At 71.4% G+C, this 55369-nt stretch carries 55 protein-coding genes, 2 tRNA genes and 1 riboswitch (1 of these 58 cut by a window edge); of the genes, 26 read left to right on the top strand and 31 right to left on the bottom strand.

Annotated elements, in window-relative coordinates; all coding sequences use genetic code 11:
- Both gcvT and ACESM1_RS21355 read right to left on the bottom strand, forming a co-directional pair.
- Positions 1–946, bottom strand: the 5' portion of a protein-coding gene (gene gcvT, locus ACESM1_RS21360; RefSeq protein ID WP_372623228.1) for a glycine cleavage system aminomethyltransferase GcvT. The gene continues 173 nt to the left of window position 1, outside the view; 946 of the gene's 1119 nt are visible here — the first part of the coding sequence; the start codon lies at positions 944–946; the stop codon falls past the left edge of the window.
- Positions 947–1106: 160 nt separating this feature from the next.
- Positions 1107–1207, bottom strand: a riboswitch (glycine riboswitch).
- 63 nt (positions 1208–1270) lie between these two features.
- The gene (locus tag ACESM1_RS21355) at positions 1271–1789 is read right to left on the bottom strand and encodes a hypothetical protein (RefSeq protein WP_372623227.1); all 519 of its coding nucleotides are present in this window, start codon (positions 1787–1789) and stop codon (positions 1271–1273) included.
- A 255-nt stretch (positions 1790–2044) separates the two neighbouring features.
- On the opposite strand from ACESM1_RS21355, the gene ispH reads away from it, so the two are divergent.
- From ispH to rnhA, 3 genes are read left to right on the top strand one after another with little or no spacing between them, the layout of a single operon-like run.
- Complete coding sequence (gene ispH / locus ACESM1_RS21350; RefSeq protein WP_372623226.1) at positions 2045–3049, top strand: 4-hydroxy-3-methylbut-2-enyl diphosphate reductase; 1005 nt, start codon at positions 2045–2047, stop codon at positions 3047–3049.
- A 7-nt stretch (positions 3050–3056) separates the two neighbouring features.
- Complete coding sequence (locus tag ACESM1_RS21345) at positions 3057–4037, top strand: homoserine kinase (protein WP_372623225.1); 981 nt, start codon at positions 3057–3059, stop codon at positions 4035–4037.
- A gap of 4 nt (positions 4038–4041) precedes the next feature.
- Positions 4042–4479 (top strand): ribonuclease HI, encoded by a 438-nt coding sequence (gene rnhA / locus ACESM1_RS21340; RefSeq protein ID WP_372623250.1) that lies wholly within the window; start codon positions 4042–4044, stop codon positions 4477–4479.
- Between the two features lie 20 nt (positions 4480–4499).
- On the opposite strand, the gene ACESM1_RS21335 is transcribed toward rnhA, so the two are convergent.
- Complete coding sequence (locus ACESM1_RS21335; RefSeq protein WP_372623224.1) at positions 4500–5348, bottom strand: dioxygenase; 849 nt, start codon at positions 5346–5348, stop codon at positions 4500–4502.
- A gap of 285 nt (positions 5349–5633) precedes the next feature.
- Between ACESM1_RS21335 and ACESM1_RS21330 the strand changes: the two genes are divergently transcribed.
- From ACESM1_RS21330 to ACESM1_RS21320, 3 genes are read left to right on the top strand one after another with little or no spacing between them, the layout of a single operon-like run.
- On the top strand, positions 5634–6185 hold the full coding sequence (locus ACESM1_RS21330; RefSeq protein WP_372623223.1) for a phosphonopyruvate decarboxylase: 552 nt from the start codon (positions 5634–5636) through the stop codon (positions 6183–6185).
- A gap of 5 nt (positions 6186–6190) precedes the next feature.
- Entirely contained in the window at positions 6191–6790 is a 600-nt protein-coding gene (locus ACESM1_RS21325) for a thiamine pyrophosphate-dependent enzyme (protein WP_372623222.1), read from the top strand.
- A gap of 10 nt (positions 6791–6800) precedes the next feature.
- Positions 6801–7775, top strand: coding sequence for a hydroxyacid dehydrogenase (locus tag ACESM1_RS21320; protein WP_372623221.1), 975 nt, complete (start codon positions 6801–6803; stop codon positions 7773–7775).
- Positions 7776–7778: 3 nt separating this feature from the next.
- On the opposite strand, the gene ACESM1_RS21315 is transcribed toward ACESM1_RS21320, so the two are convergent.
- A complete protein-coding gene (locus tag ACESM1_RS21315) occupies positions 7779–8567 on the bottom strand; it encodes an enoyl-CoA hydratase/isomerase family protein (protein WP_372623220.1) in 789 nt (262 codons plus the stop codon).
- 86 nt (positions 8568–8653) lie between these two features.
- On the opposite strand from ACESM1_RS21315, the gene ACESM1_RS21310 reads away from it, so the two are divergent.
- Positions 8654–9835, top strand: coding sequence for an enolase C-terminal domain-like protein (locus ACESM1_RS21310; protein WP_372623219.1), 1182 nt, complete (start codon positions 8654–8656; stop codon positions 9833–9835).
- Here ACESM1_RS21310 and ACESM1_RS21305 read toward each other — a convergent pair.
- Positions 9819–10841, bottom strand: coding sequence for an alpha/beta fold hydrolase (locus ACESM1_RS21305; RefSeq protein ID WP_372623218.1), 1023 nt, complete (start codon positions 10839–10841; stop codon positions 9819–9821). The two genes, ACESM1_RS21310 and ACESM1_RS21305, sit on opposite strands and share 17 nt — an antisense overlap.
- A 251-nt stretch (positions 10842–11092) precedes the next feature.
- Here ACESM1_RS21305 and ltnD point away from each other — a divergent pair, with 251 nt between their 5' ends.
- The gene (ltnD, locus tag ACESM1_RS21300; protein ID WP_372623217.1) at positions 11093–11995 is read left to right on the top strand and encodes an L-threonate dehydrogenase; all 903 of its coding nucleotides are present in this window, start codon (positions 11093–11095) and stop codon (positions 11993–11995) included.
- 184 nt (positions 11996–12179) lie between these two features.
- On the opposite strand, the gene ACESM1_RS21295 is transcribed toward ltnD, so the two are convergent.
- Together ACESM1_RS21295 and ACESM1_RS21290 are read right to left on the bottom strand one after the other, a co-directional pair.
- Entirely contained in the window at positions 12180–13529 is a 1350-nt protein-coding gene (locus ACESM1_RS21295) for an amidase (protein WP_372623216.1), read from the bottom strand.
- Positions 13530–13593: 64 nt separating this feature from the next.
- Complete coding sequence (locus ACESM1_RS21290; protein WP_372623215.1) at positions 13594–13749, bottom strand: hypothetical protein; 156 nt, start codon at positions 13747–13749, stop codon at positions 13594–13596.
- Between the two features lie 149 nt (positions 13750–13898).
- Between ACESM1_RS21290 and ACESM1_RS21285 the strand changes: the two genes are divergently transcribed.
- The 15 genes from ACESM1_RS21285 to ACESM1_RS21215 all read left to right on the top strand — a co-directional run bounded on the left by ACESM1_RS21285 (position 13899) and on the right by ACESM1_RS21215 (position 32009).
- The gene (locus ACESM1_RS21285; RefSeq protein WP_372623214.1) at positions 13899–14885 is read left to right on the top strand and encodes a TRAP transporter substrate-binding protein; all 987 of its coding nucleotides are present in this window, start codon (positions 13899–13901) and stop codon (positions 14883–14885) included.
- Positions 14886–14966: 81 nt separating this feature from the next.
- Entirely contained in the window at positions 14967–15482 is a 516-nt protein-coding gene (locus ACESM1_RS21280) for a TRAP transporter small permease (protein WP_372623213.1), read from the top strand.
- 5 nt (positions 15483–15487) lie between these two features.
- The gene (locus ACESM1_RS21275; RefSeq protein ID WP_372623212.1) at positions 15488–16786 is read left to right on the top strand and encodes a TRAP transporter large permease; all 1299 of its coding nucleotides are present in this window, start codon (positions 15488–15490) and stop codon (positions 16784–16786) included.
- A 23-nt stretch (positions 16787–16809) separates the two neighbouring features.
- A complete protein-coding gene (locus tag ACESM1_RS21270) occupies positions 16810–17649 on the top strand; it encodes an NAD-dependent epimerase/dehydratase family protein (protein ID WP_372623211.1) in 840 nt (279 codons plus the stop codon).
- Complete coding sequence (locus tag ACESM1_RS21265; protein WP_372623210.1) at positions 17649–18512, top strand: aldose epimerase; 864 nt, start codon at positions 17649–17651, stop codon at positions 18510–18512. Before ACESM1_RS21270 ends, ACESM1_RS21265 begins: the two co-directional genes overlap by 1 nt.
- A gap of 31 nt (positions 18513–18543) precedes the next feature.
- Entirely contained in the window at positions 18544–19566 is a 1023-nt protein-coding gene (locus ACESM1_RS21260; RefSeq protein WP_372623209.1) for a hypothetical protein, read from the top strand.
- 93 nt (positions 19567–19659) lie between these two features.
- Complete coding sequence (locus ACESM1_RS21255) at positions 19660–20811, top strand: FAD-dependent oxidoreductase (RefSeq protein ID WP_372623208.1); 1152 nt, start codon at positions 19660–19662, stop codon at positions 20809–20811.
- On the top strand, positions 20808–22448 hold the full coding sequence (locus ACESM1_RS21250; protein ID WP_372623207.1) for an acyl-CoA dehydrogenase family protein: 1641 nt from the start codon (positions 20808–20810) through the stop codon (positions 22446–22448). The genes ACESM1_RS21255 and ACESM1_RS21250 overlap by 4 nt, the downstream gene beginning before the upstream one ends.
- 58 nt (positions 22449–22506) lie before the next feature.
- Positions 22507–24114 (top strand): phytoene desaturase family protein, encoded by a 1608-nt coding sequence (locus ACESM1_RS21245; RefSeq protein ID WP_372623206.1) that lies wholly within the window; start codon positions 22507–22509, stop codon positions 24112–24114.
- Positions 24115–24278: 164 nt separating this feature from the next.
- Positions 24279–25865 carry a phytoene desaturase family protein gene (locus ACESM1_RS21240; RefSeq protein WP_372623205.1) on the top strand — a complete coding sequence of 529 codons (1587 nt, stop codon included), beginning with the start codon at positions 24279–24281 and terminating at the stop codon, positions 25863–25865.
- A 16-nt stretch (positions 25866–25881) separates the two neighbouring features.
- Positions 25882–26709 (top strand): lysophospholipid acyltransferase family protein, encoded by an 828-nt coding sequence (locus ACESM1_RS21235; protein ID WP_372623249.1) that lies wholly within the window; start codon positions 25882–25884, stop codon positions 26707–26709.
- On the top strand, positions 26710–27828 hold the full coding sequence (locus tag ACESM1_RS21230) for a glycosyltransferase (RefSeq protein ID WP_372623204.1): 1119 nt from the start codon (positions 26710–26712) through the stop codon (positions 27826–27828).
- A 7-nt stretch (positions 27829–27835) separates the two neighbouring features.
- On the top strand, positions 27836–29431 hold the full coding sequence (locus tag ACESM1_RS21225) for a squalene/phytoene synthase family protein (RefSeq protein ID WP_372623203.1): 1596 nt from the start codon (positions 27836–27838) through the stop codon (positions 29429–29431).
- Positions 29428–30666, top strand: coding sequence for an FAD-dependent oxidoreductase (locus ACESM1_RS21220; protein WP_372623202.1), 1239 nt, complete (start codon positions 29428–29430; stop codon positions 30664–30666). Before ACESM1_RS21225 ends, ACESM1_RS21220 begins: the two co-directional genes overlap by 4 nt.
- The gene (locus ACESM1_RS21215) at positions 30663–32009 is read left to right on the top strand and encodes an aldehyde dehydrogenase family protein (RefSeq protein WP_372623201.1); all 1347 of its coding nucleotides are present in this window, start codon (positions 30663–30665) and stop codon (positions 32007–32009) included. Before ACESM1_RS21220 ends, ACESM1_RS21215 begins: the two co-directional genes overlap by 4 nt.
- A 2-nt stretch (positions 32010–32011) precedes the next feature.
- Here the strand turns inward: ACESM1_RS21215 and ACESM1_RS21210 are convergent.
- From ACESM1_RS21210 to ACESM1_RS21190, 5 genes are all read right to left on the bottom strand, one after another.
- Positions 32012–32094, bottom strand: a tRNA-Leu gene (locus ACESM1_RS21210).
- Positions 32074–32988: an SAM-dependent methyltransferase gene (locus ACESM1_RS21205; RefSeq protein ID WP_372623200.1), complete on the bottom strand. Its 915-nt coding sequence runs from the start codon at positions 32986–32988 to the stop codon at positions 32074–32076. The genes ACESM1_RS21210 and ACESM1_RS21205 overlap by 21 nt, the downstream gene beginning before the upstream one ends.
- Positions 32985–33347, bottom strand: a complete 363-nt coding sequence (locus ACESM1_RS21200; protein ID WP_372623199.1) for a DUF423 domain-containing protein — start codon at positions 33345–33347, stop codon at positions 32985–32987. The genes ACESM1_RS21205 and ACESM1_RS21200 overlap by 4 nt, the downstream gene beginning before the upstream one ends.
- Before the next feature lie 9 nt (positions 33348–33356).
- Positions 33357–34058: an endonuclease V gene (locus tag ACESM1_RS21195; protein WP_372623198.1), complete on the bottom strand. Its 702-nt coding sequence runs from the start codon at positions 34056–34058 to the stop codon at positions 33357–33359.
- A 47-nt stretch (positions 34059–34105) separates the two neighbouring features.
- Positions 34106–35062 (bottom strand): metal ABC transporter solute-binding protein, Zn/Mn family, encoded by a 957-nt coding sequence (locus ACESM1_RS21190; RefSeq protein WP_372623197.1) that lies wholly within the window; start codon positions 35060–35062, stop codon positions 34106–34108.
- A gap of 204 nt (positions 35063–35266) precedes the next feature.
- Here ACESM1_RS21190 and phnC point away from each other — a divergent pair, with 204 nt between their 5' ends.
- On the top strand, positions 35267–36094 hold the full coding sequence (phnC, locus tag ACESM1_RS21185) for a phosphonate ABC transporter ATP-binding protein (RefSeq protein ID WP_372623196.1): 828 nt from the start codon (positions 35267–35269) through the stop codon (positions 36092–36094).
- A gap of 4 nt (positions 36095–36098) precedes the next feature.
- Here the strand turns inward: phnC and ACESM1_RS21180 are convergent, their stop codons facing one another.
- The 13 genes from ACESM1_RS21180 to ACESM1_RS21120 form a co-directional block, all read right to left on the bottom strand.
- Positions 36099–36860: an OmpA family protein gene (locus ACESM1_RS21180; RefSeq protein WP_372623195.1), complete on the bottom strand. Its 762-nt coding sequence runs from the start codon at positions 36858–36860 to the stop codon at positions 36099–36101.
- Between the two features lie 111 nt (positions 36861–36971).
- The gene (locus ACESM1_RS21175; protein WP_372623194.1) at positions 36972–37658 is read right to left on the bottom strand and encodes a hypothetical protein; all 687 of its coding nucleotides are present in this window, start codon (positions 37656–37658) and stop codon (positions 36972–36974) included.
- 161 nt (positions 37659–37819) lie between these two features.
- On the bottom strand, positions 37820–38260 hold the full coding sequence (locus ACESM1_RS21170) for a helix-turn-helix domain-containing protein (RefSeq protein WP_372623193.1): 441 nt from the start codon (positions 38258–38260) through the stop codon (positions 37820–37822).
- Positions 38261–38422: 162 nt separating this feature from the next.
- The gene (locus tag ACESM1_RS21165) at positions 38423–39628 is read right to left on the bottom strand and encodes an MFS transporter (protein WP_372623192.1); all 1206 of its coding nucleotides are present in this window, start codon (positions 39626–39628) and stop codon (positions 38423–38425) included.
- Positions 39629–39700: 72 nt separating this feature from the next.
- On the bottom strand, positions 39701–40402 hold the full coding sequence (locus ACESM1_RS21160; RefSeq protein ID WP_372623191.1) for an ATP-binding cassette domain-containing protein: 702 nt from the start codon (positions 40400–40402) through the stop codon (positions 39701–39703).
- Positions 40402–41667 (bottom strand): ABC transporter permease DevC, encoded by a 1266-nt coding sequence (gene devC / locus ACESM1_RS21155; protein WP_372623190.1) that lies wholly within the window; start codon positions 41665–41667, stop codon positions 40402–40404. Before devC ends, ACESM1_RS21160 begins: the two co-directional genes overlap by 1 nt.
- Complete coding sequence (locus ACESM1_RS21150; RefSeq protein ID WP_372623189.1) at positions 41664–42701, bottom strand: efflux RND transporter periplasmic adaptor subunit; 1038 nt, start codon at positions 42699–42701, stop codon at positions 41664–41666. The genes devC and ACESM1_RS21150 overlap by 4 nt, the downstream gene beginning before the upstream one ends.
- On the bottom strand, positions 42698–43276 hold the full coding sequence (locus ACESM1_RS21145; protein ID WP_372623188.1) for a TetR/AcrR family transcriptional regulator: 579 nt from the start codon (positions 43274–43276) through the stop codon (positions 42698–42700). Before ACESM1_RS21145 ends, ACESM1_RS21150 begins: the two co-directional genes overlap by 4 nt.
- Positions 43277–43512: 236 nt before the next feature.
- The gene (lpxK, locus tag ACESM1_RS21140) at positions 43513–44502 is read right to left on the bottom strand and encodes a tetraacyldisaccharide 4'-kinase (protein ID WP_372623187.1); all 990 of its coding nucleotides are present in this window, start codon (positions 44500–44502) and stop codon (positions 43513–43515) included.
- 14 nt (positions 44503–44516) lie between these two features.
- Positions 44517–45836: a 3-deoxy-D-manno-octulosonic acid transferase gene (locus ACESM1_RS21135; RefSeq protein ID WP_372623186.1), complete on the bottom strand. Its 1320-nt coding sequence runs from the start codon at positions 45834–45836 to the stop codon at positions 44517–44519.
- 10 nt (positions 45837–45846) lie between these two features.
- On the bottom strand, positions 45847–46533 hold the full coding sequence (locus tag ACESM1_RS21130; RefSeq protein WP_372623185.1) for a lysophospholipid acyltransferase family protein: 687 nt from the start codon (positions 46531–46533) through the stop codon (positions 45847–45849).
- A 68-nt stretch (positions 46534–46601) separates the two neighbouring features.
- The gene (locus ACESM1_RS21125; RefSeq protein ID WP_372623248.1) at positions 46602–47645 is read right to left on the bottom strand and encodes a glycosyltransferase family 4 protein; all 1044 of its coding nucleotides are present in this window, start codon (positions 47643–47645) and stop codon (positions 46602–46604) included.
- A 67-nt stretch (positions 47646–47712) separates the two neighbouring features.
- Entirely contained in the window at positions 47713–48516 is an 804-nt protein-coding gene (locus tag ACESM1_RS21120; RefSeq protein ID WP_372623184.1) for a UDP-2,3-diacylglucosamine diphosphatase, read from the bottom strand.
- A 209-nt stretch (positions 48517–48725) separates the two neighbouring features.
- Here ACESM1_RS21120 and ACESM1_RS21115 point away from each other — a divergent pair, with 209 nt between their 5' ends.
- Positions 48726–49598 carry a diacylglycerol/lipid kinase family protein gene (locus tag ACESM1_RS21115; protein ID WP_372623183.1) on the top strand — a complete coding sequence of 291 codons (873 nt, stop codon included), beginning with the start codon at positions 48726–48728 and terminating at the stop codon, positions 49596–49598.
- A 15-nt stretch (positions 49599–49613) separates the two neighbouring features.
- Here the strand turns inward: ACESM1_RS21115 and ACESM1_RS21110 are convergent, their stop codons facing one another.
- The 4 genes from ACESM1_RS21110 to ACESM1_RS21095 form a co-directional block, all read right to left on the bottom strand.
- Entirely contained in the window at positions 49614–49796 is a 183-nt protein-coding gene (locus tag ACESM1_RS21110) for a hypothetical protein (protein ID WP_372623182.1), read from the bottom strand.
- A gap of 114 nt (positions 49797–49910) precedes the next feature.
- The gene (locus ACESM1_RS21105) at positions 49911–50630 is read right to left on the bottom strand and encodes an ABC transporter ATP-binding protein (RefSeq protein ID WP_372623181.1); all 720 of its coding nucleotides are present in this window, start codon (positions 50628–50630) and stop codon (positions 49911–49913) included.
- Positions 50627–51871 (bottom strand): ABC transporter permease, encoded by a 1245-nt coding sequence (locus ACESM1_RS21100; protein WP_372623180.1) that lies wholly within the window; start codon positions 51869–51871, stop codon positions 50627–50629. The genes ACESM1_RS21105 and ACESM1_RS21100 overlap by 4 nt, the downstream gene beginning before the upstream one ends.
- A complete protein-coding gene (locus tag ACESM1_RS21095; RefSeq protein ID WP_372623179.1) occupies positions 51868–52926 on the bottom strand; it encodes an efflux RND transporter periplasmic adaptor subunit in 1059 nt (352 codons plus the stop codon). The genes ACESM1_RS21100 and ACESM1_RS21095 overlap by 4 nt, the downstream gene beginning before the upstream one ends.
- Before the next feature lie 101 nt (positions 52927–53027).
- On the opposite strand from ACESM1_RS21095, the gene ACESM1_RS21090 reads away from it, so the two are divergent.
- Positions 53028–53102 (top strand) — tRNA-Thr (locus ACESM1_RS21090).
- A 376-nt stretch (positions 53103–53478) separates the two neighbouring features.
- Here the strand turns inward: ACESM1_RS21090 and ACESM1_RS21085 are convergent.
- Together ACESM1_RS21085 and ACESM1_RS21080 are read right to left on the bottom strand one after the other, a co-directional pair.
- Positions 53479–53664, bottom strand: a complete 186-nt coding sequence (locus tag ACESM1_RS21085) for a D-glutamate cyclase family protein (RefSeq protein ID WP_372623178.1) — start codon at positions 53662–53664, stop codon at positions 53479–53481.
- Positions 53665–53874: 210 nt separating this feature from the next.
- Positions 53875–54861, bottom strand: a complete 987-nt coding sequence (locus ACESM1_RS21080) for a hypothetical protein (RefSeq protein WP_372623177.1) — start codon at positions 54859–54861, stop codon at positions 53875–53877.
- Positions 54862–55369: the final 508 nt, after the last annotated feature.

Here is a 55369-nt window from a genome sequence, read left to right as displayed (position 1 = left end):
CCAGCGCCCCGCCGCCGGCCGGCGCGTGGATCGCGGTGTGCGCGCGGGCGGGCTGGCGGCCTTCGGGGCGGATGCCGACGCGCAGGCGCTTGGCGCCGCTGTCGAGTTCCTCCCGCACGCGCTCGGCGCCGGGAAAGTTCCATTCGGTGCGGCGGCGCTTGCCGATGGTCCAGACCAGATTGGCCTCGACCGGGCTCGTGGTCTCGTCGATGTCGTTGCCGTAGAGGCAGAGGCCGGCCTCCAGCCGCAGCGAATCGCGGGCGCCGAGGCCGGCGGGCTGCACGCCTGGCAGCCCGAGCAGCGCGCGGCAGAACGCCTCGGCGCGGTCGGCGGGGACCGAGATCTCGACACCGTCCTCACCTGTGTAGCCGGAGCGGCTGACGACGGCTTGCGTGCCGGCGATGTCGAAGGTGCCGATGCCCATGAAGGGCAAGGCGGCGATGCCCGGCGCCAGCGTCGCGATGCCGGCGACCGCCTGCGGTCCCTGCAGCGCGACCAGCGCGCGGTCGGGCAGGGTGCGCAGCGTCACGCCGGCGGGCAGCGCCGCCTCGATCAGCGCGAAATCCTCCGCCTTGCGGGAGGCATTGACCACCAGGAACAGCCGGTCCCCGAGGTTCGCCACCATGAAGTCGTCGAAGATGCCGCCAGTCATGGTCATCAGCAGGCCGTAGCGCTGCCGGCCGGGCTTCAATCCCTGCACATCGGCCGGCGTCAGCGATTCGAGTGCTGCGGCCGCGCCCTCGCCCAGCAATTCGGCCTGACCCATGTGCGAGACGTCGAACAGCGCCGCGGCGCTTCGGCAATGCAGGTGCTCGGCCATGATCCCGGCCGGATACTGCACGGGCATGGCATAACCCGCGAATGGCACCATGCGCCCGCCGAGTTCGCGGTGCAGCGATAGCAGGGGTGTTTCGAGCAGATGCTCGCCGCTGAGGGTCTCGGCCACGGTGCCTCCAAGGGCTCCCGCCGCCGGAATGGCGTCGGGTGATCCGTGGCCCCCCTCTGTCCCGTGACCTGAGAGATTCGGCGGCACTTTCCCGGCGGAAAGGGACGCGTTACTCCGTCGGTGCCGTGCCCCGTTCGGGGCACGGGCTTTCCAGAGGTCCCTACCCCGCGCGGCCCTTCTGCCTGAGCGTTTCCGGGGGCCGGTTGCGCCTTCGGCGGGACGGAAGCCTTGCGGCACCGCCCTCTCTCCCGCACGGGATCAGCAGGATAACAGGCATATGGCGCAACGGCGTTCCCGGCGCAACCGGACCCTCGCGCTCTCGCCTCAACGCGGCCCGCGCTGCCGGTTCAGCGCAAGTTCCTCCGGCGTCAGTTGGAAGGATAGCCGCACCACGTAATCCGAAGCCCGGCGGCCTTCCGGGAGAGGCACGACGACCTGTACCGGCCGGCCAGACGCCTCGGCGCGCTGGACATTGGGTGGGAAGGTCACCGGGGTGGTCTGTGCCACCCGGGCGAGGATCCTGGTGTCGGCCGTGTCGCTCAGCGCGACGAACCAAGGCAGGTCGGCGCCGCGGCCCGCCGCGGCGGGGCCGCGCTCGGCTTCAAAACGCGGGGTGATGCGGACCTCAAGCGCGCGGAGATCGCCGCCGGCATAGTCGCAGCGCGCGTCGAACCCGGTGATGCGGGCATCGAGCGTCAGCGCCGTTAGGTCGCGCGCCGCGCCGGTGCGGAAGCGCGTGAGATCGGCGCCATCAGCCAGGATGGCAATGCGCGGGCAGGGCGCCGAGCCGGCGGGCAACGGCGACCCGCCGCAAGCCGTGATCAGCAGCGGGAGCGCGAGCATGGCTGCCATCCTGCCACCCCGGCCCACGCCGCTCAGCGCGCCATCGCGGCGCCTGCCCCCAAGACCCAGCCCCATCCGGCCCTCCGCCCCTCGCCGGCGCCGCCCTGGCCCGGCCGTCCCGATCAGGCGGCGGGTGGGCTGGCGCTTCGCCATCCCCTCCGGTATCGCATCGCCGCCGGCGGCGGGCCACCCCTGCACCGGCGGCACACCCATAGCACGGCCCCCGCAACCCGCACCCCCAGCATCGCGACGCGCATGACCCTTTCCGCCGAGAGGCCGAAGCTGACCCTGCTGCTCGCCGCCCCGCGTGGGTTCTGCGCCGGTGTGGACCGCGCCGTCCGCATCGTTGAGGAGGCGCTCGCCCGCCATGGCGCGCCCGTCTATGTGCGGCATGAGATCGTCCACAACCGCCAGGTGGTCGAGAGCCTGCGCGGCAAGGGTGCTGTCTTCGTGGCGGAACTCGACGAGGTGCCCGATGACGGCCGCCCGGTGGTCTTCAGCGCGCATGGCGTGGCGAAGTCGGTGGTGTCGGAGGCGCTGCGCCGGCGCTTCTTCACCCTCGACGCCACCTGCCCGCTGGTCACCAAGGTGCATCGCGAGGTGGAGCGCCATCATGCGCGCGGGCGCCATCTCCTGCTGATCGGCCATTCCGGCCATCCTGAGGTGATCGGCACCATGGGCCAGCTCTCGCCGGAAGCGGTGACGCTGGTGGAGGATGTGGCGGGCGCGCGCAGTGTGCAGCCGCCTGCCGGCGTGCCGCTCGCCTGGAGCAGCCAGACGACGCTCTCCGTTGACGACACCGCAGAGATCGTCGCGGTGCTGACAGAACGCTTCCCTGGTCTCATCGGCCCGGCGAAGGAGGATATCTGCTACGCCACCTCGAACCGACAGGCCGCGGTGAAGACGATCGTCGCGCGCGGGGCGGAGCTGGTGGTGGTTGTGGGCGCGCCGAACTCCTCCAATTCCCGCCGGCTGGCCGAGGTGGCGGAGCGCGCCGGCGCGCGGCGCGCGGTGCTGGTGCAGCGCGGTGCGGACCTCGACCTCTCGCTGGTCGAGGGCTGCCGCACGGTCGGCCTCACCGCCGGCGCCAGCGCCCCGGAAGCGCTCGTGCAGGAGGTGATCGCGCATCTCGGCGGGTATTTCGAGCTGGCCATCGAGGAGTTGCGCGTGGCGGACGAGACGGTCGAGTTCCGTCTCCCGCCCGCGTTGGCGCGGGACCTCCCGTCCGCGCTCGACCGGCGCACGCTGGCGGCGGATTGAGGCGGGCGTGGCAGTCTACACCGAGGTCACCGACGAGGCCCTTCGCGCCTTCCTCGCGGAATACGACATCGGCGGGTTGCTCGCCTTCCGCGGCATCGCCGAGGGGGTGGAGAATTCCAACTACGCCCTGCGGACCGAGCGAGGCGATTTCATCCTGACGCTTTACGAAAAGCGGGTGGACCCGGCGGAGCTGCCCTATTTCCTCGGGCTGATGGACTATCTTGCGGCGCGCGGCGTGCCCTGCCCTACGCCGGTCGATGGCAGGGACGGGGAAGCGCTGCGGTCGCTGTGTGGCCGGCCTGCGGCGATCTGTACCTTCCTCGAAGGCGTCTGGCCGCGCCGCGTGCGGCCGGAGCACCTGGCGCCGCTGGGTGCGGAGCTCGGGCGGCTGCACCTGGCAGGGCTGGGTTTTCCGGTATACCGCCCGAATGCGCTTGGTCCGGGCGGCTGGCCGAAGCTGTTGGACGGTTGCCGGGCACGCGGCGACGAGGTTTCGCCCGGGCTGATCGCGGAGCTGGATCGCCACCTGGCGGACATGCTGGCGCAATGGCCCCGCGACGGCCTGCTGCCGGATGGCCATATCCATGCCGATCTGTTTCCGGACAACGTCTTCTTCCTGCCCGATGCGGCGGGGAAGCCGCGCGTCTCGGGGTTGATCGACTTCTATTTCGCCTGCACCGACCTGCTGGCCTATGACGTTGCGGTCTGCCTCAACGCTTGGTGCTTCGAAGCGGACGGGGCGTTCAACGTGACCAAGGCGAGGGCGCTGATCGGCGCCTACGCCGCTGCGAGGCCGCTGACGCCGGAAGAGCGTGCGGCGCTTCCGGTGATGTGCCGCGGGGCGGCGATCCGGTTCCTGCTGACGCGGCTTTATGACTGGACGCACACGCCGCCCGGTGCGCTGGTGACGCGGAAGGATCCGCTCGAATACCTCCGGAAGCTGCGCTTCTTCGCCGCTGCCGTATCGCCGGAGTCGATCGGTGCCTGAAGACATGGCGGTCGAGATCTGGACGGATGGCGGTTGCCGCCCGAATCCCGGGCCGGGCGGCTGGGCGGCGATCCTGCGCTACGGCTCGACGGAGAAGGAACTCTCCGGCGCCGACCCCGCCACGACCAACAACCGAATGGAACTGACCGCGGCGATCAACGCGCTGGAGGCGCTGAAGCGTCCCTGCAAGGTGGTGCTGCACACCGACAGCGAATACGTCCGCAACGGCATGGAACGCTGGGTGAAGGGCTGGGTGCGCAACAACTGGCGCAACAGCGCCCGTGACCCGGTGGCGAACTACGAATTGTGGCAGCGCCTGCTGGACGCCGCCAAGCCGCATGAGGTGGATTGGCGCTGGGTGCGCGGCCATGCGGGGAACCCGATGAACGAACGCGCGGACGCCCTGGCCACCGCGGCGCGTGAGGCGCTGGTCCGTTCCTGACCAGCGGCCCAGGAGCGGCATCAGTCCGCATCGAGCTTTGGGATGCGGAACTCGTAGGCGAGCTTCGCGGGCTTCCCCTCCTTCTTCGGCAAATCCCAATCGGTGACCAGGCTGGCCTTCACACCGAACACCGCGTCGTCGTGCAGGTAGGGATCGCCGTCGCGGAAGATGTGTGTGATCAGGTCGCGGTAGCCCGGCATCTTGATCCAGAAATGGACATGTGTCGGCCGCATCGGGCCGCGCCCCATCGCGGACAGCACACGGCCCACCGGCCCATCATGCGGCACCGGGTAGCTCGACGGCATCACCGTATGGAAGGCGACCACGCCGTCCGGCCCGGTCACGAAACGGCCGCGCATGCTGTGCGCATCGCCGAGCTGGCTGTCGTAGAACCCCTCCGGCGAGGTGTGCCAGGCATCCACCTGGGCGCCCTCAAGCGGTCTTCCCTGCTCGTCGCAGACTTTCACCTCCACCTCGAGCGGCTCGCCGGGCACGTCGCGGGACAGGTTCTCGCCGTTGGTCATCCGCGGCGGGTTCTCGCGGTGGAACGGCCCGAGGACGGTGGTCTCGCTGACGCTGGCGTGGCTGCGATGGGCGATCGCATCCACCAGCATGGAGACGCCGAGGATGTCCGACAGCAGGATCACCTCCTGCCGCTTGTCGTCGCACCATTTGCCGAGTTCGGTGACGAAGGCGACGCCTTGCTCCCATTCTTCCGGCGTCAGCTCCACCTCCCGCACGAAGGCGTGGACGTGCCGGATCAGCGCTTCCATCACCTGCTTCACCCGAGGCGCGGCATCGGGGCGGATCCGGTCGATCACCGCCTGGGTCAGGTTGTCGCTGGTGTAGGTAACGTGGCGGTCGGCCATTGCGGTTCTCCTCGTCGCACATGATGAGCATGCCCTGCCGGCCCATGCCACGCTCACCGGCTCCGTACCACGGCCGTTGAGCCTGGATGCTTCAGGCGTGTCGAACTCAGGGCGGCGAACGGGTCGTTCCGGAGAAGGCGGGTCTGAACATGGGCCGTCTTGCAATCTAAGATAGATAATAGTTTTCCAGAATACCATCATAGGTTGAGTCAACTGGTTGCGCTTGCCCGTCTTGTCAGGCCGGCACCGCCGCCGGAGGATGCGCCCTTCTCCGGAGGACAAGGTATGGATCGCGACGCGCTGGAAATGCGCCCCGATGCGGCGGCGAGTTGGCCAGACCAGATCTACGACACACTGAAGGCACACGGCATCACCGAGGTGGCACTGGTGCCCGACGCCGGCCATTCTCGCCTGATTCGCCGCTGCCTGGCCGATTCCGCGATGCGCGTGGTGACGCTGACGACCGAGGAGGAAGGCGTCGCGATGCTGGTCGGCAGCTGGCTCGGCGGCGCCAAGGGCGTGCTGCTGATGCAGTCCTCCGGCGTCGGCAACTGCGTCAACATGCTCTCGGTCCCGGTGCTCCACCGGGCGCCGCTGCCGATGCTGGTGACGATGCGGGGCGATTTCGGCGAGTTCAACCCGGCGCAGATCCCGATGGGCAGCGCCACCCAGGCGGTGCTGGAGGCGATGGGCACGATGGTCCGCCGCGCCGACACGCCGGGCGACGTCGCGCCCGTGGTGGATGCGGTGATCCGCCTGGCCTTCAACACCTTCCGCCCGACGGCCGCGCTGCTCGGGCAGCGCCTCATCGGCGCCAAGACCTTCGGCAAGGACTGAGCGCGATGACCGCTTCCGGAACGCTCGACCGCCGCGCCGTGGTGCGCGAACTGCTCACCGACCGCGGCGACCTGCTGGTCGTCGCCGGCCTCGGCGCCTCCGCCTGGGACATCACGGCCGCCGGCGATTGCGCGACCAACCTGCCGCTCTGGGGCGGCATGGGCGGCGCGGCGATGATCGGGCTCGGCGTCGCCCTGGCGCAGCCCTCCCGGCGAGTGCTGGTGATCACCGGCGATGGCGAGATGCTGATGGGCATCGGCTCGCTGGCGACCATCGCGATCACCAGGCCGGCCAACCTCTCCGTCGTCGTGCTCGACAACGAGCATTACAGCGAGACCGGCGGGCAGGAGACGGCGACGCGCCACGGCGTGGACCTTGCCGCCATCGCCAAGGGCGCCGGCATCGCGGATTCGCGCACCCTGCACGCGATGCAGGAGATCGGGCCGCTGCGCCAGGCGATCCATGCCGCGGAGGCGCCGCTCTTCGCCGTGGTGAAGGTCGCGGCCGGCAACCAGCCGCTGGTGCTGCCGCCGCGCGAAGGCGCCTTCCTCACCGCGCGCTTCCGCGAGGCCGTGCTCGGCCCCGCGGCCCATCACCAGCTTTGAGCGCAGGCGCATGCCCCACGTCATCTGTCCGCAGGCCATCCACCCCGATGCGCAGGCGCTGATCACCGGCACGCCGGGCTTCACGCTGGAGATCCTGCCGGACCGCGGCCCTGCCACGCTGGCTGCCCGCCTGCCCGAAGCCGATGCGCTGATCCTGCGCACCATCCTGGTGGACCGTACGTTCCTCTCCCATTGCCCGAAGCTGCGCATCCTGGCGCGGCACGGTGTCGGCTACGACATCATCGACATCCCGGCGCTGACCGAACGCGGCATCCCGGTGACCATCACGCCGGAAGCCAATGCCGTGTCTGTGGCCGAGCACGCGCTGATGCTGATGCTCGCCTGCATGCGCAAGCTGCCGGGCTACGACGCCAATGTGCGCCGCTTCCTCTGGGCCGCGCAGCCCGACCTGCCTTCCTTCGAACTGGCGGGCAAGACGGTGCTCATCTTCGGCTTCGGACGCATCGGCGCGCGCGTCGCGCGGCTGTGCAAGGCCTTCGACATGCGGGTGCTGGTGCGCGACCCCTATATGCCGAAGGGAACGATCCGCGGCGCGGGCTATGAGCCGGTGGATGACGTGGCAGCCGCGCTGGCGGCAGCCGACATCGTGACGCTGCACTGCCCCTCCAACGCCGAGACGCGCAACATGGCGGATGCGGCCTTCCTCGCCGCGATGAAGCGCGGCGCCGTGCTGGTGAACTCCGCGCGCGGCACGCTGGTGGAGGAGGCCGCGCTGGACCGCGCGCTGCGGGAGGGCCATCTCGGCGCTGCCGGCCTGGACGTGTTCGAGGAGGAGCCGGTGGCGACACCGATCCCGCTGCTCGGCGCGCCGAACCTGATCTGCACCCCGCATGTCGCGGCCAGCACGCAGGAGGGCCTGCATCGCATGGCGTTGGAGAGTGCCTCAGCGGTGCTGGACTTTTTCGCGGGGCGTCTGGACCCCGAGGTGGTGGTGAACCGCGAGGTGCTGCGGCGCAACGATTGAGCGTCAGTTTCCCGTCCACTCGGGCTTGCGCTTCTCCAGGAAGGCGCGGATGCCTTCCTGGAAGTCCGCGCTGCCGAAGCAGAGCGTCACCAGGTCGTCGCCATGGATCGGCCCGGCGGCCATGCGCAGCCGCTTGAGCGCGAACTTCGTTGCGGTCAGCGTGCGCGGCGCCAAGCCGGCGATGTGCTCCGCAAGTTCCATTGCGCGGGCCTCCAACGCCTCCGGCGTGTCCAGCACCTCGGAGACGAGGCCCAGCTTCAGCGCTTCCTCGGCCTCGATCAGCCGTGCGGTGAAGACCAGCTCCTTCACCCTTGCCGGGCCGATCAGCGCGGCGAAGCGCGAGTAGTTCGCCATCGAGAGGCAATTGCCGAGCGTGCGCGCGATCGGCAGGCCGAAGCGGGCATTGGCGGCGGCGATGCGCAGGTCGCAGACACCGGCTATGCCGAGGCCCCCGCCGGTGCAGGCCCCGGCCACCGCGGCGATCACCGGCTTCGGGCAGTCCTCGATGGCAGAGAGCACGCGGTCGATCCGCGTCTCGTAGTCCAGCGCGTCCTGGCCGGTGCGGAAAGTAGTGAACTGGCTGATGTCGGTGCCGGCCGCGAAAGCCTTGCCGCCGGCGCCGGTGATCACCCAGGCGCGGATGGCGGGATCCTCGGCGACGGCCTTGGCCTGCTCGAACAGGCCCTCGTACATCGCGAAGGTCATCGCGTTGCGCGATTGCGGTCGGTTGAGCGTGGTCCAGGCCACGCAGCCCCCATGGGGGCCGCGCGTCTCATGCAGGATGTCGGTCATCGGCTGCCTCATGGAGTTCGCCCCCTCTTGTGCCGGCGGCTGGGGCGGGGCGACAAGGGGGCTAAGCGAAGCCAGGACACGGACGCATGCGTATCGTCAGCGTGAAGCAGGGTGTGGCGCCGATCAGCAGTGCCATTGCCAACGCCTATATCGACTTTTCCAAGATGACCGCCTCGATCGTGGCGGTCACGGTCGAGGGGCCGGGCGGCAGGCGCGCAACCGGCTACGGTTTCAATTCCAACGGCCGCTATGCCCAGCCGGGCCTGCTCGCCGAACGCTTCGTCCCACGCCTGACCGAGGCGACCGAGGCGCAGGTCACCGCTGCCGATGGGACTCTGGACCCCGCCGGCGCCTGGGCGGCGATGATGAAGAACGAGAAGCCCGGCGGCCATGGGGAGCGTAGCGTGGCCGTCGGCGTGCTGGACATGGCGCTTTGGGACGCCGCGGCGAAGCTCGCCGGCGTTCCGCTCTGGCGCCTGCTGGCGGACCGATACAATGGCGGCCAGGCTGACGAGGCCGCCTGGGTCTATGCCGCCGGCGGCTACTACTACCCCGGCAAGGGCGTGGACCAGCTGGTCGAGGAGATGAAGCGTTACCTCGCCATGGGCTATTCCACCGTGAAGATGAAGATTGGCGGTGCTCCCGGCACCGGCCTGAAGGAGGCGCTTGCCGACGATCTGGCGCGGATCGAGGCGGTGCTGCAGCTGCTCGGTGGCGACGGGTCGAGGCTCTGCGTGGACGTCAACGGCCGTTTCGGTTTGCATGCTGCGCTCACCTACGCCGCGGCGCTGCGCCCGTTCAACCTGCGCTGGTACGAGGAGCCGCTGGACCCGCTGGACTACGCCACGCATGCGACGCTCGCCGAGCATTACGGCCCGCCGATAGCAACAGGAGAAAACCTGTTCTCGATGCTGGATGCGCGCAACCTGATCCGCCATGGCGGGCTGCGCCCGGACCGGGACATACTGCAGTTCGATCCCGCGCTCTCCTACGGACTGGTCGAGTATCTGCGCACCTTGCAGATGCTGGCGGAACATGGCTGGAGCCCGCGCCGCTGCGTGCCGCATGGCGGCCACCAGTTCGCCCTGAACATCGCTGTCGGCCTCGGCCTTGGCGGCAACGAGAGCTACCCGGAGGTCTTCGCGCCTTTCGGCGGCTTCGCCGATGACGTGCCGGTGCGGGACAGCCGCGTGCGGATGCCGGAGATCCCCGGCATCGGCTTCGAGGCGAAGAACGAGCTCTATGCCGTGCTCAGGACGCTGGACTGAGAGGGCGGCCCGCCAGCCAGGCAGGCGCGTCCTCATCGGCGCCGGAGGGCAGGGGCGCCGCAGGGTCGCCGAGGAAGCCGAGGACATCCCGCACCACCTCCGCCCGGTTGCGGCCGGCGAGCAGCAGGTGGAAGCCCTCGGCGTAGACGCCGAGGCGCGGGCGAACCTCCGCCGGCAGGCGCCGCAGCGCGGCGCGGCTGGCGTAGGACGGCACGACGGTGTCCCGGGCGCCCAGCAGCATGAGTGTGGGCACAAGCTGGCCGGCGGCGTTGCGGCAGCACAGCGGCAGCGCGGCGACGGCCTCGTCCATCAGATCCACCAGCCCGACCGCGGCATCCACCCGTGTGTGCCGGATGACGAGCGGATCACGGCCCATGCGGCGCAGAGCGGCGGGGTTGTCGCTGGCGACCACACCCCCGACGCCGCCCTGGAACGGGACCACGGGAATGGTGCGCGCGACGAGCCAGAGCCCGCCCCGCATCAGCGGGTTCATCGCATCGCGGGACCAGATGGCGGGGGTGAGCAGGACATACCCATCCACCGGCGGTGGTGCTGCGCCGGCGCTGGCAAGGATCGCCACCGACGCACCCATGCTTTCGCCCAACAGATAGAACGGCAGGCCGGGATGGCGCCGCCGCAGCAGCCGGGCCGCCTCCGCCGCGTCCGAGGCGAGCGTCCCCGCGCCAGGCCAGTAGCCGCGGTTGGGTGCCCGGCCAAAGCCACGCTGATCATAGGCATAGACCAGCAGGCCGGCCTGGTTCAGCGCCTCGATGCTGTCGGTGAGAAAGTTGCCGGAGTGATCGTTGAAGCCGTGCAGCGCAAGCAGCATGGCGCGTGGCGCGCCTGCGGGCGGGAAGCGGCGCAGCGGCAGGACCGCCCCGTCGGCAGCCAGGATGGCATCGTCGCGGAGGTCGGGCGTCGCCATGGGCGGCCCGGCGGGCAGCACGACGGGGCTGCAGCCCGCTCCCACCGCGAGCATGGCCGCGAGCAGCGCGCTTCGGATCATGCCGGGGCGGGCACCGATGGAACGGACATAGCAAAACTATACACCATCGCGCCGCTGCCTGTGAAAGCGGAACGGCACCCTGACACAGGCCTTGGTCCCGGCCCATATCAGCACGATGCCGCCGATTCCAACACTCAGCCGAATCGTCCTGGTGCTGCTGGCCATTGCCGCGGTCATCCAGATCCTGGTCCTCGTCTTGCGCTGACGCGGCCATCCGGCGACGGTCGCTCCTTGGATGGGAGGGCAGGCGGATGCGGGTGGGCGTGATCGGACTTGGGGCGATGGGAATGGGTGCGGCCCGGTCGTGCCTCCGTGCCGGGCTGGCGACGACCGGCTGTGACCTGCGCGAAGCGGCACGGGACGCCTTTGCCGCCGCTGGTGGCCAGGCTTGCGCGCGTCCGTCTGACCTGCCGGAGGCCACCGAAGCGGTGCTGCTGCTGGTGGTCAATGCCGCGCAGACCGAAGCCGCGTTGTTCGGGCCGGAGGGCTGCGCAGGCAGGCTGAAATCGGGTGCGGTGGTGATCTCCTGCGCCACCATGTCCCCTTCCGATGCGGAGCGCCTGGCGGCGGAAGCGGAACGGCGCGGCTTGCTCTATCTTGATGCGCCGGTGTCGGGCGGCGCGGCCAAGGCCGCTTCGGGTGAGATGACGGTGATGGCTTCCGGCAGCCCGGCGGCCTTCGGCAAGGCCGAGCCCGTGCTGGCGGCGGTGGCGACGAAGGTCTGGCAGCTTGGCGACCGTCCGGGCATCGGCGCGACGGTGAAGGTGGTGCACCAGTTGCTGGCCGGCGTGCACATCGCCGTGGCGGCGGAGGCGATGTCGCTCGGTATCCGCGCCGGTGCCGACCCGCGCCAGCTCTATGAGGTGGTAACGAGCGCCGCCGGCAATTCCTGGATGTTCGAGAACCGCATGGCGCGCGTGCTGGAGGGCGATGACGCCCCGCGCAGCGCGGTGGACATCTTCGTCAAGGATCTCGGCCTGGTGGCGGAGTTGGCGCGCAGCCTGGACCATCCGGTGCCGCTTGCCAGCCAGGCCCAGCAACTCTTCACGGCCGCCAGCGCAATCGGCCACGGTCGGGCCGACGACGGATTCGTGATCCGCGTCTGGCAGGCACTGACCGGGATTCCGCTGCCCGGCGCGAAGGGCGGAGCGTAGCCTCGGGCTTGCCGGCCGCCTGACCCGGCCCATTTCGCCCAATGCAGGGGACCGGAAGGCGCAACGGAGGGCACTGGGATGGATGTGCTGCGCTTGGCTCTTATCCTGCTCGCCTGCTGGGTGGCCGCGCTGGTTGTGCGGCCGCGCCGACGCCCGGAGGAGGAGAGCGAGCCGGCCTGAGTAGCTACGCCGCCAAAACCGCTTCCATAGCCCGGGCAATCGTCAGCAGCTTCGCGTCGCCCATTCGTTCACCCATCAGCATGAAACCGACGGGCGCCTCGCCGGGCGCATGGCAGGGCAGGCTGATCGAGCAGCGGTCGAGGAAATTGGCCACGCTGGTGTTGCGCAGCAGCAGCAGGTTGATGCGGTTGTATTCGGTTTCCTCCTCCACCGCGGCGATGGCGGGCGGCGTCAGCGGGCAGGTCGGCGTCACCACGGCGTCAAAGTGCGCGGTGCGGCGCGCGACCGCGGCGATGATGCGCGTGCGCGCCTGCGTCAGTTCGATGTACTCGGCCGCCGACATGCGTTCGCCGCGCAGGATGCGGGCGAGGATGCGCGGGTCGTAGGCGTCGCGCCGGTGCGCCAACAGGGGGCGGTGCCACGCCCAGGCCTCGCTCGCGGCAAAGCCGCCGGTGGCATTGGCACTGGGGATTTCCGCCAGTTCCGGCACGTCCAGCTTCTCGATGCGCGCGCCGGCGGCGGAAAGCCGCGCCAGCGCGCGCTCGAAGGCGGTGGCGACCGCAGGCTCCCAGCCTTCCGTCACATAGCCCTGCAGCACGCCGAGCTTCAGGCCCGCGACCGGCAGCGGCAGGCCCGGGGACCAAGGGTCCTCCCCGGCCATCAGGCTGTCCAGCAGCGCGCAGCAACCGACCGAGCGCGCCAGCGGGCCGAGGCTGTCCAGCGTGAAGGAGAGAGGCAAGGCGCCAGCCAGCGGCACGCGGCTGGCCGTCGGCTTCCAGCCGACGATGCCGCACAGTGCGGCCGGGATCCGGCAGGAGCCGCCGGTGTCGGAACCCAGCCCGGCGAAGCCCATCCCGTCTGCCGTGGCGACCGCCGCGCCGGCGGAGGAGCCGCCCGGCAGGCGTCCCGTGGCTCGATCCCAGGGCGAGCGCGGCGTGCCGAAATGCGGGTTCACGCCGAGGCCGGAGAAGGCGAATTCCGTCATGTTGGTGCGCCCGAGCACCACGAATCCGGCGTGCTCCAGCCGGGCGACGGCCGGCGCAGTGGCCGCTGCGGGTGCCGCATCCGCGAGCGCGACGGAGCCGGCGCGGGTTACCTGGCCGGCCTGATCATAGAGATCCTTGATGGTGATCGGGATGCCGGCCCAGGGGCTCGGTGCGCGTCCGGCGGCGCGCAGCATATCCATGGCACTTGCCGCCGCGCGCACCTGTTCGCCCTGCACTGCGATGAAGGCGCGCGCGCCTTCACCTTGCGGATCGGCGATACGCGCCAGCGCCTCCTCCACCAGGGTCGTGGCGGTGAGGCGGCCGGCGGCGAGGTCGTCGGCCGCTTGGGCGATGGTCGGAAAGGGCATGGATCGGCATCCGGCGCAGCTATGCGCCGATGCTGCGCGGCCCGTCGCGTGGCCGCAAGCGGGGTCAGCCCGGCGCCGGCTTGGATCCGGGGTCGTTCGCGGGCGGGTTCGCGAGCACAAGTTGCACCGCCCATGGGTACAGCAGGAACCCGACCGCCGCTGCCGGAACGAGCGGCACCTCGGGCATCTCTACCTTGCCCGCCTCGCCTTCGCCTTCCATCCAACCCACCCCTCACTGCAATGAGGCGGGGAGCGCAGGCCGGGTGCCCGGGTTCCGTGCCGACGGCGATTTGACAGGGCGCGCGATCGGGCCCGTATGATGGCGGCCGCAACCCGGCTGCCCAACGCGCCGGTTGGGAGGGAACCACGATGAAGATCACACGCGTCATGCGTGCCGCGGCCCTGGCCGCCGCCGCCTTGCTTCCCTGGGCCGCAAGTCCCGGCCAAGCCCAGGAATGGCGCGGCTGGAACATCCACGCCGCCGATTACCCGAACGGCCGTGGCATGGACCGTTTCGGCGAACTGGTGGCGCAGCGGACCAACAACCGGATCCGCATGCGGACCTACCACTCGGCGCAACTTGGCCAGCAGGACGAGGCGATCCAGCAGATGCGCCTGGGATCGATCGATTTCGCCAATTTCAACCTCTCGCCCTTCAACAACCTGGCGCCATCCACGCAGGTGGTGACACTGCCCTTCCTGTTCCGTGACGTCGCGCACATGCAGCGCGCCATCGACGGCATCGCCGGCGAGGAGATCTCCCGCGACCTGGAAGCCATCGGCATCATCGCGCTGGCCTGGTACGATGCCGGTGCGCGCAGCCTCTACACGACGCGGCCGGTCCGCACCCCGGCCGATGTCCGCGGCATGAAGATCCGGGTGCAGACCTCGGACCTCTGGATCGACCTGATGCGCGCGATGGGTGCGAACCCGACGCCGCTCCCCTTCGGCGAGGTATTCACCTCCCTGCAGTCCGGCGTGATCGACGGCGCCGAGAACAACTGGCCCTCCTACGAGAGCACCCGCCACTTCGAGGTCGCGCGCTACTACACCGACACCCAGCACTCCAACGTGCCTGAGGTGCTGGCGGTCGGCATCCAGCGCTGGCGCCGGCTGAACGAGCAGGAGCGCAACATCCTGCGCGATGCGGCGCGCGAGAGCGCGGTGTTCCAGCGCCAGCTCTGGGCGGAGCGCGAGCAGGTCTCCCGCCGCCGCGTCGAGCAGGCGGGCGTGACGGTGATCGAGATCGCCGATCGGCGCCCCTGGTCCGAACTGATGGCGCCGGTCTACCAGAAGTACACCGGCAACAACCCGCGCCTCGCGACGATGGTGCAGCGCATCCGCGACCTTCAGTAGGCAGCTCGGGAGTGCCCCTGCTCCCTCCCCCTGCTTGCGGGGGGAGGGTTCGGGGTGGGGGCCAGGTACGGAACCAGCCATATGGCCCACTTCTCCCGCGTGCTCGACCTGTTCTGTCGCCTGGTCATCGTCGCCGCCGGTGCCGCCCTGGTCGGGCTGGTCGCGATGATGGGCTGGCTGGTATTCGGCCGTTACGTGCTGAACGACACGCCCACCTGGGTGGAGCGCGGCGCCACCCTCGCCATCCTGTGCATCGCGCTGCCGGTCGCTGCCGTGGGCGTGCGGGAGCGCTTCCACCTTTCGGTCCTGGGCTTCCGCGAGGCGCTGCCGATGGCGGCCCAGCGCTGGATCGCCGTGGGCTGCGACACGCTGGTGGGCCTGTTCGGCCTGGCCATGATGACCTATTCGCGCGAACTCGTGGACATGGTCTGGACATTCAAGATCCCGCTGCTCGGCATCAGCCAGGGCTGGACCTATGTGCCGCTGCTGGTCTGCGGCGGGCTGATCACCCTCTTCGCCATCGAGCAGGTGCTGCTCGACATCCTCCGCAAGGAAGGCCCCGAGCAGCGCGGCATCAGGGCCGCCTTCCTGGAGTAGCGCGGGTGGAATTCGGCCTTCTGCTGATCATCGGGGTCTTCGTCCTCGGCGTCGTGGCCGGTGTGCCGGTGGCCTTCACCCTCGGCATCGCGGCGCTCGCCGGCTTCTTCTGGGAGGGGCTGAACCCGGCCGTCGGGTTCCAGCAGATGGCCTCCGGGATGAGCATCTTCTCGCTGCTGGCGATCCCGTTCTTCATCTTCGCCGGCGAGTTGATGCTGCATGGCGGCATCGCGCGGCGGCTGGTCGCGCTCGCCTCGGCCTGCGTCGGCTGGATGCGCGGCGGGCTCGGCATGGTGGATGTCTCCACCTCCATGCTGTTCGGCGGCATCTCGGGCTCGGCGGTGGCCGACACCTCGGCGACCGGCACTATCCTGATCCCGGCCATGAAGGCGAAAGGCTACGGGGTGGACTATGCGGTGGGCCTGACCGTCACATCGTCCATCGCCGGAATCCTGATCCCACCCTCGCACAACATGATCCTCTATTCGCTGGCGGCGGGCGGCGGCATCTCGGTCAGCGCGCTGTTCATCGCCGGCATCGTGCCGGGCCTGATGATGTGCACCTTCCTCGGCATCGCCGCCTATGTGATGGCAGTTCGCCGCGGCTATCCCGCGGATGGCTGGAGGGGCTTCCGGCACCTGGCCTGGACCTTCGTGGACGCGCTGCCCGGCCTGTTCACCGCCATCATCATCCTGGGCGGCGTGCTGTCCGGCGTCTTCACGGTGACCGAGAGTGCGGCCTTCGGCACCATCTGGGCGCTGGCCGTCACCATCCTGGTCTATCGCGCCCTCTCCTGGAGGGACTTCAAGGTGGCGGTGGCGGCCAGCGTGCGGACATCGGCGGTGGTGTTCCTGCTGGTCGGCACGGCAACCGCCTTCGCCTACCTGCTCGCGCTTTACCGGCTGCCGGAGCACCTGACGGATGCGATGCTCGCGATCAGCGATAATCCGGTTGTCATCCTGCTGATGATCAATGTCTGCCTGCTGCTGCTCGGCGCGGTGATGGACATGGCGGCGCTGATCCTGATCACCACGCCGATCTTCCTGCCGGTCGTCACCGCCATCGGCGTGGACCCGGTGCAGTTCGGCATGGTGATGATGATGAACCTCGGCCTCGGCCTCACCACTCCCCCGGTCGGCGCGGTGCTGTTCGTCGGCTGTGCCATCGGGCGGATCAGGATGGAGGAGGTGATGCGCACCATCTGGCCCTTCTGGGGCGCCATCCTGGTTGCGCTGCTGCTCACCACCTACGTGCCCGAGGTCTCGCTCACCCTGCCGCGGCTGCTGCTCGGCTACGGGACGTGAGAGCTCATCGAGAGGAACCTGCCATGGACCAGAAGCCCATCCTGCTCACCGGCGCGTCCGGCGCGCTCGGCCGGATGCTGGCGCGCGAGCTCGGCACCGCCGGCTTCACGCTCCGGCTGACCGATATCCAGCCCTTCCCCGACCCGCTGCCCAAAGGCGCGAGCTTCGTGCGGGCCGACCTGAACGAAGGGCTGGCCATCGTACGCCAGGCGGAGGGCTGCTCGACCATCCTGCATTTCGGCGGCATCGCGACGGAGAACCCGTTCGAGATGGTGCTCGGCCCGAATCTCCGCGGCGTGTACCACATCTACGAGGCGGCACGGCGCGAAGGCGCCCGGGTGGTCTTCGCCTCCTCCAACCACTCCATCGGCTTCCACGAACGGCCGAAGGGCAACGAAGCGAAGCTCGACTACGACTGCGCCTTCCGCCCGGACGGCTACTACGGCTTGTCCAAGGCGTACGGGGAGCTGATGGGAAGGCTCTACTGGGACAAGCATGGGGTGGAGAACGTCAACCTCCGGATCGGCTCCTGCCTGCCGAAGCCGGCCAATGCGCGCGCGCTCGCGACCTGGCTTTCCTACCCGGACCTTGCGCGGCTGGTGCTGCGCTGCATCCAGGCGGAGCGGGTCGGGCATGCGGTGATCTGGGGCGCCTCGAACAACCCGGCCACCTACTGGGGGCGCGACCATCGTGACCGCATCGGCTGGACGCCCCAGGACAACGCGGAGGCCTTCCGCAAGGAGATCGAGGGCATCGTCTCCGACAGCGAGGTGGAGGAGCGCTACCAGGGCGGCTTCTACTGCCCGATCGAGTATTCGCGGAAGGGCGGCTTCTCCCCGCGCGATCCCTTCAGCCTCGGCTGATGAGGCTCGTCGCTGGCGCGCCTGTCGAGTTGCGCGCCGGCGGCGCGACAGCGGTGATCCTGCCGCAACAGGGCGCCGCCTTCGCGCGCCTGGCCGCTGCCGGGCGCGACCTGCTGGTGCCGGTGCCGCCGGGCGCCGATCCGAATACCGGCTTCCGCGGCTCCTTCCTGATGGCCCCCTGGACCAACCGGCTGGATGGCGGGCGCATCGTGGTGGCCGGTGTCGAGCACCGCATGCCGATCAACCGGCCTGCCGAGAACAATGCGCTGCACGGCTTCCTGCGCGAGCTGCCCTGGACAGTGCTCGCGGCGCGGGAGGACCGCGCGCTGCTCGGCTGCCGCTTTGACCGCGCGCCCTTCGCCGGCAGTGCCCGGCTCACGGCGACGCTGGCGGCGGACCACCTGACGCTCGAGATCGCGTTGACCAATGGCGCAGCGGTGCCGGTGCCGATGGGCGTCGGCTGGCATCCCTATTTCCCGCGCCCCGCTGGCACGCGGCTCCGCGCCGCTGCACGCGTGGCGTTCGGCCGCGACGCGCGCAACCTGCCGGTCGCGCCGCGGCCAAGCAGCGGATTGAGTGGCAGCGCGAATGCGCTTGATGCGCTCGACGGTCACTTCGCCGGCTGGGACGGCACGGCGGAGATCACCTGGCCCGATGGCGCTGTGCTGGCGCTGCGCGCGGCCGGCGCCTGGGCGTCGAACCTGCAGGTCTTCGCGCCGCCGCAGGCTGCGGTGCTCGCTGTGGAGCCGGTGAGCCACGCGCCCGATGCGGCGAACCGCGCCGACGCTGCCGCGCACGGCGCGATGCATGTGCTGGCGCCGGGCGAGACGCTCGCTGGCTCACTGATGATTCATTGGCGCTGACGAGTCCCTCCACGGGAACAATCGCCGCGACGTGACGTTCGCCTCGGCAACCGCGTGCATTGTCGTGCGCGCGGCACCGCGGAGCCGACCGCAAGGCGAGCGCAGCCGAGCGGCAAGGTCCAGGGCTCCGGGGGACGGTGGCGTGCAGGATGCACGCATGGCGAAGACGCGTTCCGTGGCGGTCGCATCGGCGCCACGCAATGCGCCGGACTCACAACCGAACAAGGAGGATCAGCGCATGAGCGACGAGACGGAGCAGATGCCGGCACCGGCGGAAGATGAAGCCACCGCCATCGAGCAGCCGCAGGAGGAGAAGCCGAAGCGCCGCCGCGCGCCGCCGCGCCGCGCCGCGGCTGCCACGCGCGCCGCGCCGGCCCGCGCCAGTGCCGCAAAGAGCACGCGCGCAAAGGCGGCGACTGGCACCCGCAAGGCTGCCGGCACCGCCGCGCGCGGCACCGGCCGGACGGCGGCGGCGAAGGGCGGGCGCAGCGCCGCGGGCACGCGCGCAAAGCCGGCTGCCGGCACCGCACGCAAGGCAACCGGCAAGGCCGCTGCCGCGAAGGGCGCTCGGAAGCCGCGCGTGGCCACGCGCGGCCGCAGTGCTGCGACTTCGACGCGGGGGAAGGCCGCAGCGACTCGAGGGAAGGCCGCAACCGGAACCCGCAAGGCAGCGGCCCCGGCGCGCAAGGCGACGGGCACGCGCAAAGCCACGACGGGCACGCGCAAGGCCACGACGGGCACGCGCAAGGCCACGACGGGTGCGCGCAAGGCAGCGACGACCACGCGCGGCAAGGCGGCGACTGGCCGAGGCAAGGCGGCAGCCAGCACGCGCGGCAAGGCCGCCGGCACGACGCGGAAGACGGCCAAGACCGGCACCGGGCGGACCACGAAGAAGGTGACCACGCGCTCAAACGGCGCGAAGTCCGCGGCGCCGCGCGCCACCAAAGCCGCGGCGACGCGGCGCACCGGGACAGCCGGCAAGACCGGGCGCAGCACCAGCGCACGGGGCACGACCGGCCGCGGCGGTGGCGCTGGCCGCAGCCGGATGCACTGATCCGCCGGGAGGGGCGGTAAGGCCGCCCCTCCGCGCCGATCCGCTTTCCCGGGCCTCTCGCCAAGCGGGCCTCGGCGCGCGACACTGGCCGCCATGCGAACCGCTCTCGTGCTTGGCGCCGGGATCATGGGGCTCTCCGCCGCCTGGGCGCTCTCGCGCGCCGGGTTCGCGGTGCGGGTGGTTGAGCAGGATCCCGTCCCGAATCCCCGCGGTTCCTCGGTGGACGACCACCGGCTGATCCGCCACGCCTATGGGGCGCAGGCCGGCTACATGCGCATGGTGGACCCGGCCTTCGCCGCCTGGGGCACGCTGTTCGCGGAAGCCGGCGAGCGGCCCTACGTGCCGACCGGCGTGCTCGCCCTGGCGCACGCGGCCGACGGTTGGCTCGCCGAAAGCCGCGCCGCACTGCGTGGCGACGGGCATGCCGTCACGGACCTGACCGCCGAAGCGGTCGCCTCGCGCTACTCCTTCCTCTCGCCCGCGGGTATCGCCGCCTCCTTCCACCTGCCCTCGGGGGGCGTGCTGCTGGCGTGGCGCATCGTGGCCATGCTCGCGCGCCTCCTGGCGGCCCGGGGCGTGACGATCGAGCGCCGCCAGGCGGTGAGGCTGGATCCCGCGCGCGCCACCGTCACGCTGGCCGGTGGCGGAAAGCTGGAGGCCGACCTGCTGGTCGTCGCTGCCGGCCCCTGGGGCCCGCGCCTGGTGCCGGGGCTTGCCGCGCGAGTGCGGCCGACGCGGCAGATCGTGGTCCGGCTCTCCCCGCCCCCTGAACATGCGGAGGCGTGGGCAGGGGCGCCGATGCTGCTGGACCTGGCCGAGGATGGCGGCTTCTACGCGGTGCCGCCGGTGGCCGGCACGCCGCTGAAGATCGGCGATCACCGCTTCGCCCCCACCGCCGATCCGGATGGCCCACGCGAGGCAACAGCGGCGGAGGCCGAAGCGATCCTCGACCTGGCGCGCCGTCGCATCCGCAGCCTGGAGAGTTACCGCCTGCTCTCCGCCGCCGCCTGCTGGTACGACGTGGAGCCGGGCGAGCGCTTCGTGATAGAGCCGCTCGGCGGTCGTGCCTGGGTGATGTCCGGCTTCTCCGGCCATGGCTTCAAGTTTGGTCCGCTGCTCGGGTTGGCGTTGGGGCGAGCGGTGCGCGACCCCGCACTGGCTGCGGCCTTTCCACCCTGGGCGGCGGGCGAGGCGCCCCCACCTCCCGGGCTGTTGGACGACATTGCGCAGGACACGTTGGCATGACCCTTCCGACCGCGGCCGACGACCTCATCCTCGGGCTGACGCGGGTGGTGGACCTGCCAGCCCTCACCGAAGCTGCCGGCACCCCGCTTGGCGCAGCCGACATCGAGGCGCTGCTCCGCGAGGCGGAGCGCTTCTGCACCGAGGTGATCGCCCCCGGCTGGCAGCAGGCCGACCGCGAAGGCGCCGCCTACGCGAACGGCACCGTCACTGTGCCGGCGCACTACCACGGCGTGATGAAGGCCTGGATCGAGGGTGGCTGGCAGTCCCTCGCCGCGCCGGCCGAGCATGGCGGGCAGGGCCTGCCGCACAGCATCTGGACCGCGGTGGTCGAGCTCGCCTCCGCCGCCGACATGGCCTTCTTCCTCGGCCCGATCCTGACCGCGGGCGCCATTGACTGCCTGACCCGGTTCGCCTCGCCCGACCAGGCCGCGCGATGGCTGCCGAAGCTGGTCTCCGGCGAGTGGCCTGGCACCATGAACCTGACCGAGCCACAGGCCGGCTCCGACCTGGCCGCCATCCGCACCCGCGCGGAGCCCCTCGGCAATGGCCGCTACGGGCTGCACGGCCAGAAGATCTACATCACCTGGGGCGAGCACGAGACGACGGAGAACATCCTCCACCTCGTCCTTGCCCGCCTGCCGGACGCACCGCCGGGCTCGCGCGGCATCTCGCTCTTCGCCGCGCCGAAGGTGTTGCCCGATGGTCGGCGCAATATGCTGCGCTGCGGCGGGATCGAGCGGAAGCTCGGCATCCACGCCTCGCCCACCTGCGTCATGCTGTTCGAGGGCGCCGAGGCCGAGTTGGTCGGAGAGGCCGGCCGCGGCCTGAACGCGATGTTCGCCATGATGAACGCGGCGCGGCTGGCCGTTGGCGTGCAGGGCGTGGGTCAGGGTGCGCGGGCGCTGCAGCTTGCCGAAGCCTATGCGGCGCAGCGGACTCAATCCGGCCGTGTCATCGCACAGCACCCCGACGTCGCGCGGATGCTGACCGAGATGCGGGCAGTCACCCTGGCGGGAAGGTTGCTGGCGTTGGAAGCCGCCGTGGCGTTCGACCGTCATCACCTGCTGGGCGATGCCGAGGCTGCGACGCGCCTCGCGCTGCTGATTCCGATAGTGAAGGCCTGGTGCACCGACCGCGGCGTCGATGTCGCCTCTCTCGGCATCCAGGTCCATGGCGGGATGGGCTTCGTGGAGGACAGCGGCGCGGCGCAGGTGCTGCGCGACGCGCGAATTGCGCCGATCTATGAAGGCACCAATGGCATCCAGGCCATCGACCTGCTGGTGCGCAAGCTCGCCAAGGATGATGGTGCGGCGATGCGCGCCCTGCTGGCGGAGGTGGCCGCGGAGCCGCGCCTTGCCGCGGCCGCCACCCGCCTGGCCGAGGCGACCGCCGCCATGCTGTCCTTGCAGGCGCAGGACGCCGAGGCGGCGCAATCCCTCGCCGCCGCCTATCTCGATGCCTGCGGCTGGACGCTCGGCGGCTGGATGCTGGCCCGCGCCGCCGCCGCCGCGCCCGACCGTGAGCCGCTCGCCGCCTATTTCCTCGGCCGTCTGCTGCCCCGAGCGGCGGCCCGCTGCATGGAGATTGCCGCTTTCGCCGCACCCACCCCTCCCGCGCGGACCCCCGCTGCGGCATGAAGCGTCATCGCTGCCCCTTGCGACTCTGCGCCTCGGGGGCATCTCGATGCGGGTCCAAATGAACACGATTCTCGCCTCCCCCTCCCTGCATCGGCCTCGCACGCGGGTCGCGGTCATCGGTGCCGGTCCAGGCGGCCTTGCCTCGGCGATGCTGCTTGCCGCCTCTGGCGCGCGCGTCACCCTGTTCGAGAAGGACGAGGTGGTCGGTGGTCGCACCCGGACGTTGACATCACCGGAAGGCTACAGCTTCGACCTCGGCCCGACCTTCTTCCTCTACCCGCGCATCCTGAAGGAGATTTTCAGGCGATGCGGCGCGGAACTCGAGGGCGAGGTGGATCTGCGGCGCCTGGATCCACAATATCGCCTTGTCTTCGAAGGGCCGAGCCGTTCGCGCACGCAGCTTGACTGCTCTTCCGACTTCGATCGGATGGAGGCCGAGCTCGCAAAGTTTGCGCCGGACGACGCCAAGGGGCTGCGCCCTTTCATCTGCGAGAATCGCGCCAAGCTCGATGCTTTCCGCCCGGTGCTGGAACGCGCCTTCGAAGGCCCGCTCGACATGGTCAAGTGGGACATGATCCGCGCGCTGCCGCTGCTGCGCCCATGGGCCACGGTCGACCAGGATCTGAGCCGGCATTTCCGCGACCCGCGGGTGCGGCTCGCCTTCTCCTTCCAGACCAAGTACCTGGGCATGAGCCCGTTCCGCTGCCCCTCGTTGTTCACCATCCTGTCCTACCTGGAATACGAGCACGGCATCTTCCACCCGATCGGCGGCTGTGGCGCCGTCTCGCGTGCGATGGCGCGGGTGGCCGAACGCCTGGGGGTGGAAATCCGGCTCTCCACCCCGGTGGAGCGCATCGCCTTCGAAGGCAACCGCGCCCGGGGCATCGAGAGTGGCGGGCGGCGCCACGAGGCCGAAGCGGTGGTGGTGAACGCCGATTTCGCCCATGCCATCCCGAAGCTGATCCCGGCCGAGTTGCGGCGCGACTGGTCCGACGCGAAGATCGAGAAGGCACGTTATTCCTGCTCGACCTTCATGCTCTACCTCGGGCTGGATCGCACCTTCCCCGAACTCGCCCACCACACCGTCGTGCTCAGCGAGGAGTACAAGCGCAACATCGCGGAGATCGAAGGCGGCGCGATCCCCGATGTGCCCTCCTTCTACGTGCAGAATGCCGGCGCAACCGATCCGACCCTGGCTCCGCCAGGCCACACCGCGCTCTACATGCTGGTGCCGGTGCCGAACCTGCTCAAGCGGCCGGACTGGCCCGCCCAGGCCGCGCGCTACCGCGAGATCGCGCTGGATCGCCTTCAGGCGATCGGTCTGCCCGATCTGCGCCCGCATATCCGCTACGAGCGCATCGTCGCGCCGCAGGACTGGGAGAACGACTACGCGGTGGGCTTCGGCGCCACCTTCAATCTCTCCCACGAACTGCCGCAGATGCTCTACTTCCGGCCTGGCAATCGCTTCCGGGACGTGCAGGGCGTCTACCTCGTCGGCGGCGGCACCCACCCGGGCAGTGGGCTGCCGGTTATCTACGAGGGCGCGCGCATCACCACTGGCCTGCTGGCCAAGGATCTCGGCCTCTCCGGTGAGGCGAGCCGGCCGACGGCTGCCGGCGACCTCGCCGGAGCCACGCGGGCGGCTGCCTTCGGGCTGGAGCGATAGACGATGCCGGAGGCGGGGCACCCAGGCCACGTCGCCTCCGGCCTTGAAGACTAACGTGGGGGTCCGGGGAGCTTCAAGCTCCCCGGCGGGGGCGCGGGGGCAGCGCCCCCGCCGCAGCCCGCGGACATGCTCGTGGTTCCCCGGCCCCGAGGAGGATGGCGCGCATGGCTGAGCGGGTGGTGGTGGTCGGTGGTGGCCTGGGCGGCCTGGCGGCCGCGGCGGTCGCCGCGGCGCGCGGTCACAAGGTGACGCTGCTCGACAAGAACCCGTGGCTCGGCGGCAAGGCGGCGGTACTGCATCTGGATGCGCCCGACGGATCGGGGCGGTACCGATTCGACATGGGCCCGACGATCCTTACCGTTCCGCGCGTGCTGCGCCGGATCTTCGCCGAGGCCGGCCGCGACCAGGCGCAGGACCTGCCGCTGATCCGCCTCGACCCGCAGTGGCGCTGTTTCTTCGAGGATGGCACGCGCATCGACCTGCTGGAGAATGTGGACCGCATGGCGGCGGAGATGGACCGCTTCGCGCCGGGCAGGGGCATGGGCGCCGGCTACCGAAACCTGCAGGCCGAAGCGGAGAACCTGCACCGCGTGTCGGAGGGCTTCTTCTTCTGGCGTTCCGTCGAGGGCATGTCGGACACGCTGAACTTCAAGGCGAACCTGAGCCCCGATACGCTGCGCGACGTGCTGAGCCTGAAGATGGGCCGCACGGTGGCGAAGGTGATCCGCGGCCATGTGCCGGATGCGCGGCTGGCGCAGATGCTGGACCACTACTGCCAGTATGTTGGCTCCTCCCCCTACCTGGCGCCGGCGGTGCTGACCTCGATCGCCGATATGCAGGCGACCGAGGGCGTGTGGTACCCCGTCGGCGGGACCCGTGCGGTGGCGGAGGGCCTGGCGAAGCTCGCGGCCGATTGCGGCGCCGATCTGCGCCCAGGCGTGGAGGTGACCGGCTTCGACATCCAGGACGGTGCGGTGAAGGGCGTGATCGCCGGCGGCGAGACGATCGCCTGCGACGCGGTGATCTCCAACATGGATGCGATCCGCACCTATCGCGAGTTGGTCGGCGGCGAGCCGGCCCGGAAATACGACCGCAAGGGGTTCGAGCCGGCCTGTTCCGGCGTGGTGCTCTATCTCGGCCTTAAGAAGCGCTACGACCATCTGGCGCATCACTGCTTCGTCTTCTCGCGCGACGCGGAGGAGGAGTTCGATGCGATCTACAGGAAGGGCGAGCCGGCGCCGGATCCGACCGCCTATCTCGCCGCCACCTCCTGCAGCGACGATACCTCCGCGCCGCCGGGCGGCGAGGCGCTGTATGTGTTGGTTCACACGCCCTACCTCCGGCCGCACCACGACTGGTCGAAGATGTTCCCGGCCTATCGCCAGAAGATCCTCGACAAGCTGAAGCGCACCGCCGGGATGGAGGACATCGAGGAGCGGATCGTGGTGGAAAGCCAGCTCACGCCGGTGGACATCCATGAACGCTACAAGGTGCTGGACGGCGCCATCTACGGGCTGGCGAGCCACGGCACCTTCATGGGCGCCTTCAAGCCGGGAAACCGCAGCAAGGTTGTGAAGGGGCTCTATCTCTGCGGCGGCGCGGCGCATCCGGGGCCGGGCATGCCGATGGTGATGATGTCCGGCTGGATCGCCGCCGACAGCATGGATCAGGATCGCGGCGGCCGCGGCATGACCGAGCGCGCGCGTCAGGCTGGAAGGCGAGACGCCGAGCTCGCCACCGCCGCGGAGTAGACGTGCCGTGAACGCAATGACGCCGCCGGGGAAGACGACGACGGAAGATCCCGTCGGCCGTTATGACCCGCGGCGGATGGCGTTCTTCCATTTCATGTTCGGCCGCTTCTTCCAGAAGCACATGCGGGCCATGCGCGTCGCGCAATGGGGCATGCCGCGGGACTATGGCAGCCGCCCGCTGGTTGTCTTCGCCAATCATCCGGGGTGGTGGGATGGCGTCGCCTTCATGCTGCTGTCCCAGGCGCTGTTTCCGCGGCGCCGGATGTACATCCCGATGGATGCGGCTGCACTCGCCCGGTACCCCTTCATGCGCCGCATCGGCGTCTTCGGCATCGAGGCAGGCACGCCGCGCGGCGCCGTCGCCTTCCTGCGCCTGGCGCGCGAGGTGCTGGCTGCGCCCGAACGCATGCTATGGATGAACGCGCCAGGCCGCTTCTCCGATGTCCGGGAACGCCCGGTGCCGATCGCGCCCGGCATGACGCGCCTGCCGGAGTTCGCCCCCGAGGCGGTGTTCATCCCGCTCGCACTCGACTACCCGTTCTGGACCGAGCGCAAGGCGGAGATGCTCTGCGCCTTCGGGGAGCCGATCGAGGGCGGCGTGCTCGCGGCGCTGGATCGCGAAGCGCGTGCCGCGGCACTCTCAGCCGCGCTCGCTGCGACCATGGACCGGCTGGCCGCGGATGCCATCGCCCGCGATCCGGCACGCTTCCAGACGCTGCTGCGCGGCCGAGAGGGCATGGGCGGCCTGTTCCAGCTCTGGCGCCAGGCAGTGGCAGCGGCGCGCGGACAGCGTTACGATCCGCGGCACGATCCGCGCCATGACCCGCGGCAGGAGGCCGGCTGAATGGATGTCGCTTCGCCCTGGGAGTTCACCTGGGCCTGGATCGCGCTTTTCCTCGCCACCTTCCCGGCGACGATGGGGCTCGCCAACCTGTTCCTGGTGCGTCCGGCGCATGGCACGCCGAAAGCCGGCACGCTCGTCTCCATCCTGATCCCCGCCCGGAACGAGGAGACGCATATCGCGGCCTGCCTCGAAGCCGCGCTTGCATCGCGCGGCGTGGCGATCGAAGCGGTGGTGATGGATGACGCTTCCACCGACCGCACGGCGGAGATCGTGCGCGCCTTCGCCGCGCGCGATCCGCGGGTGCGGCTGGAAACGGCGCCGCCGCTGCCGCCCGGCTGGACGGGCAAGGTGCATGCCTGTGCGCAGCTCGCGGAGGCCGCGAAAGGCACGCACCTGCTCTTCATCGACGCCGATGTGCGGCTGGAGCCCGAGGCGGCGGCGTCCATGTCCGGCCATGCGCAGCGCACCGGCGCCGCGATGGTAACGGGCGTGCCGCGGCAGCTCATGGGCTCGCTGGGCGAGGCGCTGACCGTGCCGATGATCAATTTTCTTCTGTTCTGCTACCTGCCCGGTGGCGGCCGCGCCTTCACCAGGCGTGCGGAGATGGCGGCTGCTTGCGGCCAGTTGATGATGGTCGAGCGCGGCGCCTATCAGGCAACCGGCGGCCATGCCGGCATCCGTGGCGTGCTGCACGATGCGCTGCAACTCGCGCGTCGGATGCGCGCCGCCGGCCATGCGACGGAAGTGGTGGAGGGTGCACCGCTTGCCACCTGCCGGATGTACGACGGCTTCGTGCAGAGCTGGCGCGGCTTCATCAAGAATGCGCGCGAAGGCATGGCGACCCCGGTTGGCCTGCCGATCTGGACGGCGATGCTCGCCGGCGCCTTCCTCTGGCCCGTTGCGCTGCTGCCGAGCGGCTGGGCCTTCATTGCGCTTGGCCTCGGTTTCGCGCTGCGCGCCGCAGTCACCTTCCGCACGCGCGAGCCCTGGTGGACCATCCCGTTGCATCCGGCGACCGTCGCCGTGGCGCTGGCGATCCAGTGGACGGCGCTGGTGCGCGGGCTGCTCGGCAAGCGCGAAGGCTGGAAGGGCCGCGCCTATCAGGGCGGGGCCGCCTGAGGCGCTGATGGCGGGCAGCCAGGCCGGGGTCGCCGTCGGGCCGCCAACACGCGACGCGGGCAGCGAGAACTTCCCGGTCGCCTCCCTCCTGCTGCCGCGCGCGGCGCGCGCCAAGGTGCTCGCCTTCTATCGTTTTGTCCGGACCGCCGACGACGTCGCCGATTCCGCCGCGCTGACGGCGGACGAGAAGCTGCGCCGGCTGGATGCGATGGAGGCGACGGCTGAGACGGCGCTGGCCGCGGTCGGCTGCGACGAGGCGCGCATCATGCTCGACGCCTTTCGCCAGGATGCGGTGCAGCGCCGCTATGCGCATTGGGCCGAGCTGGAACGCTACTGCGCGCGCTCCGCCGAGCCGGTCGGGCGCATGCTGCTGCGGCTGCATGGCGAGGACGCGGACGCGCATCATGCTTCGGACGCGCTTTGCACCGCGTTGCAGGTGCTGAACCACCTGCAGGACCTGGTGCCGGATCGCGGCGCGCTGGACCGCGTTTATCTGCCCGAGCCATGGATGGAACTCGCCGGCGGCGAGGCCGCCTTCTTCGAACACCACAATCCGAAGCGCCGCGCCGTGCTGGACGCCGCGCTGGACCGCGTGGAGGCTACGCTCGCGGTCGCGGCGCCGCTGCCGCGCCTGCTGCGCTCGCGCCTGAAGCGCCAGGCGGCGGTGACGCTTGTGCTGGCGTGGCGGCTGCTGGCGAAGCTGCGCCTGGCCGATCCGGTGCAGCGACGCGTCGCGCTCGGCAAAGCGGATTTTGCTGCCGCCTTCGCATCATTGGCCTTGCCGCCACCCTCCGACGCTGCGGTTGTGCGGAGCTGCGTGAGTCGGGCGAAGTCATCCTTCGGGCGCGGCATGCGGGTGCTGAAGGGCGAGCGACGGCGGGCCCTGTTCGCGGTGTACGGCTTCTGCCGTGCGGTGGACGACATCGCCGACGCGGCCATGCCGGTCACGGAGAAGCGCCGCTTCCTCTCCGATTGGCGCCGCAAGCTCGCTGCGCCCGACTGTGCGCTCTCCGCCGAGCTCGCCTGGGCGTGCCGCGCCTTCGACCTCCCGCCAGCCGAATGCCTGGCCATGGTGGCGGGCATGGAGACGGACGCGGCGGGCTGCGTGCGGCTGGCGGATGAGGCGGCGCTCGATCTTTATTGCCGCCGCGTGGCAGGTAGTGTGGGCGCCATGGCAGTGCGCATCTTCGGCGCGCCGCAGGCCGAGGGGTTCGGCCTGGCGCTCGGCCGCACCTTCCAGCTGGTGAACATTCTCCGCGATGCGGAGGAGGATGCTGCGGCGGACCGTGTCTATGTCCCGCGCACACTGCTCGATCGCCATGGCGTGACGACGGAGGATGCACGGGCGATCGTCGCGCACCCCGGCTTCGCCGCCTGCTGCGACGAGCTCGCACAGCAGGCGCTTGCCGGCTTTGCATGTGCCGCGGCGGATTTGCCGAGGTACGACGCCCGCGCGCTGAAGCCGGCGCGGGTGATGATGTGGGGCTATCGCCGCCTGCTGGACCGCATGCTGGTGCAGGGCTTCGCCGCGCCGCGCAGCCGGCCGCGCCTGACGCGTGCCGAGAAGCTGCGGATGGCGCTGACCGCCATGGCGCCATCATGACCTTCCATGTCGTCGGCGCCGGCCTGGCGGGCCTGGCGGGCGCGCTGATGCTCGCGCGCGCGGGCCATCGCGTGACGCTCTACGAGGCCACGCCCGCGCCCGGCGGCCGCGCCCGCGCATTGCCCGATGGCACCGACAACGGCACGCATGCGCTGCTCGGCGCCAACCGTGTGGCGCTGCGCTTCCTCTCGGCAGTCGGCGCACGCGACGCCTGGATCGAGCCGGAGCCCGATGGCCTGCCGGTGCTCGACCTCGCCGACCACAGCGCGCGCCAGGTGGCACTCTCGCCTATGGGCTGGTTGCGCAGCGCACGGCGGCCGGCCGGGCTGACGCTCGGTGCGCTGTTCGCGGTGGCGCGACTGGCCCTGCCCGGCGCGGATCGCACCGTCGCCGCCGCGCTCGCCGCGCACCCGGCCATGCTGCGCAGCCTGGTCGAGCCGCTGACCGTCGCTGCGCTGAACACGCCGGCCACGGAAGCCTCCTCTCGGCTGCTCGGCCATGTGCTGCGCCGTCTGGCGGCGCCCGGCGCGGCACGGCTGTTCGTCGCCGCGCGCGGGTTGGGGCCGGACATGGTGGCGCCGGCCGTCGCGACCCTCGGTTGCCATGGCGCCACCCTGCGGACCGGGTTGCGCCTTCGCGGCCTGATGCGCCAGGGCGACCGGGTCGCCGCGCTGGATTTCGGCGAGCAATCGGTCGAGCTCGACTCTGCCGAATACGTGCTGCTCGCTGTGCCCCCGTGGGAGGCGGCGCGGCTGCTGCCGGATCTTGCGGTGCCGGAGCTGCACGCACCGATCCTCAACCTGCATTTCGCCCATGCCACGGAAGGCCCGGTGCGCTTCATCGGGCTGCTGGGCGGGCTGGCGCAATGGGTGCTGGTGCGGCCGGGCGGCGTCTCCGTCACGGTGAGCGCGGCCGACGACGCGGTCACGCTCTCCGAGGAAGCCGCCACCGTGCGCATCTGGCCCGAGGTGCGCGAAGCGGCGCTGCGCTTCCGCCTGGCCGGCGAGTGGCCGGTGGCCCCACCGCGCGCGCGCGCGGTGCGCGAACGCCGCGCGACGCCGCGCCATACCCTGCTGCCCCGCCCGCGCCCGCCGCGCCAGCCGCTGGTGAATCTCGCGCTCGCCGGCGACTGGACCCTGCCCGATCTGCCCGCGACGATCGAGGCCGCCATCCGCTCCGGCGAGGCCGCCGCCGCCGCGCTGCTGAGCGCGCCATTGCCGAAGGAGGCAGCGTGACGCCGGCCGAGGCCCTCGCCGCGCTGCGCGCCGCCGAAGCCCGTGACGGCAGACTCGGCCTGGATCGCCGGCGCGATTTGTTGGCGAAGCTGGCCGATGAGGTGCTGGCACGTGCCGAGGAGTTCGTCATCGCGCTGGATGCCGATTACGGCGGCCGATCGCGGTATGACACCCTGCTGGCCGATGTGCTGATCGTGGCCGATGCCGCACGCTATTCGCGCCGCAAGCTGAGGGGCTGGGCGAAGCCGCGGCGCGCCTGGGTGCCCTATCCCTTCTGGCCAACAACGGCGGCGGAGGAGCCGGTGCCGAAGGGCGTGGTCGGCATCATCGCGCCTTGGAACTACCCGGTCCAGCTCGCCCTCTGGCCGGTGGTGGATGCGATCGCGGCGGGCAACCGCGTCGTGGTGAAGCCCTCGGAGTTCGTGCCCCGCACGGCGGCGCTGCTGGGCGAGGTGCTGGAGGCCGCCCTCGGCCGCGATGTCGCGCTTGCCGTCCAGGGTGGGCGCGAGGTGGCGGAAAGCTTCGCCGCGCAGCCCTGGGATCATCTGGTCTTCACCGGCGGCACGTCGACGGGCCGCAAGGTGGCGGAGGCGGCGGCGCGCAACCTGGTGCCCGTCACGCTGGAACTCGGCGGGAAGTGCCCCGCCCTGGTCTTGCCCGGGGCCGATCTGCGCGAGGCGGCGCGGAACATCCTGGCCGGCAAGGCGGTGAATGCCGGTCAGACCTGCATTGCGCCCGATACGGTGCTGCTGGTCGGCCATGCACCCGCCGATTTTGCAGACGCCTGCCGCGACAGTGGGATCGCGCTGCCGGAGGGCGCCATCGCCTCCGAGGCGCAGGCGGCGCGGTTGGATGCGCTGACCGTGGGCGCGCGGCTGACGCCGCTCGGCGCCGATGGCGATGCGCGGCGGCGCGCCCTCACGCTGGCGGAGGCCGCACAGAATTCACCGCTGCAGCAGGAAGAGATCTTCGGCCCGGTGCTGGCCATACAGGCGATGCCCGACCTTGCTGGCGCCATCGCCTGGGTCACCGCGCGCCCCCCGCCATTGGCGATCTATCTGTTCGGCGCCACCCGCTCGGAGGAGGCGGCGGTGGCGGCCGGCACGCGCTCCGGCGCGCTGGTGACTGGCCGCGCCATCGAGTACGCGGCCTTCCCGTCGCTCGGCTTCGGCGGCGTCGGCGCCTCCGGCATCGGGCGCTATCATGGGCGCGCGGGGTTCCTCGCCTTCTCGGACATGCGCGCGCGCGTACGGCATGGCCGGTGGAGCCTCTCGCGGTTCTTCGACCTGCCGCGCAAGCCGATCGCCGAGAAGCTGACGAAGCAACTCGTGAAGAAGCGCTGAGATGCCCGCCGGGGGACTCGAACCCCCACACCCTTGCGGGTTGCGGATTTTAAGTCCGCTGCGTCTACCGTTCCGCCAGGCGGGCGAAGGTCAACTCGTGCTTGTTGTGCGCGCCATGGAATAGCACGGCACCTTCGATCGCGGCGAACTCCGCCGCAACGTCGTGGTCGGTCTCGCCCTGGAATTTCACCGTGCAGACCAGGTTCCGCGCCGCCCCCGCCGCAATCCAGCGCCGCACCAGTGTCAGCAGCCGCGCCGGGTAGCAGATCACGTCGCTGAACAGCCAGTCCACCTGCCGCTCCTGGGCCGGGTCCAGCGCGAAGGCGCTCTCGTCCCGCATCGTCACGCCGGGCATCGCCGCCACGCGCGGATCGAGCGGCGCCTTGTCCACCGCCTCAACACGCGCGCCGAGCTTGGCCAGCACCCAGGTCCAGCCGCCCGGCGATGCCCCGAGATCGAGGCACCGCTCCCCCGGCGCTGGATGCCTTCCGAGCCTGGTCAGCGCCTCCCACAGCTTGAGGTAGGCGCGCGAGGGCGGGCCTTCGCGGTCCTCGGCGAAGGCGACCGCGCCGTTGACGAAGGGGCTGGTCTTGGTCGGCGAGGCCAGCAGCCGGTCCGGCGCCAACAGCGTCCAGGCGCCGAGATGCGCGGAGGGCGCTGGCTCCGGGAAGACGAGCGGCCGCGCCTTCACCGGCGGCAGGCGCTCGGTGATCAGGGCGCTGCGGCGATGATGCGTCGGCGCATAGCCGGCCCAGTTGCGCTGCATCGCCCGCAGCGCATCGGCCGCGGCTTTCACGGAGGGCGCCGGAAGCTCGCGCGGGCCGGTCCAGACATCCAGCGCCCAGGCCGTCGAGCCTGGCGGATCGGGTGAGAGCGCCAGGCGTCCGTGCCACGCCTCTATCGCGCGCCCGGCGCGACGCAATTCCTCCGCCAGCTCCGCTTCGTAGCCTTCGGCCGCCAGATAGGCGCTGGCGATCATCGCTGCGGCGCGACCAACGCTGCCGCCGCCAGCAATCCCCAGCCGACGAGCATCGTCATGCCGCCCAGTGGCGTGACCAACCCAAGCGAAAGGTCTGTCAGTGCTCGCAGGTACAGCCCGCCGCAGAACATCAGCGCTCCCGCGGCGAAGCAGCCGGCCGCGAGATGCACGAGCGGCCCGCGGCGCCGCTCCGCCAGCAGGCCGGCCCCGATCAGCGCCAGGCCGTGCCAGGCACCTAGAGATGCGCCGGTATTCGCCAGCGTTGCGCTGGCCGGTTCCAGCCCGTGCGAGGCATAGGCGGCCATCGCCACCGAAACCAGGCCGAACAGGGCGCCGAGCGCCATCCAGATGCGGGACATGCGCCCCGACTAGCCCAGCGCCGGCATGCCGGAAAGGCGCAGGGCGCCGGCAGCATCATGCGCGGCGCGGGTCGGCTCCGGCAGCCGGCGGCCGCGCAGGCAGCGCGTCACCCACTCCAGCGCGGTGTCGAGCGAGACGCGATGGCCGACCGAGACATAGAGCGGATTTGCCCCGCGCCGGCTCCGCAGCGCGATGCCGACCTGCCTTCCCTTGAACACCAGTGGCGCGCGGGCGCCCGGCTCGTCCCGCAGCGTGCCCTCCACTTCCCCAACCAGCACCGACTTGGCGACGCCTATGGCCGGCACGTCCAGCACCAGGCCGAGCAGGCAGGCGGTGCCGAAGCCCTGCGGATGCGCCAGCCCGTGTCCGTCCACCAGCACCAGGTCGGGCTTGGGGTGGAGCGCGGGCCAGGCCTCGGCCAGTGCCGGCACCTCGCGGAAGCCAAGCAGCCCGGGGACATAGGGCAGCCCGCCGCGCGTCACCGCCCCCGCACGGGCCAGCGCCGCCAGCGAGGGCCAGCCCAGCGCGACCATCGCCGCATGTACCGTGCGCGCCGGATCGAACCGCGTGGCCGAGGCATCGGCGCCGCCGATCACATGCACCGTGCCGAGCCGGTCGGTCGCCTCGACCATGGCGGCGAGGCCGGGCACCAGCAGCCGCGCCGCGGCGGCCGTTGTCGGAAAGGGGAGGCCACCAGGAAGGCTGGGCATGCCGCCCATCCTGGGGCGGCGCCCGGTGCCCGGTCCAGCCGGCTGCGCTATGCCCCCTCGCCGCGCATCGCAGGCACCAGCAGCGAAATGTTGTGGCGGAACATCGCCTCGTAGGTCGGCGCCGGGCCGCCGGGCTCGGACAGCGCATCGGCGAAGAGTCGGCCGCGCACCCGCACGCCGGCCTCGCGCGCCAGGCGCTCCAGCGTGGCCGGGCTGCCCATGTTTTCGATGAAGACCGCTGTCGTGCCCTCGGCACGGATCTGGCGGATGAGGCGGGCCACCTGCGCTGCGCTTGGCTCGCCGGCGGTCGAGACACCTTGCGGCGCGAGGAAGCGGATGCCGTAGGCCGCGCCGAAATAGCCGAAGGCATCATGGCTGGTGACCACGACGCGCTTGGCCTCCGGCACGGCGGCGAGTTGTTCGCGGATCCAGACGTCCAGCGCCTCAAGCCGCGCCGCATAGGCTTCGCCTGCCGCCTGGTGTGCAGCCGCGTTGGCGGGGTCCGCTCCCGCGAGACCACGCGCGATGTTGCGGGCGTAGAGCGCGCCAAGCCGTGGATCCTGCCAGGCGTGCGGGTCAGGCGCCGTGCGCGGCGCGGCGGCGTGTGGCTGCCGCTGCTCGGCGCCACCATGGCCGTGAGCGTGGCCATGCGCCTCCATGCGGCGCGGCACCAGGCCTTCCGTGGCCGTCGCCACGGGCCCGCGGTAGTTCGCGGCACGGATCATGCGGTCTACCCAGCCGTCGAAGCCCAGTCCATTGCGCACCACGAGCGCGGCATTGCGCAGCGCCTCGGCGTCCGAGGGGCGGGGCTGAAAGCTGTGCGCATCGGCATTCGGTCCGGCGATGGTGCGCAGTTGCACCCGCTGCCCGGCGATCTGGCCGACCATGTCTCCGAGGATGGAGAAGGACGCCACCACCTGCGGTCTCTGCTGCGCCGTCGCCGCCCCTCCGGTCAGCGAAGGCAAGGCCAGTGCAGGGAAAAGCAGCAGGATGCGGCGGCGCATGGCAGGCTCACTTTCGAAGTATAGTATAACATTACATGTGGGCCGGTTTTCGGCAAGCCGGAAAGCTCACGGCGACCGCGAAACGGGCGCGTGCCGAAGCTCCGGGCGTTGGCGGCCCATCCAGAAGACATGCTGGCGTCACGGGACCATCACCGTGACGTCATCCGAGGCGGCTACAACCGCGCCTCAACGGGGACGGCGGGGATGCTCGAGCTTCAGGGCCTCACACGACGGTTCGGCGCCGTGACAGCGGTGGACGATGTGCGGATCGTCATTCCGGACGGCCAGATGGTGGGCATCATCGGCCGTTCGGGTGCGGGCAAATCCACGCTGCTGCGGATGGTCAATCGCCTGACCGAGCCCTCCCTGGGCCGCATCTTCCATGACGGCCAGGACGTCACCGCACTCAGCGGAAAGGCGCTGCGGCGCTGGCGCACCGACTGCGCCATGATCTTTCAGCAGTTCAACCTGGTGCAGCGGCTGGACGTGCTGACCAACGTCCTGATCGGCCGCCTGAACCACAGGCCTGGCGCGCTCGGGACGCTGACCGCGCTGTTCAAGATGTTCACCGCCGAGGAGCGGGCGATGGCGATCCGCGTGCTGGATCGCTTCGACCTTGCAGAGACTGCCTTGCAGCGGGCCGACACGCTTTCCGGCGGCCAGCAGCAGCGTGTGGCGATCTGCCGTGCCCTCTTGCAGGAACCCAAGCTGATCCTCGCCGACGAACCGATCGCCTCGCTCGATCCGCGCAACGCCAAGACCGTCATGGATGCGCTGCGGCAGGTGAACCGGGAGGACGGCATCACTGTCCTGACCAACCTGCACCACCTCAACACGGCGCGTGTCTTCTGCGACCGCATCATCGCGATGCAGTCCGGCCGGGTGATGTTCGACGGCACGCCCGCAGCCCTGACCGCGGGGCGCGTGCGCGAGATCTACGGCGTCACCGAGGACCAGTTCGAGGAACAGGCCGAGGACGCCCTTCGCCCGCAGCCTCCGTCACCGGCCCGGGCGGGGCTCGCCATCGCCTGACCGGTCAGCGCTCCAGCACGAACTCGACCCGACGGTTGCGCGCGCGGCCTTCCGGATTGTCGCGACCGTCGGGCAGGGCGTTGGGCGCGACCGGCTCGGCTGCGCCGCGGCCCTCCACCACCACGGGCGGCATTGCGTCGCCGGCGCGTTCCTCGAGCCAGCGCTGCACGGCGCGCGCACGGCGCAGGGAGAGGTCACGGTTCACGGCAGCGTCACCGACCGAATCGGTGTGGCCGACGATGGTCATGCTGCGCGGGCGAAGATCGCGGATCAGCTCGACCACCTCCCGCAGCCCGGCCTCCGCCTCCGGCCGCAGCCGGTCGCCGCCAAAGGGGAACAACACGTCACCCGAGAGGTTGAGCGAAACGCCCTGCGGCGTTTCGCGCCGCGTCATCGCGCCGCCGCGGGCGGCCTGGGCAGAGGCCGCCACCTGCTCCACGCGGATTTGCCGGCCCTCGGTGGCGATCCGTGGCGGCGGGCCGTCACCGAGCATGGCCCAGCGCAGGTCGAGCGTGTCGCCGCGCAGGCTGACCCGTGCGCCGGGGGCAAGTTCGGCCCGGATCTCGCTGGTGCTGCCCTGCACTTCGAGGCTGCGGCACCCACCGGTGAAGGCGAGTTGATTGCGTTCGCCCCGCACCACGACGTCGCGCCCGGCGCAGTCGAGGCTGCGCGATTGCGCATTGCCCTCCACGATCAGCGGGCCGAGTCCCTGCGCGAAGGCGGGCAGCGTGCCGAACAGTGCGAGCAGAGCGAGGATGCGGCGCATGGCGTGTGCCTCTGGCGATGCGCTTGGTAACGCCGAGCGCCGCGCACGGTCGCGCGCGTCGCGCAAAGGTCACGCGCATCGTCCAGGCGGCCTCGCCCTGCCGCGCTAGGATCAGTTCGCCGGCAGCCACACCTCCAGCGTCCTGGGCGGTGGCTGTGGCAGGTAGGCGCGGAAGTCCTGGATCGCCCAGCCGCTGCCCAGCCTGCCGGCCAGCCGTGCCGCCGCCGCCTGGTCTTCGTCGTGGAAATACCGCACCACCGGGGTGGAAGGGACGAACGGCGCCGGCCGCACTGCGGAGATGTCCACGCCGGCGGTGCGAAGGCTTTGGGCGAGTTGCTCCGCGGCCTCGGCGCCGGGGCGCGAATTGGCCCGATGGTGCACGAAGACGCGCAGGGACCGGTCGGGCAGCTCTGGCGCGGCAGTCTGCGCCGCCAGGGCCGCCGTCGTGCTGAGTGCGCCACCACGATCGGCGGCGGCGAGGGGAGGACCCGCCCCGGTTGCCTGATCCCCGGTGAGCTCCTTCCGGCCCGGCATGTTGCGGCGGCGCTCCTCAGCCTCGATGCGCAGCCCGGCGATCTCCTGTTCGAGGCGCGCCCTCGTGGCGCGCAGGGCGGCGATCCTGGCTTCCTCGGCAGCGATTGCGCTGCCAGGGGCAACCTGCTCCGCAACGGTGAAGGACGGGCGCTCCAGCGCTGCCGGCGGCAGGCCGGCACCCGCGGGGCGTTGCGGAGGCGGCCCGCCCAGGCCAGCCAAGGCGACGACGCCCACCACCAGCACGGCAGCGGCACCCAGCCACAAGCCGCGGCGCCGGGACCGGGTGCTGCGTCGCACCCGCCCCGGTGATCTCTCCCGCTTCATTGTTCCAAACCTGCCCCGATCGGCAACACGCATGCCATCCCGCCGACGCAACGCGCGGGCGCGGCGCCGGTTGCAGCCGGGATGTGCCGGGGCGGGAGGCCTCAGGCCTGTCCGTCGCGCTCCGCCTGGGACTGGGCCGCGAGGGCACGCGCCATCTGGCTCAGCGCCTCCTGATGCTTCTCGTTGTCGATCAGCGCGAAGTTGCGCGCCAGCTCCAGGCACATGCGCTGGCGCGGGCTGGTCTCATGGATTTCGCTGTCGGGTGTGAGCCCCTCGAAGAACCACGAGACCGGCACGCCGAGCACCTGGCCGATCTCGAACAGCCGTCCGGCGGAGATGCGGTTCAGGCCCCGCTCGTACTTATGCGCCTGCTGGTAGGTGACGCCGATCATCTTGGCGAGCTGCTGCTGCGACAGGCCCATCATCACCCGCCGCTCACGGATGCGCGCCCCCACATGACGGTCCGCGGCATTGGCCCGCTGTCCCGGCCGTTCGGCGGTGCCCGCCGGCCCGGCACGACGTTCTGTCTCGATTGTCGCCATGGTTCTCGTCCTCGCCCCGGTTGTACTCGGCGCCTGCAATGCCCGACATGGCCCTGCGTTCCACTCTGGCGCGCATGACAAGCTCGTGAGTTTCGCCTTCGCGGCGACATGCGGAAACATCCTTATATCACGTTTTCGCTAGATAAGAGAACGCGCCGTTGCTCAGAGGAGCGGGCGCCAAAGCCGGCGGGTCGCCAGCAGGGCGGTGAGCCCCTGCGCCGCAACCAGCGCGGTGGCCTCAGGCGCCCCGAGCCACTCCGCCAGCAGGCCGAGTTGCAGGAAGCCGAGCAGCCCGGTGCCGATCGCCGTGGCGAGCAGGCCGAGCGCGCGGCCGCGGATCTCCGGCGGGGTCGTGAGGTAGACGAGGGTCGCCTGCATGGTGGCGAAGCCGGCGCCGCCAATGCCGACCGTCAGCAGCGCCAGCCCTGCCGGGACGGGATGCGGTGCGAGGGCGAAGAGGATGCACATGGCCAGGTAGAGCGCGGTGCCGCCGACATAAACCGCGGCATAGCGCGCCGGGCTGGCCAGCATGCCGACCAGCCCCGCGCCGAGCAGCGCACCAAGCCCCTCCATGCTCGCCAGCACGCCCACCCCCTCCGGCCCGAGGCCGAGCGGCTGCTGGCCGATCACCGGGATCATGCTGGTGCAGGGCCATCCGAACAGGTTGAACACCACCGTGACCACCAGCACGCCGCGCAGCTTCGGAAGGTGCAGCGCCAGGGCGAAGCTTTCGCGCAGCTGCCGCAGCACGGGCTCGTGCTGCGCCGGCGCGGCGGCGGTGGCGCCGCAGCGCACCCGGGCCGCGGCGCCGATTGCCGCCAGCTGGAGCAGCGCCGCGAGCCCAAAGGCGGTGCCGGCACCGAGGGTGGCCAGCAGCGTGCCGCCGAGCGCCGGGCCTGCGACGCGGCTCGCATTGCTCGCCATGACATCGAGCGACATCGCCGCGCCCATGCGTGCCGTGCCGACCGCCTCGCCCACCATCATGCGGCGGACCGGGTTGTCGGTCGCCCACCCAGCGCCGCTGAGGAAGCTCGCCACCGCCATCTGCCACACGGTGAGCGCGCCGGCGAAGGCAAAGGCCGAGAGCGCGCCCGCCGCTGCGGCCTGCAAAGCCAGCACCGCCAGCAGCGTGAGCCGCCGCGGCGCGCGGTCCGCCAGCACGCCGAGCAGCGCCCCGAACAGGCCGAGCGGCAGCAGCCGCAGCAGCGTCATCGCGGCGACGACGAAGGCCGAGCCGGTCTGCTGGAAGGCAATGACGCCGATCACCAGCATCTCGAGCCACCGCGCGACCGAGAGGGCGAGCCCCACCACCCAGAGACGCCTGAAGTCGGGCACCGCCAGGACGCCGCGCCCCTGCCTTCGATCCAACGCTTCCACCCGGGTGCCTGTGCGCCGGCAAGCTTCGCAGCCGGGGGCGCGCGGCTCAAGTCTCCGCCGTGCTCAAGCCGCCGCGGCGCCGCTGGCCTGCTCCTGCGCGACGATCCGGCCATCCTCCATCGCGACGATGCGGTCGGCGATGTCGAGGATGCGCGGGTCGTGCGTGACGAGCAGGATTGGCACGCCGCGCGACTTCGCCAGGTTGCGCAGCAATTGCACCACCTCGTGCCCGCTGGCCTTGTCGAGTGCCGCGGTCGGCTCGTCCGCCAGAACCAGCCCTGGATCGGCGGCGAGTGCGCGAGCGACGGAGACGCGCTGGCGCTGGCCACCGGAGAGCCTTGCAGGAATGCGGTCCTCGTGCCCGGCGAGGCCGACCGCGGCCAGCAACTCGCCGGCGCGGGCGAGGCGCGCACGCTCGGCAAGGCTGCCATCCTGCTCCAGCGCCATCGCCACGTTCTGCCGGGCGGTCAGGAAGCCGAGCAGGTTATGGTTCTGGAAGATGAAGCCGATGCGCCGGCGCAGATCGACACGCGCGGCCTCGGCGGCGCCGTTCAGCTCCTCGCCGAGCACGCGGGCGCTGCCCTCCTGCATGGCGCGCAGCGCGCCGATCAGGGTGAGCAGCGTCGTCTTGCCGCTGCCCGAGGGACCGGTGAGCAGCACGATCTCGCCTTCGCGGACGGTGAGGTCCACGGCGCGAAGAACCGGGCGGCGGAGCTCGCCTTCGCCGTACGCGTAGGTGACGCGGCGGAGAAGCACCGGCTCCATCAGAACATGTCCGCCGGATTGGCATCCCGCAGCTTGCGCACCGCAAGCAGTCCCGCCACCGCGCACATCCCGAAGATCATCGCGAAGACCGAGAGACCCATCGCGAGGTCGAGCCGGAGCGGCAGGAAGGTGGCGCTGCCGACGAGGTCATAGAGGAAGAAGGACAGCGCCAATCCGGGGATGAAGCCGGTCACCGCCAGGATCAGCGCGGCGCCGAGCACGACGCGGGAGAGATAGAAGCCGGAATAGCCCATCGCCTTCAGCGTGGCGTATTCCTTCAGATGGCTCGCGATGTCGCTGAACAGGATCTGGTAGACGATCACCATCCCGACCACGAGGCCCATCAGGCTGCCGAAGGCGAAGATGAAGCCGATCGGCGTCGCCTCCTCCCAGTAGCGGCGCTCATGCGCGCGCAGCTCGGCCTGGGTCAGCACCATGACGTCGCGCGGCAGCAGCTCGCGCAGGCGCTGCTGCGTCGCCAGGATGTCGCTGCCGGGGCGCAACCGGATCGCGACCAGGTCCACCGCGGCCACCTGCCGCTCCTTCACCACGCGGCGGAAGTTCACCTCCGACAGCACGACGTTGCCATCGGCGCCGAAGGAGGGGCCGATCTCGATCAGGCCGACCACCTCCATGCGGCGGTTGCCGACCTCCGCCTCGATCGTGCCGCGCTGCTCCAGCAGCGTCGCGACGGGGCCGAATTCGGGGCGCGAGCGGACATCGAAGGCAAGCGTGTCGGCGCGCTTCAGCCGGTCCACCAGCGGCGCGAGGCCCGGGAAGTCCAGCACGCCGGCGGCGACGTCCACGCCGATGAGCTGGATGGTGCGCCGCGTGCCGCTCTCCGGATTCCGCCAGGTCGCCTGCGCCAGATAGACCGGCACGGCGCGCTCCACCTCCGGCAGGGCGAGGGCCTGCTGCGCGCGCACGCGCGGCAGCGGCTCCGGCCGGAAGCTTGCCAGCGTCAGCGGATGCATCAGGAACAGGTCGCCGCGCATCGCGCCGATCAGGTTGGTCGCGCTCTCGAACAGCGCGCCGCGGAAGCCCAACTGCATGAACACCAGCACGCAGGCGAACAACACGCCCGCGATCGCCGAGGCGAGCCGCGCCTTCTCCGAGCGTAGCTGCCGCCAGGCAAGCCGCACGGCCAGCCAGGTGGAGGCGGCAAAGCCCGGCCCGCGACGTGCGGGGGGCAGCGAATGCGGCGCCTCGCCGGTTCGTTCCGGCGCCCAGGGCAGCAGCTTCGCAGGCGGCGCCAGCTCGTTCATGGCCGGATCGCCACCTGCACCTGCATGTTGGACCGCCGCGCGAGCGCCTGCCCAGCATCCGGCGGCAGCACGAGCCGCACCTCGATGGTGCGCGCATCCACCGCGGCAACCGGGTCGGTGTTGGCCTGGGTGGTGCGCCGCACCTGCCAGCCGATCTCGCGGAGCGTCGCGGGAAAGCGATCGGCCCCGCCGGGCACCACCACCTCAGCCGGGGCGCCGAGGCGCAGGCTGGGGAGGTCGGTCTCGTACACCTCGGCCACCACTTCCATGCGGCTGAGGTCGGCGACCTCCAGCACGCCCTCGGCACCGACGCGCTCGCCGGCGCGGGTGATCACGCGGATGATTGTGCCGGCGATCGGGGCCCGCAGCCTGGCGAGTTCGGCTTCCGCCCGCGCGCGGGCCAGCGCCGCCTCGGCCGCGGTAAGCTCGGCCTCGGTGAGGGCGAGATCCTCCGGGCGTGGGCGCAGCAGGGTTTCCAGCACAGCTTCCGCCTCGGCGCGCTCGGCGCGGGCGCGGATGGCGGCGAAGCGCGCGCGCTCGGCCACCGCCTCGGCGCCGGCGCCGGTGCGTTCCAGGCGCTCGGCCCGCTCGGCCTCGCGGCTGGCGCTGCCTTCCGCTGCGCGCAGCGCCTCGATACGGGCGCGCTGGGCGGTGACCTCGGAGGGCCGGCCGGCGGCGCGGGTGCGCTCCAGCCGCGCGCGTGCCTGGGCGAGCTGCGCCTCGGCCTGGCGCAGCGCCGCGTCCTTCAGGGCAGCGTCGCTGAACTCGGCCAGCACCTGGCCCTCCTCCACGCGGTCGCCCTCTTCCGCCAGCAGCCGCGCGACGCGTGCGCCCTCCTGCCCCGGGCCGGGCGCGAGGCGGCGGATGCGGGAGGCGGGCTCCACCCGTCCCAGCGCGCCGACGCCGACCGGCTCGGCCGCGACGGCAGGCGGCGCCCTGCGCTCGGCCTCGCCGGGGCGCGTCCACAGGAAGCCTGCGCCGGCCGCCGCGGCGAGCAGGGTCGCGCCGAGCAGGAGACGGATGCCGCGCGTCACCCGGAGGCGTCCAGCAGCCGCGCGAGGGCGTGGCGCATGGCCAGCCGCTCGGCCTCGCTCGGCCTGTAGAGGCGGAAGATGCGGGCCATGAACATGCCGTCCCCGGCGGCATTGATCGCGTCGCCATGGCCCGGCGGCAGGCCATCCGCCGCGATGTCCCGGCGCATGCGGGCGATCACCTCGCGGATCGGGTCGAGCAGTGCCGGGTCGTGATGGAAGGCGGCGAGGAACACCGCGGCGGCGCGGTCATGGCGCTCGTTGCAGGCATGCTCGCCGGCGCCGAAGCCCCATTCCAGCATCGCCCGCGCCACCTGGCCGGGGCCGGGGCGCTGCGCCTCGACGCAGGCGCGGTACTCCCGCTCCATGAACTCCGCCAGGCGGCGCAGCAGGGCGTCGAGCAGCGCCTCCTTCGAGGCGAAGTGGTAGAGCAGGCCGCCCTTGGAGACGCCGGCATCGCGGGCTGCCGCCTCCAGCGTCAGGCCGGCGACGCCGCGCGCCTGCACGATCGCCTCGGCGGCGTCGAGCACGCGGGTGCGCGCGTCCGGGGTGGGGTTCGTTGCTATCCCGTCGGTCATGCCCAGCAACTATACCGGCCGGACGGTTCGTCAAGGGATGAACCGTCCGGCCGGTATAGTCATCTGCACGTGATCGGTTGCGCCGGCAGGGTCCGCCGGCGAGCAGGTCGAGGAAAGATCGCTGCGTCCTGGTCGGCACCGCGCCATCGGGCCGCGGTGAGCGCAATCCTCATCAAGCCTGGCGACACTCCCGCCCGGCATGCCGGACCGGCCATGTCGCAATGCTTGACGGGGCGCTACGCCGGGATCGGCACGCGCGCGGCAAGCGGGTCGAGCAGGCTCTCGATGGAGGCCGGCTCCTCCCAGGCGAGGCCCACCGTCACCACGGTGACGCGGGACCGGAACTGGTGCGGGATCCGGACGAAGTCCTTCTTGGTGGTGACCGGCACGGCGCGCAGCGCCTCCGCCTGGGCCAGCAGGTCCTTCAGGTCGCCCTCGTCATAGGGGTAGTGGTCGGCGAAGGCCTCGCGGCCGGCCAGCACCGTCCCGGCCTCCTGCAGCGTGGCGAAGAACTTGGCCGGATTCGCCAGGCCGCAGAAGGCGAAGACCGGCTGGCCGGCGAGCATCGCGGCCTCCGGCCCGGCCACCAGCTTCGCGCGCAGCACCGGCAGGCTCTTCGGCAACTGGTCCAGCGCGCCGCATTCGTCGGGGCCGACCAGCACCGCCGCCTGGCAGCGCGCGGCGGCGGCGGCCACCGGCTCGCGCAACGGCCCAGCCGGGATCACGCGGCCATTGCCGAAGCCGAAGCTGCCATCCACCACCAGCAGCGAGAGGTCCTTCTCGAGCGTCGGGTTCTGCAGCCCGTCATCCATCACGATGGCCTGCGCGCCGCTGGCCACTGCCGCCATGCCGCCGGCGCCGCGGTCGGCCGAGACCCAGGTGGGGCGCACCTCGGCCAGCAGCAGCGCCTCGTCACCGACCTGCGTGCTGTCGTGCTTGTCCGGGTCCACGCGCGCCGGGCCCTTCAGGCTGCCGCCATAGCCGCGCAGCAGGAAATGCGAGGCGATGCCGCGATCGGCCAGCCGCCGCCCGAGATCCAGCGCCACCGTGGTCTTGCCGGCGCCTCCGGCCGTGGCGTTGCCGCAGCAGATCACCGGCACGGGCGCCCGCCAGCCGGAGCGCCGCATGCGGCGCGCGGTGGCGCCGGCGTAGAGTGCGGAGAAGGGGGAAAGGAGCAGGGGCGCGACCCCACCGCTGCCACCCACCCAGAAGCCGGGTGCTCGCATCAGCCCTCGTTCGTTCAGGGACCCGCCCTGCGCCCTAGAGGCGTCTCCGCCGGGCCATCCGGCGGCAGCAGGCCCAGCAGCGCCTCGGCCACCCGCCCCGGCAGGCCGGCATGGCCGTCGGCGACCGTGGCGGCGGCCTCGGCCAGGCTCCGCGCACGGTCACGGTCCGATAGCACGTCGCGCAGCGCCGGCGCCAGCGCCGCGGGCGCCTCCAGCGCCAGTGCCCCGCCGGCGGCCAGCAGTCGCGCCCGCGGCTCCTCGAAATTCTCCATGTGCGGGCCGAACAGAACCGGGCAGCCGAGCCGGGCGGCCTCCAGCGGGTTCTGCCCGCCATGCGGCACCAGCGAGCCGCCGATCAGTGCCGCGCCCGCCAGCCGGTAGAACAGGCCGAGTTCGCCCAGCGTGTCCGCGACATAGATTGCGATCTCTCGCCCCGGCGCAGCGCCGGCGCTGCGCCGCGCGGCGGGCAGGCCGGCCGCCTCCGCCGCGGCAGCGATCTCCGGGCCGCGCGCCGGGTGACGCGGGGCGATCACCGTCAGCAGCCCGCCCAGGGCCGGCGCCAGGGCCCGGTGTGCGGCGATCGCGTCCGCTTCCTCCCCCGGATGGGTGGAGGCGGCGAGGAAGACCGGGCGCTGCCCGATCGCCTCCCGCAGCTGGGCCAGGGCGGCGGGATCGGCCGGCAGCGGGGGCGCCGCCATCTTCAGGTCGCCCCAGCAGCGAACATCGCTCGCCCCAAGCGCTGCCAGCCGTTCCGCATCCGCGGGCGACCGCGCCAGCACCAGGCCGAAGGCATCGAGCGCCGCCCGCGCCAGCCCCGGCGCGCGCTGCCAGCGGCGGGCGCTGCGCGCGCTCATCCGGGCATTGACCAGGGCGAGCCCGAGGCCCCGTTGCCGCGCCGCGGCGAGCAGGTTCGGCCAGAGCTCGCTTTCGACGAAGGCGCCGGCATCGGGCCGCCAGTCGCGCAGGAAGCGCCCGACCCAGGCCGGCACGTCGAGCGGGGAGAAGCGATGCGCGACGCGCGGCGCCAGCCAGGGCGGGATGCGCTGCCCCAGCAGCTCCGCCGCCGTGACGGTGCCGGTGGTGACGAGAAAGCGCAGCGCCGCGTGGCGCTCCGCCATCGCCTCCAGCACCGGTAGCGCCGAGAGCGACTCCCCCACGCTGGCGGCATGCAGCCAGAAGAGCGGGCCGGGCTGGCGCGCGGCGCCCTCGCCTCGGCGTTCGTGCAGCCGGCTGGCGATCTCCTTGCCGCGGCGCGTGCGGGCCCGGAGATAGGGCGCCAGCGCCGGGGCGACCAGCGTCGCCCCAATCCGCCAGACGACCGGCCCCAGGGTCAACGCCCGATCCTCACCGCCCGATCCCCACCGCCGCATCCGCCTCGGCGCAGGCGGCGTCGAGCGCCGCCGCGATGGCCGGCAGCGCCGCCTCCGCGCCGTCGCGCGGCACCCGGACCAGCGGACCGCAGGCGATCACGCCGCGGCCGAAGGGCAACGGCAGCATCATCCGGTCCCAGCTCGGCAGGATGCGGTGACGGCTTGTCGCGGCGCCGACCGGCACCACCGCTGCGCCGGAAAGGGCGGCGAGCTGCGCCACCCCTGGCGCCGCCTGGCGACGCGGCCCGCGCGGGCCGTCCGGGGTGATCGCCACCGGATGGCCGCCGCGCAGGATGTGCACCATCTCGATCATCGCCTGCCCGCCGCCGCGGCGGGAGGAGCCATAGACCATCCGGAAGCCGAAGCGGCCGACCGCCGCGCCGATGAAGCGCCCGTCCCGGTGCTGGCTGACCAGCACATGCGGCACCAGCCGTGCCACCGCCGGCTCCCGCGCGACGGCGAGCTTCATCAGTTTCGGGACCATCGGCAGCCGCTCGTGCCAGAAGGCGAGGATCAGCGGCCGGCCGGCCGCGACCTCGGCCAGCGCGTCGTCGCCGCCAAGAAGGCGCCAGCGCGTCGTGCGAGCCACCGAGGCGATGTAGGCGCCGAGGATGCGTGCAAGGCCCGCCTGCATGGCGGGGTGGCGGATCAGCTTGCGCATCTTTCCCGGGCGGCGGGGCAGCGTATCATGCCGCCGCCCCTAGCACGGGCGCGCGCCGACCGGAAATTTCACCGACCGATCAGCACCAGGCTGTCGCGGAAGCGCTGCGCGCAGGCGGCCCAGGAGAAGCGCTCGGCATGCGTGCGGCAGAGCGCGCGGTCCGCCTCCAGCGCACGGAGGCAGGCGGCGCGCAGATCCACGTCCAGCGCGCCCACGGGCGCATCACCGATGACGTCGAGCGGCCCGGTGACCGGATAGGCGGCCACCGGCGTGCCGCTGGCCAGCGCCTCCAGCAGCACCAGGCCGAAGGTGTCGGTGCGGGAGGGGAAGACGAAGACATCCGCCCGCGCATAGGCGCGCGCCAGCGCCCCGTTCTCCCGCCAGCCGGTGAAATGCGCGCCGGGAAAGCGGCGCATCAGCGCCGCGCGCTGCGGACCATCGCCGACCACCACCTTGCTGCCCGGCAGGTCGAGGGCGAGGAAGGCCTCGATGTTCTTCTCCACGGCGACGCGACCGGCGCAAAGGAAGATCGGGCGCGGCAGCCCCTCCCACGCTTCCGCCTCGCCGTGGCCCGCCGCCTCCGGCCGGAAGCGCGCCAGGTCCACGCCGCGCGACCAGGGCATCACGCGGGCGAAGCCGCGCCCGGCCAGCTCCCGCGCCAGGGAGGGCGTGGCGCAGAAGGTGCCGGCGCCGGCGGCGTGGAAGCGGCGCAGCATGGCCCAGGACCAGGCGGTCGGGATGCGCGTGCGGGCGTGCAGGTATTCCGCGAAGCGGGTGTGGAAGGAGGTGGTGAAGCGCCAGCCGCGTTTCAGGCAGATCGCGCGCATCGCCCAGCCGAGCGGCCCCTCGGTCGAGATGTGCACGGCATCGGGGGCGAAGGCCTCTGCCATCCGCGCCAGCGCGCGCTTCGGCGCCAGCGCCAGGCGGATCTCGCGATAGCCCGGCATGGGCATCGAGGCGAAGCGGTCCGGCCCGATCACCTCCACCGTGTCGCCCAGCGCGCGCAGCTCGCGCGTCACGGTGTCGAGCGTGCGCACCACCCCGTTCACCTGCGGGTGCCAGGCATCGCTGACGATCAGGATGCGGCGCGAGGCACCGGCAGCGCCCGCCATCTCCGCTCCGGGATCGAGCGCGCCCATCCCCCAGTCCGATACGCTGTCCAATGCCGTTCCTTCCGCCTCACGCCGCCGCGGGCACCGTCGCGGGTTCGGTGCGGAAGAAGGAGAGGCGGTTTTCGCGCGCCCAGTCCACCAGCTCGAACCTGCCATCGGCGTGCTCGACCAGCGCGGTGCAACTCTCCACCCAGTCGCCGTCGTTCATGTAGAGCACGCCCTGCACGCTGCGCATCTCGGCGTGGTGGATATGGCCGCAGACCACGCCGTCCAGTCCGCGGCGGCGGGCTTCCTGCGCCAGCGCGGTCTCGAACCGGTCGATCGCTTTCACGGCCTCCTTCACCTGCCGCTTCAGCCATTGCGAGAGGGACCAGTAGGGATAGCCGAATCGGCGCCGCGCGACGTTGAACCAGTGGTTGGCGGTCAGTGCCCAGTCATAGGCCCAGTCGCCGAGATGGGCGAGGAACTTGGCGTAACGCACCACGCTGTCGAACTGGTCGCCATGGATGACGAGGTATCTGCGACCATCGGCGGCGATGTGCACCGCCTCGTTCACCAAGCGGACGCCGGCGATCTCCATGCCGAGCCAGTCGCGCAGCGCTTCGTCGTGGTTGCCGGGGATGTAGGTCACCTCGGTTCCGCTCCGCGCGGCGCGCAGCAGCAGGCGGATCACCTCGTCATGGCCGGCGTCCCAGTACCAGGATTTGCGCAGGCGCCAGCCATCCACGATGTCGCCGACCAGGAACAGGCGCTCGCATTCGGTGCGGCGGAGGAAATCCACCAGGAAGTCGCTGCGGCAGCCGCGCGTTCCGAGATGGATGTCGGAGAGGAACACGGTGCGGTAGCGGCGTTTGGGCTCGGTGCTGTGCATGCCTGTCCGGCTCCCGCATCCGTGCCGCCAACGCGACGCGGAAGCTTCCGTTGCGTTGGCGCGCTGTAGCCGCCGCCTTGGGCGATGTGACGTGAATCTTGAGTGACGTCGCACGCGCCCAGCCCTGTGGAGTGCTGCGCCGGGTGCATGTCACGCAGCCGTCAGCGAGGCGTCCGCGAATCGTCATGTGACGGCGCTACGCGGCGGACGTGCTGATCGTCTTCAACCCTGCGGCCGGTGCCGGCCGCCGTCGCCGCCTGGCACGCGCGCTCGCCGCCCTGCTGGCGCGCGGCGTGCGCCCCGACCTTGCCGAGACGCGCGGCCCCGGCGATGCCGAGACGCTGGCGCGCGAGGCGGCGCTGCGCGGCGTGCCGGTGGTGGTGGCTGCGGGCGGCGACGGCACGATCGCCGAGGTCGCCTCGGGACTTGCCGGCAGCGGCTCCATGCTCGGCGTGCTGCCGCTCGGCACCGCGAATGTCCTGGCCTGGGAGCTCGGCGTGCCGGCCTCGCCCGAGCGGGCGGCGGCGGCGCTGGCGGCGGGGCGGCCGGCTGTATTGTATCCGGGCCTGGCGCGCTTCGCCGATGGGCGGCAGCGGCTGTTCGTGCAGATGCTGGGCGCGGGCTTCGACGCCATGGTGGTGGCGCGGCTCGATCTGGCGTTGAAGCGGCGGATCGGGCGTGCCGCCTATGTCTGGCAGTCGTTGCGGGAACTGCCGCGCTACCCGTTCGCGCCTATCACCGCCGAACTGGATGGAGCCTCCGGACCGGCGGCGAGCGTGATCGTCACCAAGGGGCGGCTCTATGCCGGGCGCTACTGCGTGGCGCCGGCCGCGCGCCCGGCAGATCCCGGCTTCCAGGTGGTGCTGTTCCGGCACCCCGGCATGTTGCGGGCCGCGCTGGCGGCCGCGGCGCTGCCGCTCGGCCTGATCCCGCGCCTGCCAGGGGTGGAGATCCTGCCTGCCCACCACATCCGCCTTTCGGCGGAAGGCGTGGTGCCGGTGCAGACCGACGGTGATCCGGCCGGGCTGTTGCCGGCCGAGGTGAGCGACGCGGCGGGGCCGCTCAGGATCCTGCTGCCGTGACGCGCGCGCTCCCGCTCAGGCGGGGCGGCCGCCGAAGGCGAGGAAGGCCGCGCCGAGGCTGGCGCCCAGCGCCACGACGCCGAACCCCAGCGACGCCAGCAGGCCCGCGACGCCGAGCCCGAAGAGCAGCACCGCCACCGCGCTCGAAAGCCCGGCCAGCGCCGCGAAGCCTGCCAACAGGCAAAGGACAATGAGCACGCGCGGGCCTCCGGTTACGTTCGCCATGATCCTGCCATAGTCATCGCCCGATTGTCGCCCATTTTTCGCCACAATCAGGTCACGCTCGATCGAGGTGACGGGCCCGGCGGAGTTTCACGATGAGGTGTTGCCCGGATGTTGCCCGGCCCGCATCGGCGCATCCGACACGATGCGGCCATCCACCAGATGCACCCGTCGCGTGGTCCGCGCAGCGAGGTCCGGATCATGCGTGACGACGATCACCGTCCGGCCTTCCTCGGCCACCAGACGCGCGAAGGCATCGAACACGGCGGCGGCATTCCTGGTGTCCAGATTGCCGGTCGGCTCGTCGGCGAGCAGCAGCGCCGGATCGTTGGCCAGCGCACGCGCAATCGCGACACGCTGCCGCATGCCGCCGGAGAGCTGCTCCGGCAGCTTGCTCGCCGCCTCCGCCAGGCCGAGCAGGTCCAGCAGATGCAGCGCCCGCTTGCGCGCCGCGGCATCGCGCAGCCGCCCCAGCCGGCGGATCGGGATCAGCACGTTGTCCATCGCGGTGAACTCCGGCAGCAGGAAGTGGAACTGGAACACGAAGCCGAGCCGCGCCAGGCGCAGCGCCGCCATCTCCGCGCCCGAGAGCCGCGCCGTGTCACGCCCCTCCAGCAGCACCTCGCCGCTGGTTGGGCGGTCGAGCAGGCCGAGCAGGTAGAGCAGCGACGATTTGCCCGAGCCGGACGGCCCGGTGACCGCGACGAACTCGCCCCGCCCGATCGAAAGCGTGACGTCGCGCACCAGCGTCACGCCCTCCGGCAGCGTGCGGGTCACGTTGCGCGCTTCGAGGAGCGGGGGCTCCGTCACGCTGCCCCGCGCACCACCTGCACGGGATCGAGCCGGCTGGCGCGGCGTGCCGGGATCACCGCGGCGATGCCGGCGGCGAGCACGGCGAAGATGCTGGCGGCGAGATAGACGCGCCAGTCGCGCGCCAGGATGAAGCGGTCGTTGCCGGAGGGCGTGCTCACGTCGAAGCGCACCTGCGCCAACGCCTCCACCATCAGCGCACCGAGCAGGCAGCCGGCGATCGCGCCGAGCAGGCCGGCGATCATTCCCTGCACCAGGAACAGAAGCTGGATGTCACGTTCGGTGAAGCCGAGCGATTTCAGGATGGCGATGTCGCGCGTCTTCTCGAACACGACGGTCGAGATGATGTTGTAGATCCCGAAGGCGGCAACCAGCAGGATCGCGCCGGTCACCGAATACATGATGGCGTTCTGGATCACGAAGACGGTGAGGATGTTCTGGTTCTGCTCCTCCCAGCTTTCGCTGCGGTCGCCGAAGCGCGCCTCGATCTGGCGGGCGAGCGGCTCTGCGCGCGTCACATCGGCCAGCCGCACCAGGATCTGGTTCACCACATTGGGGCGGTTCTGCAGGACCTGGTTCACCTTCAGCAGCGCGAAGCCGTGCGACTGGTCCACCGTCTGAATGCCGGTGCGGAACAACCCGACGACCTTCATGGGCAGCACCACGCCTTGCGGCGAGACGGCCACGACGGTGTCGCCGAACTGCACGCCGAGCTTGTGCGCCAGTCCCTCGCCGATGATGATGCCGTTGGCCGTGCTGCGCAGGTCCTCGAGCCGACCGGCGACCATGTCCTTCTCGATGTTGGAGACGCGGCCATGCCGCGCCGGGTCGATGCCGGTGATCACCGCCGAGACATCGCGCGAGCCGTAGCGCAGCAGCGCCTGCCCCTGCAGCACAGGTGCGGCGGCCACACCTTCCATCGCCTCCAGCATGGCGAGCTTGTCGCCGGCGGCGCGGATGCCGCGAACGCGGTCGCGTGGCTTCACGCCATGCACCTGCACCGCACCCCGGGTCAGATCCATCTCGGCGGCCTGGGCGGGCGGTATGCGCGCTTCGTCCTTCACGGTGATGTGCGGCGCGACATCGATGATCTGGCTGACGAAATAGGTCTGGAACCCGCGCATCAGCGCCGCGATCGCGATGAAGAAGGCGACGCCCAGCGCCACGCCCGAAACCGAGACAAGCGTCTGCCGCCGGCGCCGGCGCAGCATGCCGCGCGCGAGTTCGAGGATCAGGTTCATGGCGCCAGCCTGATCGCCTGGCCGTCCCGCAGCCCCGTGGGAGGGTCGAGGATCACCACCTCGCCCACCGCCAGCCTGCGGCGGACCTCGGTTGCGCGCGGGCCCTCCACGCCGAGTTCCACCTCGCGCCGCCGGGCCGTCTCCTTCTCCACCACCCACACAACGGCCGGGCGCGGCGCGCCGGGCGGCGGCACGGGCGTGGCGGCACCGCGACGTGCCGCGGCACCGGGCAGCACCACGGCGGTCGGTGGCACCAGCACGGCATCTGGCGTCTCGCGCAGCACGATGTTGGCTTCCACGGTCATGCCGATCATCAGGGGCGTATCCTCGGGCAGGTTCAGCCGGACGCGATAGGCCTTGCGGATGGTATCCCCCTTCGGCGTGATCTGCGCCACCTCGGCGGCCAGGATGCGGCCGGGGAAGGCATCGGCGCGCAACAGCACGCGCTGGCCGATGGCGATCCGCGCGATGTCCTCCTCATCCACTTCCGCCGTGATGCGGAGCGGGCTCGGTTCGCCGATCCAGAACAGGGAGGCGGGGGTGTCGACGACCTCGCCGACCTCCGCGTCGCGGCGCAGCACCACGCCGCCGGTCGGTGCGCGCACGACGTAGTCGTCCAGACGCTGCCGGGCGGCCTCGGCCGCGGCCCGGGCGGCGCGTGCGTCGCGCTCGGCGCGGTCGAGTGTCGCGCGGGCAGCGATATCGCGGGTCACCAGGGCACGCGTGCGGATCAACTCCTCCTCGGCGAAGGCCGCGCGCGCCTCCGCCTCCAGCGCGAGGGAGCGTGCCTGGCGGTCCTCCAGCCGGGCGAGTGGCTGGCCCTCTCGCACCCGGTCGCCTTCCTCGATCAGCACATCGGTGAGTCTGGCGCGGGTGGCCGGCCCGACACGGGCCCAGTGTATCGGCTCGACGGCGCCGGTCGCGTAAACCGCCTCGAGGGCTGGACCGGATGCCGCCATGGCGACGCGAAGGCGCGGCGGCAGGCTGTGCCATGCCCAGAGGCCAGCCCCACCTGCGGCCAGGAGGGCGAGGAGGAGCAGGAGGCGGCGGGGCATTTCCTTGGGCTTCTAGCAGCTTGTCCGCAGTTGGCGAGGCAGAGCGTGCCGGAGAGGTTGCCCCTGGCCGCGCGGGCCGCTATAGCCGCGCGGCACCTTGGGCCGACATAGCTCAGCGGTAGAGCAACTGATTCGTAATCAGTAGGTCCCCGGTTCAAATCCGGGTGTCGGCACCATAAGCCTCTCAAAATTCGGCGTATTTCTCCGCCTCGCTGATGGGGCGTTGGGTGGGTGTCGCTGGCCGGACACGTCCGGGACACGACGGGCGCCCTAGCTTTTCCCATCACCGAGCATCTTCCGACCAGGCCGCCTGGCTTCCAGTGTGCCCGGCACTGCGGCGATGCCGCCGGCCTAGCAAGTTGCCTGGCGGCGGCATGCGCGGCCTGCCGCTGCGAGGCAGCCCGCCCCGGCCTTGAGGCCCTATACACGGATGCTTGAGCCGGACGTGACCTGGATGGCCGCCCCGAGATGGACGCCAGTGATCGCTGCCGTCGCGCATGCTGCCTTCAAGCAGAGCCCGTCGGATCGCTCGCCGCCGATCAGCCTCCGCGCCTATGATTGCGGCAGGTCCGTCACCAGCATCGCCCCCGCCGCGTGGGAGATGCAGGCCGTCAGCGCGGCGCCGAGCAGTGCCGAGAGCCCACAGCCCCAGAACACCCGCTCGTCGCCCGGTTCTGGCGGCAGGGGCTTGGCCCAGTCGAGCGCCCTGGGGGTGCGCGATGCCGAGGGCGGAGGCATCGCCGACATGCGGCGGCGCGCGTGGGTGCGCAGCAGGCCTGACGCGAGCTCCGCCACCCGAGCACGTCAGTGGCGGCGAAGCGCCGCACGGAGACGACCAGCGGGCGGTAAACGGCATGCAGGAGATCGCGAGGCGTTGGATTCATGCAAGTCAACATACAGTAAGCAAAGCCTCGCCGAAGTTGATGCTTTCGGCGTCGCGTATAATGCTTATCGAACAGCTCTATCCAGGAAGCGCGGTCCAGAAGTATTCGGGGATGGTAGCCTCGTTCCCTCGCTTTCCAAATCACCTTGGGTGTCCGCAAGAGCGGCGGCGGCACCGGCGCCGGGACTGCTATCGGGCGCCGGATCGGGCCTCCGCTTTGCCGCCCCCTTGGTTGCCCGCGGGAGTGCCCGGAGCGCCTCGGCGACACGCGCCCGCGGCTCGCGCAGCAGCATGTGCGCGGCGCCGAGCACGTAGGCCTGCTTTGCGCGGCCGTCCCAGGCGTCCACCACCCAGCCCGCCGCAACCGTCGTCGGCGGCGGCGCGATCGGCCGACCGTCCCTTTCCGCTGGCGGCGGGTCGGCGGGGTGCCGCAAGCGCAGACCCTCGCGCCGCAGCGCGGCCACCAGTGCCGGCGGGTTTGGCGCATGCACCGCCCAGGCCTTCGCGAGCCGGCGCACCAGCATCGGCAGGTCAAGGGCCTCGCCTTGCGGGTCGGCCTGGCGACGTTCCAGGCGACGCCGCTGCCGGGCGGTGTATGCGGCATATGCCGGAGGTCCTTCCTCGATGCCGGCCTCGCGGAGCCGCCGCGCGGACCGCGCGTCATCGCGTGCCTCGAAGGCCGCCAGCACCACCGTGTTGAACCGGCCCTTCGTGACTTGGTGCAGCAGTCGCAACTCGGCCCCGCGCGCGACAAGCTCGTGGCGCAGATACATCCAGCGGCTGTCGAGCACCCGCCCGGTGACTGGGTCGACCTCTGGCACGATCAGGTGCCAGTGTACCTCGAATCCCTGGGTGCCCAGGATCGGGTCGTATTTGACGCGGCGCCGTTTGCGATGCCGCACCAGGACGGCGCCCTCGGGATCGAACCCGAACTCGGCAGCGAGCGCGGTGACGACCGCGCGGGCTTCCGTGTCTGTGGTCGGCTCGCCGGGCGAGATGTGGAAACGCCGGATCGCGTAGGGATGCCGGCCGGCGCGGGCCATCTCGACCATGTCCTCCAGATCGGCCTCGCAGCCGGCGAGTGTGGCGACCTCCGCATTGCCCGCGCCGCGCCAGACATGCGCGGCCAATGCGTGGTGCCCCGAGCGGCTCCGGATCCGCGTCGCTCCGATGATCATGGCCTGACCCCCTCGTCGCGCCGAGGCCGGCGCGGCATTCGGCGGCCAAGCAGGACGGCGCGGACACCCCGTCGAAGCTCGGAGAGCTCGGCGGCGATGTGTGCCGGGTCCATGGGACCGGGCGGCGGCACCGCGGCGCTGCAGGCGACCGCGCCGATGGCGCCTTCGAAGAGGATGTTCAGCCGGCGCTGGAGGCCGACGAGGTCCCGGCGCCAAGCCAGGGGATCGGTGCCGCAGGCTGCCGCCTGGTCTGCCACCGCGCGCAGCCACGCGGACAGACTGTTGACGTGCGATAGCTGAGACTTGATCGGACAGTCTGTGTTGGTTCTCGAAGGATGGAGCCGGTGGGCGGGGCGCGGTCCTTGCCCTCGCGCTCGGACCG

Source organism: Falsiroseomonas sp. (assembly GCF_041690465.1).
Taxonomy (GTDB): Bacteria; Pseudomonadota; Alphaproteobacteria; order Acetobacterales; family Acetobacteraceae; genus Falsiroseomonas.
The sequence above is the reverse complement of the archived record's forward strand: the minus strand, read 5'-3'. Positions and strand labels throughout refer to the sequence as shown.

Coding starts and splice junctions, on each gene's coding strand:
- ACESM1_RS21355 (WP_372623227.1), bottom strand. CDS start 1,789: ATGCTCGCGCTCCCGCTGCTGATCACGGCTTGCGGCGGGTCGCCGTTG.
- ispH (WP_372623226.1), top strand. CDS start 2,045: ATGACCCTTTCCGCCGAGAGGCCGAAGCTGACCCTGCTGCTCGCCGCC.
- rnhA (WP_372623250.1), top strand. CDS start 4,042: ATGGCGGTCGAGATCTGGACGGATGGCGGTTGCCGCCCGAATCCCGGG.
- ACESM1_RS21335 (WP_372623224.1), bottom strand. CDS start 5,348: ATGGCCGACCGCCACGTTACCTACACCAGCGACAACCTGACCCAGGCG.
- ACESM1_RS21330 (WP_372623223.1), top strand. CDS start 5,634: ATGGATCGCGACGCGCTGGAAATGCGCCCCGATGCGGCGGCGAGTTGG.
- ACESM1_RS21325 (WP_372623222.1), top strand. CDS start 6,191: ATGACCGCTTCCGGAACGCTCGACCGCCGCGCCGTGGTGCGCGAACTG.
- ACESM1_RS21320 (WP_372623221.1), top strand. CDS start 6,801: ATGCCCCACGTCATCTGTCCGCAGGCCATCCACCCCGATGCGCAGGCG.
- ACESM1_RS21315 (WP_372623220.1), bottom strand. CDS start 8,567: ATGACCGACATCCTGCATGAGACGCGCGGCCCCCATGGGGGCTGCGTG.
- ACESM1_RS21310 (WP_372623219.1), top strand. CDS start 8,654: ATGCGTATCGTCAGCGTGAAGCAGGGTGTGGCGCCGATCAGCAGTGCC.
- ACESM1_RS21305 (WP_372623218.1), bottom strand. CDS start 10,841: ATGATCCGAAGCGCGCTGCTCGCGGCCATGCTCGCGGTGGGAGCGGGC.
- ltnD (WP_372623217.1), top strand. CDS start 11,093: ATGCGGGTGGGCGTGATCGGACTTGGGGCGATGGGAATGGGTGCGGCC.
- ACESM1_RS21295 (WP_372623216.1), bottom strand. CDS start 13,529: ATGCCCTTTCCGACCATCGCCCAAGCGGCCGACGACCTCGCCGCCGGC.
- ACESM1_RS21290 (WP_372623215.1), bottom strand. CDS start 13,749: ATGGAAGGCGAAGGCGAGGCGGGCAAGGTAGAGATGCCCGAGGTGCCG.
- ACESM1_RS21285 (WP_372623214.1), top strand. CDS start 13,899: ATGAAGATCACACGCGTCATGCGTGCCGCGGCCCTGGCCGCCGCCGCC.
- ACESM1_RS21280 (WP_372623213.1), top strand. CDS start 14,967: ATGGCCCACTTCTCCCGCGTGCTCGACCTGTTCTGTCGCCTGGTCATC.
- ACESM1_RS21270 (WP_372623211.1), top strand. CDS start 16,810: ATGGACCAGAAGCCCATCCTGCTCACCGGCGCGTCCGGCGCGCTCGGC.
- ACESM1_RS21265 (WP_372623210.1), top strand. CDS start 17,649: ATGAGGCTCGTCGCTGGCGCGCCTGTCGAGTTGCGCGCCGGCGGCGCG.
- ACESM1_RS21255 (WP_372623208.1), top strand. CDS start 19,660: ATGCGAACCGCTCTCGTGCTTGGCGCCGGGATCATGGGGCTCTCCGCC.
- ACESM1_RS21250 (WP_372623207.1), top strand. CDS start 20,808: ATGACCCTTCCGACCGCGGCCGACGACCTCATCCTCGGGCTGACGCGG.
- ACESM1_RS21245 (WP_372623206.1), top strand. CDS start 22,507: ATGAACACGATTCTCGCCTCCCCCTCCCTGCATCGGCCTCGCACGCGG.
- ACESM1_RS21240 (WP_372623205.1), top strand. CDS start 24,279: ATGGCTGAGCGGGTGGTGGTGGTCGGTGGTGGCCTGGGCGGCCTGGCG.
- ACESM1_RS21235 (WP_372623249.1), top strand. CDS start 25,882: ATGACGCCGCCGGGGAAGACGACGACGGAAGATCCCGTCGGCCGTTAT.
- ACESM1_RS21230 (WP_372623204.1), top strand. CDS start 26,710: ATGGATGTCGCTTCGCCCTGGGAGTTCACCTGGGCCTGGATCGCGCTT.
- ACESM1_RS21225 (WP_372623203.1), top strand. CDS start 27,836: ATGGCGGGCAGCCAGGCCGGGGTCGCCGTCGGGCCGCCAACACGCGAC.
- ACESM1_RS21220 (WP_372623202.1), top strand. CDS start 29,428: ATGACCTTCCATGTCGTCGGCGCCGGCCTGGCGGGCCTGGCGGGCGCG.
- ACESM1_RS21205 (WP_372623200.1), bottom strand. CDS start 32,988: ATGATCGCCAGCGCCTATCTGGCGGCCGAAGGCTACGAAGCGGAGCTG.
- ACESM1_RS21200 (WP_372623199.1), bottom strand. CDS start 33,347: ATGTCCCGCATCTGGATGGCGCTCGGCGCCCTGTTCGGCCTGGTTTCG.
- ACESM1_RS21195 (WP_372623198.1), bottom strand. CDS start 34,058: ATGCCCAGCCTTCCTGGTGGCCTCCCCTTTCCGACAACGGCCGCCGCG.
- ACESM1_RS21190 (WP_372623197.1), bottom strand. CDS start 35,062: ATGCGCCGCCGCATCCTGCTGCTTTTCCCTGCACTGGCCTTGCCTTCG.
- phnC (WP_372623196.1), top strand. CDS start 35,267: ATGCTCGAGCTTCAGGGCCTCACACGACGGTTCGGCGCCGTGACAGCG.
- ACESM1_RS21180 (WP_372623195.1), bottom strand. CDS start 36,860: ATGCGCCGCATCCTCGCTCTGCTCGCACTGTTCGGCACGCTGCCCGCC.
- ACESM1_RS21170 (WP_372623193.1), bottom strand. CDS start 38,260: ATGGCGACAATCGAGACAGAACGTCGTGCCGGGCCGGCGGGCACCGCC.
- ACESM1_RS21160 (WP_372623191.1), bottom strand. CDS start 40,402: ATGGAGCCGGTGCTTCTCCGCCGCGTCACCTACGCGTACGGCGAAGGC.
- devC (WP_372623190.1), bottom strand. CDS start 41,667: ATGAACGAGCTGGCGCCGCCTGCGAAGCTGCTGCCCTGGGCGCCGGAA.
- ACESM1_RS21145 (WP_372623188.1), bottom strand. CDS start 43,276: ATGACCGACGGGATAGCAACGAACCCCACCCCGGACGCGCGCACCCGC.
- lpxK (WP_372623187.1), bottom strand. CDS start 44,502: ATGCGAGCACCCGGCTTCTGGGTGGGTGGCAGCGGTGGGGTCGCGCCC.
- ACESM1_RS21130 (WP_372623185.1), bottom strand. CDS start 46,533: ATGCGCAAGCTGATCCGCCACCCCGCCATGCAGGCGGGCCTTGCACGC.
- ACESM1_RS21125 (WP_372623248.1), bottom strand. CDS start 47,645: ATGGCGGGCGCTGCCGGTGCCTCGCGCCGCATCCTGATCGTCAGCGAT.
- ACESM1_RS21120 (WP_372623184.1), bottom strand. CDS start 48,516: ATGCACAGCACCGAGCCCAAACGCCGCTACCGCACCGTGTTCCTCTCC.
- ACESM1_RS21100 (WP_372623180.1), bottom strand. CDS start 51,871: ATGAACCTGATCCTCGAACTCGCGCGCGGCATGCTGCGCCGGCGCCGG.
- ACESM1_RS21095 (WP_372623179.1), bottom strand. CDS start 52,926: ATGCCCCGCCGCCTCCTGCTCCTCCTCGCCCTCCTGGCCGCAGGTGGG.
- ACESM1_RS21085 (WP_372623178.1), bottom strand. CDS start 53,664: ATGCCTCCGCCCTCGGCATCGCGCACCCCCAGGGCGCTCGACTGGGCC.
- ACESM1_RS21080 (WP_372623177.1), bottom strand. CDS start 54,861: ATGGTCGAGATGGCCCGCGCCGGCCGGCATCCCTACGCGATCCGGCGT.